Below are 41,093 nucleotides of genomic sequence, written 5' to 3' on the forward strand. Positions count from 1 at the left end.
GCGGTCGAAGAAGCTCGGCGCCCGCTCGGTCGGCCATGTCGACCCCGGCGCCGCCTCCACCCACGTCATCCTCGCCGCCATGCGCGACGCCTTCCCCAACTGAAACAACGCCGCGGTCCCCAAAAGGGGACCGCGGCGAACCTCGGGAGCCGAGCCACTACCGTCGTTCTGCTTAAGCGCGCCGATGGTCACATCGGCGTTTCGGGCGGGCGGGTTGCCGGGCGCAGGACCAGTTCGTGTGGAAGGCAGAGCGAGAAACCGGTCTCGTCGCGCCACAGGCTCTCCAGCGCCTCGGAGATCGCCAGGCCGAAGCGTGCATAGGGAACGCGAACCGAGGTCAGCCAGGGAGCGATCCAGTCGTTGAGCGGGTTGTCGTCGAAGCCGACGATCGGAACCCCGTCGATGCCGCGTTCATGCAGGACACGCGACGCCCCATACGCAATCAGGTCGCTCATCGCGAAGACCGCATCCGGGGGCGTGCCGGCCATGTCCAGATGCTGTCTCATCATGTCGTAGCCGAGTTCAAGGTGATCGAGCCGATCGTCGCCCAGCACCGTGACCTGCGCTGCCGTCGCGCGGCGATACCGCTCCGTGAAGGCCGCCACCCGGTCTGCCGTGGCCGAGGACCCGAGTGATGCGTGAATGAGCAGGGGCCGGCGGATCCCTCGGGCGAGGAAGTTCTCGGCGACCTCTGCCGCCGCACTCCGGTTGTCGATGCCGACGAAAGCCGGTGTCTCGCCCATCGGGTTCTTCCGGTTGACGAAGAGGACCGGTTCGCCGGCGCCCAGAATGTCCGCGAGAGCCGGGCTTGGGACCGCGCTGAGCATCACCAGCCCGCGCACCGACTGGGCCTGCATCTCGCGCAGATACTCGTCCTGGAGTTCCGGCCGGTCGTGGCTGTCACACAGCACCATGACGAGCCCCTTCTCCCGCAGCGCGGTCTCGGCAGATGCGGCGATGGCCGCCATCACCGGGTTGGCAAGGTTTGCCGCAATGACGGCGACGAGGCGGCTTTCCCGCCGCCTCAGCGCCTGCCCGGCGCCGGACGGGCGGTAACCTAGCTCGCGAATCGAGGACTTCACCCGCGCGATCGTCTCTGCCGAGGCCTTGTTCTGAATCCCGTTCACGATCCGCGACACGGTGGCGATCGAGACGCCGGCATGGCCGGCGACTTCGGAAATCGAGGGGCGCGTGCTGCCCGTCTTGCCTCGCTTGCCGGTTTGCCCGGAATTCTGCCTGGCCAAGCCCGGACCCCTTTTCGAACGTTGATAAAGAATATTGCAAGAATCGCCGATCTATGTCTACTCTTCGGCAGGGTAAACGTTTACCCATCACTTGAACAGGCGCTGGGACAAGGGAAGCCCCCGATTTGGCGCCGCCTGGGAGGAGAAAAACGTGATCAAGAGACTTCTTGCGAGCTGCGCCTTCGCGGCTCTGGCGACGGGTGTATCGGCCGAGGAACTGGTGATCTGGCACGATCTCGGCGACAACGGAATCGCCTGGTTCGATGCGGTGGGACAGGAGTTCGCCAAGACGCATCCCGATGTGACGATCACTTCGGTGAGCTACCCGACGGACCAGTGGTATGGCCGGGTCATCAGCGCGATCAATACCGACACCGCGCCGGACCTGATCTACAACAACTACGAGCGCGTCATCCGGATCGAAACCCAGACCGAGAACCTCGCGGACATGGCCGGGCCTCTGGATGCGGTCGACGACACGGGCTTCCTGACCGAGGCCGATCTGAACGTCGCCAGCTATGGCGGCAAGATGATCATCCTGCCGATTCAGCGCGTCCAGATGGGCTTTGGCGCCCGCAGCTCGTGGCTTGAAGCGGTCGGCGAGGAATTTCCCGCGACCTGGGAGGACGCAAAGCGCGTCGCAGGCAAGTTCATGACCGAAGATCCGGACGGCAACGGGGAGGACGACACCTTCGGCTTCGCGCTCGAGGCGGCCAACCCGCGCGATCTCATCCACATGCTCGATCTGTTCATCTTCGGGGCCGGCCTCCGGCACACCCTGATCGATCCCGAGGGCAATATCGTCATCGACGCGCCCGAGCACGCAGAGGTTCTGAAGGAGTTCCTCAAGACCTTCACCGAATACGGTTATGTCGCGCCCGACACGATCAACCACTCCTTCGCCGAGATGTACCAGGTGATCGAGGGCGGCCGCGCCGGCATGTTCCGCGTCGGCGACTGGAACGTGAAGAAATGGGATTCCGAAGCCCTGGAAGGCGACTTCATCGTCGGCGAATGGCCGGCGCATTTCGATGACAAGGAGAACGCCGTGGTGATCGGCGGGATGCGCGGAGTCGCGGTGCCGGAAAACTCGCCGCACAAGGACCTCGCGATCGAGTTCGCGCAGTTCCTGCTCTCGCAGCCGGCCCAGCAACTCGCGCTTGAGAATGTCGGCGCCGCGGTGCGCGACGATCTCGCGGTGGACGATCTCTCGGAGCGGCGGCAGTATTTCGCCAAGGCGCAGGGCAACCTGAATGCCTATGACTTCCCGGAATCGCTGCATGCCTTCTACCCGGAGCTCGAGGCGACCTACCATCGCAAGCTGCTCGACGCGATCGCCAACCCGCCGGAGGACTGGGACGCGTTCATTTCCCAGACCGCCGAGGAAATGCGCGAGGAGGCCGCGAAACTCTCCCAGGGCTGACGCTACTCACGGCCAGCCCGGTCCGGCCCTTTCGGGGCCGGACCCCAATCGACCAGGATCCACAATGTCCAGCATGACACCGCCGGTCAGCGCGAACCGGGTCTGGGTATTCTATGCCTTCGCCCTTCCCTTCGCCGCCCTGACCATCATTTTCGGCCTCTGGCCCATCGTCCTGAGCTTCTCGGTCTCGCTCACGAAATCCGCCACCGCGCTGAGGGCCGAGCCGATCTACGTCGGGCTGGAGAACTACCTCTCCGTCCTGTCGGACCCGATCTTCCGCGCCTCCCTGATCTCGACGCTGATCTACACGCTGGCATCGGTGGTCGCGAACGTGCTCTTCGCGCTCGGCTACGCGATGTTGCTTCACTCGACGCTGATCGGGCCGGGACGGACCATCTTCAAGGTGGCGATGTTCCTGCCGGTGGTGACGCCCGATCTGGCCGGCTACGCGGTCTGGCGCTGGCTCTACGACCAGAGCTTCGGCGCGGTGAACGCCTTCCTGGACCTTGTCGGCCTGCCTGCCTTCGGCGGCATCGCCTCGCCCGACACCGCGATGATCGCCATCCTGATCGCCGAACTCTGGCACCATACCGGCTTCTTTGTGCTGATCTTCCTCGCCAATCTCGCGATCTGCGACCGCTCATTGGAGGAAGCGGCGGAGATCGACGGCGCCAATCGCTGGCAGCGCAAGCTCTACGTGGTGCTGCCGCAGATGCGCCCGTCGCTTGTGATCAACACGGTCTACGCCGTGATCCAGTTCCTCAAGACCTTCACCGTCGTGGTGATCATCACCAAGGGCGGGCCCAATGGCGCAACCAATTTCGTCAGCTACTACGCCTACCGGCTCTTCGACCAGGGGCGCTATGGCGAGGCCATGGCGATGGCTTCGATCCTCTTCGTGATCGTCGCCGCCGTCGCGCTCGTGGCCTATCGCATCGGCGACAGGAGGCCCTCATGATCCACCGTCCGCTCTGGCTGCGTGTTATCGCCTACGCGATCGCCATCCTCGTCAGCCTCTTCTACCTCTATCCCTACTGGTGGATGCTGCTCGGCGCCTTCCGCCCGGCCGAGGCCGTCCTGACGGATCCGCTCCGCCTCTGGCCGGAACGGCTGGACTTCTCGGTCTTCCGGGACATCGCAACCGTGGGGGGCGTGTCGATCTGGCGGTATCTCGCGAACTCGGTCTGGATCACCGGCGCCTCGACGATCCTCAGCGTCGGCATCACGGCGCTCGGCGCCTACGCCCTCACGCGCCGCCCGGACCTGCTGGCCTTCAAGGCGCTGCGCTCGGGATTCCTGCTGACGATGATGTATCCCTACATGCTCCTCGTCATTCCGGTCTATATCGTGATGTTCAAGATCGGGCTGCTCGGCACCTATGCCGGCATCATCCTCTTCCTCGCCCTCGGGCCGATCCAGTTCTTCCTCTTCGAACAGTTCTTCCGCTCGATCCCGGGCGAAGTGATCGAAGCGGCGATCATCGACGGGGCGAGCGAGTGGCAAGTGCTCAGGCTCGTCGTGATGCCGGTCGCGATGCCGGTCGTCGCAACCGTGACGATCATCACTTTCCTGCTCAACTGGGCGCAGTGGTTCCCGATCCTGGTCATCTCGCGCTCGCCGGACACCTACACGCTGCCGGTGGCGCTTCTGAACATGACCGGCGAGCTCGGCGTGAATTTCCAGGGCATCATGGCGCTGGCCGCGATCACGACGATCCCGGCAACGCTGGTCTTCCTGCTGGCGCAGCGCCGGGTGATGCAGGGCATGGCGGACGGGGCGGTCAAGGGATGACCAGGCAAGCCTCTTTCGAAGACGCGGAGCTACAGGCCCGCATCGACGCCGCGGCGCGGTCGAGCCTCGACTGGCTCACCGCCCGCGAGCAGGCCCGCGGCGCCGGCACGCCCGCCGGGGCGATGGCCTTCAGCCCGGACCACGACGTCTCGCGCTGGCCGGGAATGATGCTGCCGGGGACCTATAATGGCGTCATCTGCCGGCATCTGCTGGGCGGTCTGGACGACAGGGACGCGGCGGAGAAGCGGGCGCTGGCCGACTGGATTGCAGGCTTCGCCACGGAGACCGGTGCTTTCCGGATCCCGGGCATGGACGAGACCAACAGCTTCAAGAAGCCCGACCCCGACGAGACCCGGCGGTATATCGACTTCCACGTCACCAATTACGCCCTGGGCGCGATCGAGGCCCTCGGCGTCGATCCCGTGGCGCCGGCCTTCCTGCGCCACTACCTCGACCCCACCTGCCTGAAGGCCTGGCTCGCAGACCGCGATCTGCGTGACCCCTGGCAGGAGGGCAACAATATCGTCAACCTGGCGTGTTTCGTGCTGCTGGCGCGCAGGACGGCGGATGCAGAGGATCGGGCTACCATCGAGACTGCAATCGACATCCTCTTCGACTGGCACGAAAGGCTCCAGGAGCCCACCACCGGCTTCTGGGGCATTGGTCAGTGCCTCGACGCACGCCGGTTGCTGCACGCGATGGCGGGGTCCATGCACAATTACCACCTCTACTACGCCTGCGGCAGGCCCTTGCCCTACCAGGAGAAGGCCGCGTCCTATGTGCTGTCGCGCGACCCGGTCTGGCACTCGGCCTGTATCGACGTGGATGAGGTCGACCTTCTGGTCCATGCCGCGGAGGCGCATCCCGGCCTCGCACCGGAGGTCGCGCCCTGGCTGCGCACCAAGCTGGCCGCGCTTCTGTCGATGCAGAATGCCGATGGCGGCTTTGCCGATACGCTGACCGAGACCTGGCGGCAGGACGGCTGGGTGGATGGCTATGTCGAGGCGCCCGGCGTCTCGACGACCTTCGCCACATGGTTCCGCTGGATCGCCATCGCCATGATCGACGATTTCCTCTGGCCGGGTCGGCGTCGCTGGCAGTTCCGGCGGATGATCGGGATCGGCTACCGCAGGCGGGAGGAAGACAATGCCTGATATCGGACCAGAGGATCCCTTCGCGCATCTGCACGAGGAAGATTTCGAAACGCCCTTCATGTCGCCCTTGCTGACCGACGCGGGAATGATTTTCATGGGAGACCGGGTGACCGAGAGCCTCGCAGGTGACTGGCGCTTCGTGCTCGACCCGTTCCGGGAAGGCCTGCGCCAGCGCTGGTTCGAACATGACGCAACCCCGATCGAGGAGTGGACGGTGCCGCGCGACTGCGACGACGCGGCCTGGCAAACGATCCCCGTTCCCGGCTGCTGGAACCTCGCGCGCGCGGAGTGGCGGTACTACGAGGGCGCGGCCTGGTACATGCGGGATCTCGACGTCGCGCCGCCACGAGACGGCGAGCGCCTCTTCCTGCGCATCGGTGCGGCGACCGGGAGGGCACGCGTCTTCCTCAACGGGCGCTTCCTCGGCCTGCATCGCGGCGGATGGACGCCCTTCTTCGTCGAGATCGGACCGTATCTGCGCGAGGCCGGAAACCTGCTGATGTGCGAGGTCGACACCACCCGCCGGGACGATGCGGTGCCGATGAGCCATTTCGACTGGTTCAACTATGGGGGGCTCTTCCGCGAGGTCGAGCTGGTGCGGGTCCCGGCGATCCATGTCACCGACTTCCGCCTCTGGCTGATCCAAGGCGACCGCATCGCCGCCCGTGTCGTGCTCTCGAACCCCACAGACGGAGAGGCGGAGATCGAAATCGATGGGCTCGGCACCGGGCGCGTGGCGATCTCGGCCGGCGAGGGCGAGACCACGTTCGACCTGTCCCCGCGCCTCTGGTCGCCCTCAGACCCGCATCTCTACCAGGTCCGCCTCCGCTTTGGCGCCGACCGCGTCGGGGATCGCGTCGGTTTCCGCCGCATCGAACGGCATGGCACCGAGATCCGCCTCAACGGTGAGCCCGTCGCGTTTCGCGGCATCTGTGCACACGAGGACGACCGCGATCTTGGCCGCTGTACCTCCGAGGCGGATATCCGCCGCCGTTTTGGCCACGCGAAGGAGCTTGGCGCCAATGCCATGCGGCTGGCCCATTACCCGCACTCGGAGTTGGCCGCGAAGATCGCCGATGAAGTCGGGATCCTGCTCTGGGAGGAGATCCCGGTCTACTGGGCCATCGCCTTCGAGAACCCAGAGACCTTTGCCGAGGCGGAAAACCAGCTCAGGGAGATGATCCGCCGCGATTTCAACCGCGCCAGCGTGGTCCTCTGGGGCATCGGAAACGAGAACGCCGACACCGACGCACGCCTGCGCTTCATGTCCGGCCTTGCCGCCACCGCGCGGCGCGAGGATCCCGACCGGCTCGTCGGCGCTGCTTGCCTGATCAACCGCGTGGCATTCCGCATCGAGGACAGGCTGGCCGAGGCGCTCGACGTGATCGGGCTCAACGAGTATTTCGGCTGGTACGAGCCGGGCTTCGACGGGTTGAGACGGCTTCTCGCCAATTCTGCTCCGGACCGCCCGGTGATGGTCACTGAAACCGGCGCCGATGCGCGCGTGGGCCTGCACGGCTCCGACATGCAGCTCTTCACCGAGGAATACCAGGCGCGGGTGCTTGCCACCCAGGTCGAGATCGCTGACGGCGCCGACTACGTGGCCGGGATCTTTCCCTGGCTTCTCTACGATTTCCGCAGCGAACGCCGGCAGACCCGCCATCAGCGCGGCTGGAACCTCAAGGGCGTGATCGCGGCGGACAAGACAACGCGAAAGCTGGGTTTCGAGGCACTCAGGGCCGCCTATGCCACGCATTTCAGGAAGGGAGATTCATAATGGGGGCCGTCACGCTGACCGGGGCCTGCAAATCCTACGGTGCTGTCGAAGTGCTCAAGGGTATCGATCTCGAGATCGCCGATGGCGAGTTCGTTGCGCTCGTCGGCGCATCCGGATGCGGGAAGTCGACGCTCCTGCGGATGATTGCCGGCCTCGAGACCGTGACCGCGGGTGATATCCACATCGCCGGGAAGCGGGTTAACGACCTGCCGGCCAAGGAACGCGACATCGCAATGGTGTTCCAGAACTACGCGCTCTACCCGCATATGACGGTTGCCGAGAACATGGCCTTCTCGCTGCGCCTCAAACGGGCTTCGAAGGAGGAACAGCGGGCGGCGGTGGAACGGGCGGCGCAGATCCTCGATCTCGAGGCGCTGCTTGATCGCAAGCCCAAAGAGCTGTCGGGCGGTCAGCGCCAGCGTGTCGCGATGGGCCGGGCCATCGTCCGAGACCCGCAGGTCTTCCTCTTCGACGAACCGCTCTCCAATCTCGACGCAAAGCTGCGGGTCCACATGCGCTCCGAGATCAAGGAACTGCACCAGCGCCTCGGCACGACGACGATCTACGTCACCCACGACCAGATTGAGGCCATGACCATGGCCAGCCGGATTGTCATTATGAATGGCGGGATCGTCGAACAGGCCGGCACGCCGTTCGAGGTCTATGATTCCCCCGTCAACATGTTCGTCGCAGGCTTCATCGGCTCGCCGGCGATGAACTTCCTCGAGGGCGTACTCGAGCGCTCCGAAACCGGTGGCTGCGTGCGGCTGCCCTCCGGCGAGCGGATCCCGGCGGTGTTGCCCGAAGGCGCGGTGCCGGGCCGGAAGGTGAAGGTCGGCCTGCGGCCGGAACACCTGACACTGGGCGACGAGGGTCCTGAGGTGCGCATCCTTGTCGTGGAACCGACAGGGTCGGAGACCCAGGTGACCGTTGGCGTCGGCCATGAAAAACTCACCTGCCTGTTGCGCGAGCGCGTTGCGCTGGAAGCAAATCAGCGGGCACGGCTCTCTTTCGACCCGGCGCATGTCCACCTGTTCGACTCGGAGACGGGAAACCACCTCTGATCGCGGGAGACCCGCGGGACGCTCGGGCATCCATCAAGGAAGCACGGCAGGCGGGACGCTCCCTGGAGCGTGGCCGGCAACCGAGTTTCAGCGATACCGATATCCGGAGAAGACGCGGCTATGTCGCTCTGCCTTTCCGAGCCGGATCGCAGGGAGTGAGTCAGGCCCTCCGCTTCAGCCCCGCTACTGAAAGGTCACGAATTTCTTGAGTGGGATATCGTTGAGATTGACGGACTTGGTGACGTCCTGGCGCACAACCGGGCTCACTTTTCCATGCCCCGGCAAAGCCGATGTCTGGAAACCGCCGCCGGGTCCGCCGACCGGTCTCGTCTGGGCCTGCGAAACCGGTGTGACCAGATTGGTCGAGTCCGTGGTCATCTTCGACCAGCGCTTGAACCCGATCTTCATGGACCCGCCGGTGGTGTCGTAGACGACATAGATGCTGTCATCCGGCTTTACGTGGCTGGAAACGCGCGCGCCCTTCACGGACCCGCCAAAGCCGAGCGAATTGGCGAGATCCCGCAGCACGTTGCCCCATTCCTGGTTGCCGGCCGTGTCCGAAGTGTATTGATGCGTCCGGTTGATCACGCCGTAGATCGCGACACCTGTTTCGCCGATCTGGCTTTGGCTGGCGACCCAGGAGGCGAAGGCCTGCAGCTTCTTCTTGCTCTTGGTCACGGCATCGTCGTCGTTGTCGTAGAAGGCGCCGCCGGCCTTGTAGTCATGAAACCCGTAGAGGCCACGCGTGGTCTGGTAGCAGATCGCCTGACATCCCTTGATGCTCGGGAAACCAAGGCTCGATGGATCGAAGCCGCAATTGTTCTCGGGCAAGTAGTGCATGGCGTCCTCCAGATTGCCGTCTGTCCTGACATTCCCCTGAAGGTCTGTCGATCGACGGAATGCTGGACTGATCGCGCCCACCGATCAAGCGCGTTGCACCGCTCCGGTACCTTCAGCGAACAGCGCCGGAGGCCGGGCAGGAGCGCAGGGCCGGGAGGGCTCTCGCCCTCCCGGCTGCGGTCATGCCGACATCACTTCGATCCGCTTCAGCTTGGCCTGTGCTTCCTCGGTCTTGGGAACCTTGACCGTCAGGACGCCATTCTTGAACGACGCCTCGGCCTTGTCGGTATCGACGCCCGGCGGCAGGGGAACGGTCCGGTAGACCGACCCGTAGCTGCGCTCGGACAGGTAGTAACCCTTCTTCTCCTCCTTGCGCTCGATCTTCTTCTCGCCCTTCAGCGTCAGAAGGTCATCGCTCACCGTCAGTTCGATATCCTTCATCTCCATGCCCGGCAGTTCAACGGACAGCTCGACGGCGTCGTCGGTCTCAACCACGTCGCAGCGCGTGCTGTTGCGGTGACCTGCCAGGTCGAACGGGCTGTTTGGACGGTCGAACTGGCCCCAGAAGTCCTCGAACACCCGGTTCATTTCCCGTTGCAGGGTGGCAACCGGGTTGTCCGGGTCAGCCTTACCCTCCGGGCTCCTTTCCTTGTGCGCCCAGGGGATCAGATCCTTGATTTGCATCTTCTCTCTCCTTCAAACGGCTCTCACGCTGCCTTGACAGCGATCTTCTTCGGTTGGGTTTCCTCTGCACGCGGCAGGGTGATCGTCAGGACGCCGTTGCGCAGCTCGGCCGCGATACGGTCGGGATCGAAGTCTTCCGACAGGGTGAAGGCGCGTTCGTAGTCGCCTTCGCCGTATTCCGCGTAGCCCGGACCGGCGTCCTCGGGACGGGTCGGGCGGACCGTGGCGCGGATCGAAAGAACACGCCGCTCCAGCGAGATGTCGACGCCGTCCGGCGACGCGCCGGGGACTTCGAGCATCAGAGAAACGCCGTCATCCGTCTCGACGATATCCGTCAGCGGGCGATAGATCCGTGCGGACCTGCCCTGTCCGGACACCTCGTTGCCCTTCGTCTCGGGGTTGGTCATTTCAGTTGTCATCGGTTTGCCTCCCATCATGCGGCCTTGATCTCGATCCGGCGCGGCTTGTCTTCCTCCGGACGATGCAGCGCGACCTGCAGGACGCCATCCCGGAACCGCGCCTCGACCTTGTTGGAGTCGACGGCATAGGGAAGCTGGACGGTGCGGCTGAACTTGCCGTAGCTGCGCTCGCGCAGGTGCCAGCGTGCGCCCTCGGGCGCCTCAGGTGCCTTTCTCTCGCCGGAGAGGGTGAGAACGTTGTCCTTGACCGTGATCTCGATGTCGTCGAGTTCCACGCCCGGCAGTTCCGACGAGATGGCGATCGCATCGCCGCTGCGCCAGACATTGACGGCCGGGAAGGACGTCGGGGTCGCCCAGGACCTCGGGAACGCGCGGTTCATGCCGCGCGCTATTCGGTCGAGGTCCGCGAACGGATCATACCGAAAGAACGATGAAGCGGGTGTCAGCATGTTGCCCTCCTATTGTCGACCAATTGGCGAAACGCGTTCCTCACGGAAACACGCGCCGCGGAAGGCCCACGCGGAGGTTGCAAACCGAGGGTTGGCTTTGGTGGCGGTCCCACGGGACCACCTGATGCGACCGTTCAGGACTCCCGAAACCGGCAAGTCCCCGACAGTCCGCCCTTCAGCCAGAACCGTCGTATGCAGTAGAACCCCAGATGGGCATCCCGAAAAAGAGGTCGGGATGAAATTGACCCATTTCAAGACCTCCGCCGGGAAATCGTCGTGAGAATTGTGGGCTTGGGATCGGATGGTCCGGTGATCGCTCTGGCGGTCGCTTTTCGGGTGGAGAAGTTGTGGTTTGCGCCTGCGCGGACCGCCCTCGGGGACGTGCGATTTGATCTTCGCGTTACGGACGCAGACCGATCAGATCTCTCGCAGCGGGGCAGCCATTCACGCCCGGAGCAGGCCCAGATCGGAATCCGATGCGCGGTGACGATATTTGGCAGCAGGCGGCCATGGTCTCTCCTGCCAGGGCGGATTGAAGGTGAAGCTTGATATCCGGCGCCCTTCGGGAAGGGCGCCGTTGCCGGCGCCCATGGCATAATCGTAGTATAGCTTGAGGATCTCCTCGCGGCTGACCTGTTGCGCCAATGGATGGCGCATGCAGGCGTCTTTCCACGCCGCGACCCGCCGGTATTCGGGTTCGTCGGGCAACTCGAAATCTTCAAAATAGTCCAGAAACCAGAACCGCATGAAGATCGGCGTGAACACGACCTCGGCGAGGCCGAAACTCTCGAAGAGGAACAGTCCGTCTTCGGAATGATGAAGCAGGAAATCGTTCAGGTCACGATAGAGGCCCAGAAGCCCGTCAAGGTGATCCTGCCGCGCCGCCGGATCCTGGTTCATCACGAACCGGTAGCCCGCCGACACGAACGGGCCTTCCCTGGCGATCAGCATGGCCTCAATGGCGTGTTCCAACGGATCGGCGCGCCGCTGGAGGCCGCCCGGAACGCTCTCATCGAGAAAGGTCAGAATGACCAGGCTATCGTTCAGGATCTGCCCGGCCGGTGTTTCCAGAACCGGCAGGATGGTCGCTCCGCGTGTCTTGCGTAGCAGATCCGGATCGCGCGGCTTGGTGATGTCGACGACGCGAAAATCGACCGCGTCTTCCTGCCCCTTCAAGGCCAGGAGGATTTCCAATCGCTGCGAGAACGGGCAGACGGGAATGTGATAGACGATCGGCTTCCCGGACATGTCAGCGACCTCTTCGGTGGAGGTATTCGAAGGCCGGGCTGCGCTCCCAAACACACTCGTCCGTCTGCGCCACTTCCGCCAGAGCCGTTTCTGCCCAACCGGGCGTCAGGAGGATGCGGTGGCGCAGCGGGCCGCAGCCGACCGCGAATGGGTCATCAATGATCAACACATTTCCGCCCGCAGCCCTCCATTCGCGCGTCCTTCTGACGACCCCCGCACGCAATTTGAAAGGACGGTGCACTGCGGGCAGATCTTTCATCGGGGCACTCGTCGCTCGAACCAGTTGAAACGAAAGCGCATCGATTGCTGCTGTCAACCCCACCCAACCGGTGCGCGGTTGAAGTGATGTGAGTCCCCGCATCTGTGGGTCTTTCACAGCCACGCGGAGCAATGTCGAAATATCCATGGGGCTTATCGGTTCGATTGTCCCATACTCGGTGCAGGCTGTACCAATCTGGGAGGGACGGCAATGATGGGCACAGGGGCCGAAAAGCCGAACCAGATGAACGCCGTCGTCACGACGGGCACGGGCGGATACGACAGGCTGGAGTTCAGGACCGTGCCGATCCCCTCGCCGGGTCCGGGAGAGGTGCTCCTGCGCGTCCTGGCGGCGGGACTGAACAACACCGACATCAATACGAGACTCGGCTGGTATTCCGCGTCCGTGACCGGTGGAACCGCCGATATCGAGGAGGCCGACGATCGGCCCGATGGTGGCTGGAGCGCGCCGACGCCTTTTCCCCTGATCCAGGGCACGGATTGTTGTGGAGAGGTTGTCGAAACCGGCCCTCGCGGCAACGTTGGCCTGATCGGGCGGCGTGTCCTGGTGCGCCCCTGCATGCGCGTCGATGGCTTCGGCCGGTTGGACACCATCTGGATGGGATCGGATTTCGACGGCGCCTTCGCGCAATACGTCAAGGTGCCCGAAGCGGAGATCTTCGCCGTGACATGCAATTGGAGCGATGCCGAACTCGCCTCGATCCCCTGCGCCTACGGCACGGCCGAAAACATGATCGATCGTGCCGGTGTCGGCCCGGGCCATCGGGTGCTGGTGCCGGGCGCGTCGGGCGGCGTTGGTTCGGCGCTCGTCCAGCTGGTCAGGCGGCGCGGCGCGGAGGTCATAGCGATCACCAGCGCCACCAAGCGGGACGCGGTTGCCGGCATCGGGGCCGACCATGTGTTGACGCGCGAAGACGACCCGCTCTCCGTTCTGGGTGCGGAAAGCGTCGATGTGGTCATCGACAACGTGGCCGGACCCGGTTTCGCCACGATGCTGAAGCTTCTCCGGCGCGGCGGGCGGTTCGCCTCGTCCGGTGCGATCGCGGGATCGGTCGTCCCGCTCGATCTGCGCGACATGTATCTCAAGGACCTGACGCTGATCGGATGCACGGCATGGGACGAACAGGTCTTTCCGAACCTCATTTCGTACATAGAGAAAAGGGAGATCCGGCCGCTTCTGGCCGACACCTATCCGCTGGACCGGATCGCCGATGCGCAGCGGGACTTCCTGAAAAAGACCCATATCGGCAAGATCGTCCTGATCCCGAATGATTGATCGTGTCGCGTTTTAGTGTCCCAAGCCGGAACCGTTGCCGTAGCCAGCAGCGCGTTCAGGGCACCCCAGGTCCCACGATCTGCCATGATGAGGCCGGGGGGCGAGCCGCGTCTGGAAAACGCCATTGAGAGCTTTGGACTCAGCGACTCTTCGGGAGCAACCTGGTGGAGCCTGCGACCTGATAGAAACAGCGCGAGCTCGGTTTCTTCCTCGTCCGGGCGAAGACTTGGACGCACTGACCTAGGGCCGGGTCACGGCAAGATCCAGGGATTTACCGGGCATTGTTACGGAACAGGATTTCTGGAGCGGGCGGCGGGAATCGAACCCGCGTCATTAGCTTGGAAGACAAGAGATAAAATCACGAATTTCTTAAAAATTTCAGACACATGCAACCAAACAATGAATATTTTTGCAGGCAATGTGTCGGAAATGGTTTTCTGGAGCGGGCGGCGGGAATCGAACCCGCGTCATTAGCTTGGAAGGCTAAGGTCTTACCACTACACAACGCCCGCTCAGCGGATTACCACCTATGTCATGGCCGTTCCGGGGTCAAGTATTGGCTGAGGATAGCAACAGAAGATGACGATGTCCAAATCGCAAGCCGTGATCATCGGGGTCGGTGACGGGTTGTCGGCGTCCCTGGCGCGGGAACTGATGATCGATCACGAACTCACTCTGGCAGCGCGCAGCGGCAACAGGATGCAGTCTGTGGCCGGGGAGACCGGCGCCCGCACCGTTTTGCTGGATGCAACGGATGAAGGCGCGGTTGCGGAACTCTTTGCCGAACTGCCGGAGGCTCCGAGGGTGGTCATCTACAACCCCTCCGCGCGTGTTCGCGGGCCAATCACCGAGTTGAATCTCGATGATGTCCGGAAGGCCATCGAGATCACGGCAATCGGCGCCTTCCTGGCAGGGAAGCATGCTGCCAGGCGGATGCTGGATGCCGAGCCGATTGATGGGAAACGCGGGACCATCCTTTTCACGGGGGCTTCCGCCGGGGTGAAGGGCTTTCCCCAATCCGCTTCGTTCGCAATGGGCAAGTTCGCACAGCGCGGCCTGGCCGAGAGCATGGCCCGTGAACTCCACCCGAAGGGTATCCACGTGGCATGGATCAATATTGACGGCGGGATTCTCAATCCCGGCCGCATCGAGCCGGAGGACAACCCGGGTTCGATGCTCAGACCGGAAGCGATCGCGCGAACATATCGCCATCTGATCGAGCAGGACCGCAGTGCCTGGTCGAACGAGATCGCCGTGCGCCCCTGGGTCGAGCGGTTCTAGGAACTTGCCTCACTTCCCGCGAAACGCTTTCCTGAAAAACCACCGATGTGGCGGCCAAGGCATGTTGAAGACGCCAGTTTGCGACACAGCTTCCATTTGCCGAAGGCTCTCAGCCCGTCGAAGTGGCCCTGCAATGCGGACCCTGGATGATTTCTGCAGCATTGCCGACGGAGTGAGCGGATGACGCGCTCACTGCTGGGCAATCAAAGTGCTCGCCGCCTGTTTCTGGACCGGCACCTGCTGCTGCGCACGGGATCCGGCTCCGGGAGAGATGATGATCTGGACGGCGTGCTTCACGAACTCGGCTTCGTCCAGATCGACAGCGTCAACACGCTCGCCCGCGCCCATGACCTGATCCTGTGGTCCCGCCGGGGCCGCTACCGGCCTGAGGCGCTCGAACGCCTCGTCTCGCATCGCCGGACCGCGTTCGAACACTGGACACATGACGCCGCGGTCATCCCGATGGAGTTCTACCCGATGTGGCGACTGAAGTTCGCTCGGGACGAGGCACGCATGCGTGCACGTTGGCCGGCGGCACGGCGCGAAGGGTGGGAATCCGAAATCGACACCGTGCTTCGGCACATTGGTGACCATGGTCCGGCGTGCTCGAACGATCTCGGCGGCGGCGAGAAGAAGGGCTCGTCGGGTTGGTGGGACTGGCATCCGTCCAAGACGGCCCTTGAGTTTCTCTGGCGGTCCGGCCGGCTGGCGATCTGCCATCGCCGGGGCTTCCGGAAGTTCTATGACCTGACCGAGCGCGTCATCCCGGCAGAGCACCGCAACAGCCAAAAGGGCGACGGTGAGATCGTTGACTGGGCGATGTCGGAGGCGCTCAAGCGGCTTGGTTTTGGCACGAGTGGAGAGTTGGCAGCTTTCTTCGAGATCGTGACACGGGACGAGGCGAGGGCCTGGTGTGCAAGGGCATTGTCTGCCGGCCAAATCATCGAGACGGACATCGAGATGGCAGATGGCTCCCGTCGTCGCAGCTTCACGACCGAAACTGTGCTCGACACCATATCCTCGCTGCCGGACCCATCGTCCCGTGTGCGCCTTCTGTCGCCGTTTGATCCGGTGTTGCGGGACCGGGCACGCGCCGAACGCCTGTTTGGTTTCCATTTCCGGATCGAGATCTTCGTCCCGGAAGCCAGGCGAAAGTACGGGTATTACATATTTCCCGTGCTGCAGGGCGACCGTGTGATCGGACGTCTCGACGCCAGGCGCACCGGCAATGTTCTCACCGTCAGCGCATTTTGGCCAGAACCCGGAGTGCGGATGGGAAAGGGGCGGACGTCTGCCCTGATAGCCGAACTCGAGCGGGTCAGGAGCCTGGCCGGAGTTGAAATTGTCGAGTTCTCCGATGACTGGTTGCAGGGGTGAACCCTATCGCTGTGTGCGCTTGTCACCCATGAATAGACCTTCACTCCGAGCGCGAGATTTCAGCTGTCACAGGTTCAGCGGATTGCAGGACGGGCGGGAAGCGGCCCTTTGCTGCGCATCGCGTGAATGGCCGCGTTACCCAAGTAGCGAACGGTCAAATCCCACCATGGTCAGACTGGACGGCGCAGAAAGTGACCCTAAGGGGCGTCAGTTCCCGGCCGGTTCGTCGTGAACAGGATCGTCCGCCCGCGCATGGCCTGCGCCTGCTGTGAAGCGATTGTCCAATCGTCTCTGCCGTCTCGCCCGATTGATCGCGGTCGCCCCGGTCCGGGGCTGCTGGCTCATGTCCTCGTGTCCAAATACTCGGACCATCTTCCCCTGTACCGCCAATCTCAAGTCTTTGCCCGCGAAGACGTCGATCTGGATCGCTCCACCCTCGCCGATTGGGTGGGGCGCTCGACGGCGTTGCTGGAGCCGCTCGCCGATGCCATTGGCCGATTGGCACGAAAGGGAGAGGCCCTTTTCGCCGACGATACGCCCGTGAAGATGCTGGCGCCGGGAAGCAAGAAGACGAAGACCGCGCGGGTCTGGACCTATGTCCGGGACGAAAGGCCATGGTCGGGGCAATCGCCGCCGTGCGTCTGGTACCAGTTCACCGTGGATCGCAAGGGCGAACATCCCGTGAGTCATCTATCCGGCTATAAGGGCTGGTTTCATGCGGACGGATATTCCGGATTCAACGGCTTGTTCGGCGACGACAAGGCCCGCGAGATGGCCTGCATGGCGCATGTGCGGCGCAAGTTCGTGGATGTCTTCGCTTCGCAGGGATCGGCCATTGCCGAAGAAGCCATCCGCAGGATCGCCGAACTCTACGCCGTGGAGAAAGAAGCGCGTGGCAAACCGCCTGACGAACGGGTGGCGCTCCGTCAATCCAAGGCCAAGCCGGTCTTCGACGACCTTTAGGATTGGCTGCACGCGCAATTGCCCCGGATCTCGGGCAAATCGCCATTGGCACAGGCGATCCGCTATGCCCTTGGCCGGATGCCGAAAGCTCGCCCCTATCTCGACAACGGGGCACTCGAACTCGACAACAATCCAGCCGAGCGGGCGATGAAGCCCGTGGCCATCGGCAGGAAGAACTGGATGTTCGCCGGTTCCGAAGGCGGCAGAAAAGCCATGGCCATCGCCTTCACGCTGATCGAAACCGCAAAACTGAACGGCATAGATTCGCAAGCCTGGCTGACCTGGGTGCTCGGTCGCATCGCCGACCACAAGATCAACCGTCTCGACGAGTTGATACCCTGGCGTTACGCTGCGCAGGCAGCGTAACCGGGAACCAGCGGCCCGCGCCAGAGCACCTTCGCCGGACGGTCACGTCCAAAGTCGCTGCGTCGTCGGTCATCTTAAGTCCCCCCAAACCCAATCAAACTCGCCTATCACGACTTATGGTCTGCGAGACAGCCGCAAGGTGCTGTTGGCTCTCGGCTGCACAAACCTGCGGATGAGGCCCGCCCTCGGGACGATGCTGGCGTCAGGTCCAGAGGCCCCTACATCTTGGAAAGCATGCCGCCGCCTCAAAAAATAGCGGCGAGTGGCCACTCACTCCACTCGCCGCGCTCTTCTCAGAAAGAGATGTGCTAATGTGCACCTGAACGCGCGCCGGATTAATCAACAAGAATGACGAAGTCAAGTTGACGGCGCGGTCAAAGATCGGAAACAGACTGCTTCATCGGCGCAGCGCCCCGCGCAAGGGCCGACAAGTGGCGCCATCTCCACGCGTCGCCCTGCTGGAATCCGGTGCCGTCCGTGACACCGCCTGAGCAGACATCGTTTCCGTTCTGGACGTCGAGATAGGAAAGCGGCGGACCATAAGATCCGCCGCAAAATTTCCCAGCAATGTTCAGTCGAAACCAGACCGAGCTTCAGGCGGCCTTCGGGCCAGCAGCCTTCGTCGGCTTAGAGGCGGAATTGATATTCACGGCCGCCTGCTGATGAACGGCTTCGTTGGCTTTCGAGACCAGTTCAACGGCACTGGTCTGCGCCTGCTGTGCAACGACGCCAAACTCCTCGGCCACCCGAACGGCCAGTTCGAACTGGCTTTGCGCGAAGTCCGCCATGGCCTGGGCGTAGTCGGACGGTTCGTCACGAACAACCGACACGCCGCGCAGATTCGCGATCGAATCCTGGGTGGCGCGGGCAGCGATCTCACTCGACTTCGACACTGTGTCAAACCCGACGGAGGCAAACCGTTCGCCGAAACCGGCCATGGTTTTTGCGCCCTCTTCGATCGTCTTCTGGTCAAAGGGGAAAGCATTCTGGAAGGCGGCGAATACTTTGCTGAATTCGTTCGGGTTGGTCATGTCTTCTCTCCTTGGCTAGAACGAGCAGCTCTCGCGGCGCGTGTATCACGCCGCAGCGCGGCAGGCGCAAGACAAGATTCCGCAGCGCGGCATTTTGCGTGCGAGGCGATTTTTTGCGGCGATTTCAGATAAGGGTCAGTTTGAACTGGCTGAAGTCCCGAATACAGATAACCCGCGTGGGCCGAAATGATAGTGCGCGGCTCGGCCGCCTCATGATGCCTTAACGGAACCGGACATCGGTCCCGCCGACGAAAGAGGTGAGACCGCGCATCAGCTCCACATCTGGCGCAGGCTCGCAGCGACGTCGATCGGGGTTGGCGCCGGTCTTGCCGGCGCGTCCTGCCGGGCCGGCGACCAGGTCAGCACATCGAAATGGTCCAGGATCTCCTTCGGGATGAACCGCGTCCGCGTCGCGTAGACATGCCGGTCACCGTTCCGGGCCTGGTTCGCCACGTAGAAGCGCAGCGGAAGGCCCAGCGTCAGCTGATCCTTCGCCCGCGTCATCGCGACGTAGAGGAGCCGCCGTTCCTCCTCAAGTTCCTCGGTGGTTCCTGTGCCAAGGTCGGACGGAATGCACCCATCCACCACGTTCAGCAGGTAGACCGATTTCCACTCCTGCCCCTTGGCAGAGTGGATGGTTGAGAGGATGAGGTAATCCTCGTCCTTGAGCGACGGCCCCGCGAGGTCGCTGGTGGCACTGGGCGGGTCCAGCGTCAACTCGGTCAGGAAGGCTTCGGCGGAGGGATAGCCCGTGGCGATCTGCTCCAGTTGCAACAGGTCGGCGCGGCGGGAGTCCGCGTCCTCGTGGATACGGTCGAGATGTGGCTCGTACCAGGCGCGAGCAAGACCGAAGGTGGCGGGCCAGGGAGCCGGCGTCGTCATCGCCGAGACGAATGCCGGCCAGTGGACCGCCGCAGGCGCGGGCGGTGAGACCTCCGCGAGCGCGGCCGTCGGATCGGCAACGAGGTCCAGCGCATCTAGGATCCTCCCCGCCACTTTCGGCCCGATGCCGGGAATGAGTTGCAGCACGCGGAAGCCCGCCACCCTGTCGCGCGGGTTTCGGGCAAGCCGCATGAAGGACATGAGGTCCTTCACATGGGCGCTGTCGAGGAACTTCAGCCCGCCGAATTTCACGTAAGGAACGTTTCGCCGGGTCAGTTCCGCTTCGAGCGCAATCGAGTGGCTGGAGGTGCGGAAGAGCACGGCCTGGTCCTTCAGTCGCGTGCCCGTCTCGCGATCTTCGAGGATTCGGTTCGCGATGTAGCGGGCCTGCTCGGCCTCGCTGGCGACGGTCACGACGCGCGGCCTCTGATCGGAGACACGCTCAGTCCAGAGATTCTTCGTGAACCGCTCCCGGGCGAGGCCGATCACGGCATTCGCGGCATCGAGAATTGGCCTGGTGGAGCGATAGTTCCGATCGAGCGTGATGACACTGGCGGGCGGCGTGAAGCCGGCCGGAAAGTCGAGAATGTTGCGCACCGTCGCGGCCCGGAAGGCATAGATCGACTGAGCATCGTCTCCGACCACAGTCAGCCCCCGGCCGTCTGGCTTCAGTGCCTTCAGGATGCGCGCCTGCAACCGGTTGGTGTCCTGGTACTCGTCGACCAGAACGTGGTCCCAAGCGGCACCGATATGCGCTGCAAAGCCGCGATCAGTCATGACCTGCGCCCAGGCAAGCAGCAGGTCGTCATAGTCGAGCACGTTCTGTTCCTGCTTGGTCGCAACATAGGCTGCGAAGAGTTGCTTCAACTCGGTCTCCCATCCGCCGCACCAAGGGAAGCGATTGCGCAACACCTCGACCAGGGGCTCCTCGGCATTCACGGCACGGGAATAGATGGAGAGGCACGTTCCCTTGGCGGGGAACCGGCTTTCCATTCGGGAAAACCCGAGGCTGTGGCGGCAAAGGTTCATGAGGTCGGCGCTGTCCTCGCGGTCGTGGATCGAGAACTCCGGGTGAAGACCGACCGACACCGCGTTCTCACGCAATATCCGCGCGCCGATGCCGTGGAAGGTGCCGGCCCAGGTCAGCGCCTCGCCCGCGACTGCGGTCCCCATTGCCTGCACCGTGATCCGCTCGACGCGGCGCGCCAGTTCGGTGGCGGCGCGACGCGAAAAGGTCATCAGCAGGATACGGCGCGGATCGGCGCCGTTGACCAGCAGGTGGGCGACCCGATGCGCCAGCGTGCTGGTCTTGCCCGATCCGGCGCCGGCGATAACGAGCAGCGGCGGCGAAATCTCGTCGCCGACGCCGAATTCCACGGCGGCGCGTTGGCCGTCGTTCAGTTTGTCAAGATAGGCTGCCTCTGCCATGTCCCGCCTCGCGCGATGTCTTGTTTCGGGCAGGATAGCGCGACCGGAACATAAAGAGAACACCCGTCTGGTGAGATCGGTCGCAGCGCAGATTGGAGCAATAGGGCACTTCTGCTGGGATCCGTGGGTGCCCTATACCGACAGCCGCAGCAAATCCTAATGCAAACCCGGAAAAAACGGGTTTGCGCTGCCAGACCTGTCCAGAAAGGCGACATTAGTCGCCGGTGTAGGGAGGGCTCCCCGGTTCCCGGTAACGATCCAGCGGGCTGCGTTTTGCATCACTGCCATAGTAGTGTCCGCTGCTATCCGGCGTTCCGAACAAGAGGAAGATCGGCGTGTTGGCACCTTCCCGAGGAGACTTCATGCCCAGTTCTTCCGGGGTCTTCCCACGTCCGCTCGCATAGGGGCGGGTAAGGTCCGTTGCGATGAAGCCGGGTGTGCAGGCATTTATGATGAATTGTGGGTACGCGCGCGCCAAATGGAGCGTGTATGCATTTGCACAGGCTTTCGAGAGCCCGTAGGGCGAACCGTCGCCCAGACCGCGAGATGCGAAGGCTCCCGAGTCACCAGCAATTGCCGTGCACTCTTCCATCAAGGCTTCGATTTCTTCCCAGGTCACGGCAGGGTTCTTGAAGAATGCCTGCCGATCTTCGCTGCAGGTGGCCACGAAGTTTGGGCCCGCCGCGGAGGTAATGTTGACGATGCGACCGCCGTCGGAGAGAAGCGGGATGAATGCGTCACAGACCCGTTGGACACCTCGGGTGTTCACGTTGAGGACGCTGCGAAGATCGTCAGTTCCGAGACCGATACCTGCGTTGTTGACGATGCCGTAGAGCTTGTCGCCCCCGCACGCCTCCCGCACTTTGCGAGCCGCATGGTCTACGGATACGTCGCTCGACACGTCGAGTTCCACGACCCGAATGCGGTCGGCTCGATCCGCACCTGCCCGCGAGAGGCTTTCGGCGGCGGTGTTGCCACGCGCGAGATCGCGCGACCCGAGGAACACAAAGGTATCATCCGCCTCCTCCAGGATCCGCTCCGCAATGGCAAATCCGATGCCTTTGTTCGCACCCGTGACTAGAATTCTTCTCATGTCGTCCCCTCCTTTTCCGTCTCAAGCCAAGTTGCTTTGATCGGGTTGGATACATCCTCACAGCCTGGAACTCTGCAATTCCAGTCGCCTAACAATACGCGGGGCCTATATCCGCGCGTCCAGAACCCCAAGTTCCTCCCACATCCAACGGAAGTCGTACTCTGCCGTCGGAGACTCAGTGTTGCGCGCGTTCGAGTTTTCGATGTGCTTCAGCCAGGCAACCACCTTCTTGCGACCCGCTGCACTGCGAACGGCCTGACGAGGGGTTTTCCCTCCAAGTGACGGTATCGGCTGGTCCAACGTGTCCCGATAGTGTCTGTCGAGATGCTCATGAACAATTTGCCGAGCAATATCCGGCGGGATCTCGTCGGCGGGCGCTTCTTCGCGCTCTGCCATTTCCTGCTCGACGGTTCGTATTGAGGTCAACGGCGACTTCACTAGGTCGCCGAGTGCGTTCATCAGCATTGCACGCCCCCGCTTGGCGCGTTCGGCCGAGTTGACAGACAGGGTAAGTGCCTTCCCCTTCAGCTCCAGGTTGCCAAGGACGGTCTGGCCATCCATCGAGGAATCGAGGGCCATGGCACCCTTGGGTCCGCTGTGTATTGCCGGCGCTGTAGTGATCCAGTTCCACACTTTCTGACCCTCAGGCGCTAGGTCTGGCTGTGCAGAGAGGCGACCCCGAACGTCCCTCTGCAGGACCCCAGTAGAAAGGGGGAACCGCAAGTCATGGAATTCCAAGAGATCACCGCTGCTGTTTGTCAGCGTTGGCATCTCCGGATCGAGTATCTTCGGCAGTTGGGCAAAAAGCCAGGCATTGGCGAAGAGCGGTGCGCAGCGGCGCCGTACGTTTTGATCAAGACGGAGTTCCGTCTCCGGACCGAGGTCCAACGTCTGCCGCAAGCCGTCGAGTAGGAACTCGGCGGCCGCTGCCGGGAACTGCAAAAGCGCGCCGGATATCACATGATCGTCCCCCTGCGGAACCACGCGCACGGCGATGCGGTCCCAAGGCTTAAGGCTGCGAGTTGCGCTCTTCTCCCGCACGGTGACGGGATCGGCGTCGCTGAGCAGGTCACGAAGCTCCATCGACTTCCCAGGGACGATCTGGCTCACCTCGTAGAGGCTGGGGGCGGCCGACCGCAAACCGGCAAGGTATGCACGGTCTTCCGCGGTCTCGTTCCAACCGCGCTTGCCAAGGTAAACGTCGACGACGTTGGTTTGGCCTTTGCCGTAGGTTCGGCCTAGCAGGTCCTCGAATGCGCAGCCCCACAGAGTCATCGGCCAAGGGTCACCAAGCAACTCATCCAGATCTTCGAAGTCGAGGTCGAATTCCTCAAGAGCTGGACCAATGTGCTCGCCAAGGACCTGTAGCAGGCTCTCACTCCAGGCATTTTCCTTTCTGATGAACCCGATGAGGCCATCAATACCGTTCGCCTTCGCCATTCGGCGGTCCTCCCCCACAGTCTGTCGCCGGGGATAGTCGCAGCTTGGGGTCCGGTCCACCCGGAACTCTGGTTTTGGTCTTCAAGATCTCGCATCTGGCTGACCGAAATACCTTGCCAATTCTTTCTGCTGGCCGCCGCAACGGGGAGATTCACCAACCCAGCGGTTCCAGGCCGATCAAGGAAGTGTCGCGGGCTAGTTTCAGGGTCATTGGCGAGGTGGTGTCGCGCCTCGTTGCCCACCCGACCTTCTGCCACCGACGATGGAGAGCAAATTGAACTCTCGCAGCAAGATGACTCGCGGGTAGAGTAGGAGAATCGTTTGAAAAGAAACGGTCCGGGAGGAAACAGTCCGGGAGGGAATGTTGTTGGACCGTTTCACCACGGAGGAGAAATCAACATGTCCAGAACTGCACTGGTTACTGGCGGAACCCGCGGTATTGGTGCCGCGATCAGCCGGGCGCTGAGCGACGCCGGATATCAGGTTGCCGCCAACTATGCCGGCAATGACGAGGCCGCCGCCAAGTTCACCGAAGAAACTGGCATCAAGACCTACAAGTGGTCCGTCGCCGAATATGATGCCTGCGCGGAGGGGATTGGCAAGGTCGAGTCGGAGCTCGGCCCGGTCGAGGTGCTGGTCAACAATGCCGGCATCACCCGCGATGCCATGTTCCACAAGATGACCAGGGAGAAATGGGAGGCCGTGATCGGCACCAACCTCAACGGCCTGTTCAACATGACCCATCCGGTCTGGCCCGGCATGCGCGAGCGCAAGTTCGGGCGCGTGATCAACATTTCTTCGGTCAACGGGCAGAAAGGCCAGGCCGGCCAGACGAACTATTCCTCGGCCAAGGCGGGAGATATCGGGTTCACCCGCGCCCTGGCGCAGGAGGGCGCCCGCGCCGGTATCACCGTGAACGCGGTCTGTCCGGGATATATCGGGACCGAGATGGTACGCGCCATCGACGAGGAGGTGCTCAACAAGCATATCCTTCCGCAGATCCCGGTCGGACGGCTGGGCGAGCCGGAAGAGGTCGCGCGCTGCGTCCTGTTCCTCGCCTCCGACGAGGCGGGGTTCATCACCGGATCGACGATTTCGGCCAACGGCGGGCAGTATTTCAGCTGAGCACGGCCGGCCGCAACGAACTCACGACCAAGTAATGAGAGGATCAATCATGGCAAAGGATGTTGTCATCCTGGACGGTGTGCGCACCGCAATCGGTACATTCGGCGGCTCGCTCGCCGGAACGCCCCCCACGGCCCTGGCAGCCGCAGTGGCCAGGGAGGCCCTGGCACGCTCGGAAGTCGATCCCGCGCAGATCGGCCATGCCGCCTTCGGACACGTGATCAATACCGAGCCACGTGACATGTATCTGAGCCGCGTCGCCGCGGTCGATGCCGGCATCCCGGAAGAGTGCCCGGCGCTGACCGTCAACCGGCTGTGCGGCTCGGGGGCCCAGGCCATCGTCTCGACCGCTCAGCATATCATGCTCGGCGATATCGACTTCGCCCTTGCCGGGGGCGCCGAGAGCATGTCCCGCTCGCCGCACAGCTCGCAGAGCGTCCGGACAGGCGTCAAGATGGGCGACTTTTCGATGACCGACATGATGATCGGCGCGCTGAGCGATCCGTTTGGCGTCGGCCACATGGGCGTGACGGCAGAAAACGTCGCCGCGGAACACCAGATCAGCCGCGAGGTGCAGGACGCCTTCGCCGTCGAGAGCCAGAAGCGCGCGGTCGCGGCGATCGAGGCAGGGCATTTCAAGAGCCAGATCCTGCCCATCGAGGTCATGGTCAAGCGCCAGGCCGTCGCCTTCGACACCGATGAGCACCCCAAGGCCGGCACCACGATGGAGTCCCTGGCAAAGCTGCGCCCGGCCTTCAAGAAGGACGGCACGGTGACAGCCGGCAATGCCTCTGGCATCAATGACGGGGCTGCGGCGCTGGTGCTGGCCTCGGCGGAGGCCGCCGAGAAGGCTGGGTTGAAACCGCGCGCACGCTTGCTCGGCTATGCCCATGCCGGCGTCCGCCACGAGGTCATGGGGCTGGGTCCGATCCCGGCCGTGGAAAACCTGCTGAAGAAAATCGGCATGAGTGCCGATCAGTTCGACGTGATCGAAGCCAACGAGGCCTTTGCCGCGCAGGCCTGTGCGGTGAATGCCGGGCTAGGGCTGAACACCGACAAGGTGAATCCCAACGGCGGCGCCATCGCGCTCGGCCATCCGATCGGCGCGAGCGGAGCGATCATTTCGGTCAAGGCGCTCTACGAACTGGAGCGGACCGGCGGGCAATACGGTCTTGTCACGATGTGCATCGGTGGCGGACAGGGCATCGCGCTGGCCTTCGAGCGCCTGAACTGAAACTGGTTCCTGGGGCGCTCCGGCGCCCCCTACGCCCCAAGGCTCCGAGGCGCGCGGGGATGCAACAGGAGGAGATACGCATGAGCACCGAAGATCGGACGCCGGACGCAGCCGAGATTGCCCAGACCGGATTGCGCCTTATGCTCCTGACCCATCGCGCCCTCGTGGCCAGCGGCAAGATGCAAGCGCATTCCCTCGCAATGGCCACAGGGGCAGAATATGCACTGATGGATTCGGTGTCATTGGCACAGTCCTATGGCAACGTCTGGGCAGAGTTGCTCCGCCATCCTCAAGAGCTCTGGTCGGCGCAGTTGAAGGCCGGAGCCGGCATCGCCCGGGCCTGGACCGCCCTGCTCACCGGGGCGGCAACGGTGGATGGTGACGGGCCCCACGACCGCCGGTTCAAGGACCGGAGCTGGTCGGAGGACCCGGCGTCGCGGATGTATCGCGACGTCTATCTCGCCTTCGAAGAGGCCGTCGGAGAGCTTTTGGACGATCTCGACCAGGAGTCGAAAGACAGCCTTCGGGTGAAGTTCTACACACGCCAGGCGCTCAGCGCCCTGTCGCCGGCGAACTTCCTGGCGACCAATGCCGGCGCCCGCAACGAGTTGATCAAAACCCACGGGGAAAGCCTTCTGCATGGTATCGAGAATCTGCTCGACGATCTGGAACACGGCGAGGGGCGGCTCGCAATCGCCACTAATGACAGATCGGCCTTCGAGGTCGGCAAGGATCTGGCCACCACCGAGGGCGAGGTTGTCTTTCAGAACGAACTGATGCAGCTGATACAGTACCATCCGCGCACCGACCGGCAGCATGCCATCCCGTTTCTCTTCGTGCCGGCCTGGATCAACAAATTCTACATCCTCGACATGCAGCCGAAAAACAGCCTGATCCGCTACATGCTGGATCGGGGCCATTCGGTGTTCGTGATCTCCTGGGTGAACCCGACCCGGGACCATGCCGACATGGATTTTGCCGATTACATGACGCTGGGCCCGCTTGCCGCACTCGACGCCATGCGCGATATCACCAGGCAGGACAAGGCCAACGTGCTGGGCTTCTGCATCGGTGGCATCCTGGTCATCGCGATGCTCGCCTATCTGGCCGCAATGAGCGACGACCGCATCAATTCCGCGACCACCCTGGCCACTTTGGTGGATTTCGAGGATGTGGGCGAGATCGGCGTCTTCGTCGATGACCATCTGCTGGACATGATGCGCGGGCACATGGCCGAAAAGGGCTATCTCGAAGCGCATAACCTGCAGGACATGTTCTCGATGCTGCGCGAGAACGACCTGATCTGGTCGTTCTACGAGGCCAATTACCTGCGAGGACACAAGCCGCGCCCCTTCGATCTTCTGTACTGGAACGCGGATTCGACGCGCCTGCCCGCGGCCATGCTGCTGTGGTATCTCGAGAAGGTCTATCTCGAGAACCGGTTGCGCCAGCCCGGCGGCCTGGAGTTGAACGGTGTCAGGATCGACATCTCCAAGATCACGACGCCCTGCTTCATCTTCGCCACCCATGACGATCACATCGCACCCTGGAGGTCGATCTACCCGACAACCGGCCTTCTCGGCGGCGAGGTGGAATTCGTCCTCGGCGGCTCCGGCCATATCGCCGGGGTCATCAACCCGCCCTCGCCCACGCACCAGAAATACGGCTACCGAACCTCGGCCAGCTATCCCGAAGACCCAGAAGAATTCCTCGCCAGGGCCACGCAGCACGAAGGCAGCTGGTGGCCGTATTGGGCCGAATGGATCGAGGCCAGCGACGGCCAGACGGTCGCCGCGCGCAAGCCGGCGAAACGCGGCAAGTACAAATCGATCGAACCGGCACCCGGAAGCTACGTGAGGAGCACATAGGTCCGAGCGGTTGCGGTGCGAGCCACAGTGGCTATTGTATCGCGACGAGATGGGGGAACCCGCCGGTGGAGGGGCTGATGGACAAGGCTCTAAATCCAAAGTGCTCTTTTTCCAGCGGTTCATAGGGGCGGGCGTCCGCAGCAAATGGCTCGCCCTCCTTTCGGAATTCGGCATTGCCTAAGGTCGAAATATCGCGCGCGCAGCGAAGGTCCGGAAGGTCGGCATACTCGCCCTTCAAACCTGCGCGACTGTCGCCGGTGCATCAATGGCGCGCCAACGGAAGTGAACAGCGCTCAGCGGACGTTGCCCGAATACAGCACTTCGCAGGTGCAGCATCAGTTTTGAGTGCGTTAACGGCCCAAAGCCGCCTTCCGCCTGGGAGTTCGAATGCTGCGGTGCGGCCCGTCGAACCTGCCGTTCGCTGCATGTGCAAGACATCGAGCAGTATGAACTCACGGTCTGCGGGACGAAGCCGACTGTCGCGTCAATGTCATCTGGCTGTTGTTCGAAATTCGATCACCGGATCGAACGTTCAACGCGGGAGCCCGTCGATCCTTTCGATGGAGGTCGGGTCGTTGTCCCAGTTCGCGCGACTGGACCAGCAGATATGCGCGTTGGGGCGTATGTTGATCCGGCTATCAAGCGATCCCGCTGGCACGACAAGTAAGCCAAGGTCCACTTGAAAAACAGGGAGCGCGGAACCGCAATCTGCGCAAAAACTCCTCGTATGTCGTGACCCGGAGAGCCGGAATGTCTTGATATATTTCTCTCCCGATACCCAGTTGATCATTGCCCTGGTCGAGAACAGGTTTGCCGAGTGGGCAGAGCCGCTGCCCTTGCGGCAGCGGGCGCAGTGGCAAAGGAAGAAGCTCTCGAACTCTCCCGATATGCAAAACGTCACAGCGCCACACAGGCACTGTCCGGTGGCCAGATTATCGTCCATTCACACCCCTCTCGACATGCACGCACCTTGCCGCCAGTCGAATGCAATTTCATTGATCCCTCGTATCCGCGTGTAGGATCACGGTCAAACTGGGCTCTCTGCCGACCTCGGATGCGGCGCAGCATCGGGCATTCCTGGTGCAGCCCGGAACCTAGGGACGGCCCTTTGCCGACATCCATCAGCCGACCGTGATGCGGCGCCTGCATCCCGCATTGCTGACGTTCGCTGCGGGAGCAGGTCACCGATGATGTTGCCTCGACTGGTCTCTGTAGTCCTACGGATTTCAAACCCGCGCCAAAAGGTTAAGCTGTTCCCACGTCATGATGCGCCAACCGCAGCGCTCGCATCGGGATCGGATATTTGGCAGAGGCAATGCAACACGTCAGAGACCTTTTGCCCCGCCCCCTAGCAAAGGGGATGGCTTGGCTTTTGCTATCCGGACTTGCCCTTGCGGCACTTGCTAGTGTCGAGCGCAGCGCGCGGCTGGGCGATCTGACGGCGGAGAGCGAGCGCCTTCACGCGGTCGCCTCGCAACGAGTCGACCAGCACGATGCGCATCTGACGGCCCTGTCGGCCATTGCGGTGGCCGGGGCGGAGCAGCGTCCGGACCTCTTCCGCGAAGTTGCCGGCGCGATCATGCGGTTCTACCCCCGGATCATCGGCGTCTCCCTCGTGCCGCTCGACGGGGAGGACGGCGTGCTGGAGATCGGGGTCCGCGAGGCCGATCTCCGGGAGCTCATCCGCGCGGCCGCCGACCGCTCGACCGGTGCCCCGGTGCTGGTACGCTATCCCTCCGACCGCCCGGCCTACCTGATCGTCAAACGAAGCCCGAATTCGGAGGCGGCGCGTTACGGGCTCGCCCTCGTGATCGACGCTGCGGCGTTGCTTGACGGGGATTCCGACTATTGGACGCGGGCCGAGGCGACGCGCTGGCTGGCGCTTCCCGACGGCACAACGCTGATCGGTGTTGCCGGAGACTTCCACGCGCCGCAGTTTACCCGCGCCCTGTCGAGTGGCACGCAGCCGCTTGAACTGAAGACTGCGATCCGCATGACGGTTTCGGACATCCTGCCTCCGGGCCGGGTGGCCCTTGTCCTGGCCGTGATCGCATTTGGCGCCATGGCGCTGCGCGTGATCGGTCGGCAACGCGCCAAGGTCCGCGCCGCGGAAGCGCGGGCTGAGTTGAGCGGTCTCGAGACCCGTCTCAGCCATGCGTCCCGGGTAAACGCGCTCGGCGAGATGGCCAGCGGCATGGCGCATGAACTGACCCAGCCTTTGACGGCGATCTTGGCGCAGGCGCAGGCGGCCCGGCACCTGGCCGCACGGGGCGACACGGACCGCGTCGCGGGGATTCTCGACGAGGTAGTCGGACAGACCCGGCGCGCAGGAGCTATCCTGGAGCGCCTGCGGACGTGGACGCGGCCGCGGGAACGCAATGCGGAACCCATCGATCTCAGAGACTGCATCCGCGTGGCGGAAACACTGCTCGCGGGACAGGCCCGGGAGATTGGTGCCCGCCTCACCCTGACGCTGTCACCGAAGCCTCTGACGGTGGAGGGCGATCGTGTGGAACTGGAGCAGGTCCTGTTCAACCTTATACGAAACGCGCTCGACGCGGTCGCCGAGAGCGCGGGGGCGCGGGAGGTTGCGGTTGAGGCGTCGCTCGTCGGCGCGATGGCGGTGATCGACGTGAGCGACACCGGACCCGGCATTCGGCCGGATGTGCGGGACCGGCTGTTTACCCCCTTCGTCACGACACGGGAGAGCGGAACGGGCCTCGGCCTGGCGCTCAGCCATCGCCTGGTCGAGAGAACTGGCGGCGATCTTACATTGGCCGAGGCCCGCGAGGGCGCACGGTTCAGGATCACCCTGCCGCTGGCCCGCACTGTCCGGGAGGCCGCGGAATGACGGCGCCGGTCTATCTTGTCGACGACGATGCGGCGGTCCGGGATGCGCTCTCGCTGCTTCTCTCGACCGTGGGGATCGATGTCAGGACCTTCGCCGGTCCCGAGGACTTCCTGTCGGCTCTTCCGAAGCTTGATCCTGGCTGCCTGATCCTCGATATCCGGATGCCGGCAATCTCGGGGTTGAAGCTGCAGGAACGCCTGGCCGCAATCGGTGTCGCCTGGCCGACCGTCGTGATTTCCGGGCACGGCGATATCGAGGCCTGCCGAAAGGCGTTCCGCAACGGCGCCATCGACTTCCTGTCGAAACCGGTGGACGAACAGGACCTCATCGACGCCATCCAGAAGGGACAGTCCGCGCTCGGCCGTGCCGCCGAAGCCGACGCCGAGCGTCGCGAGACGATGGCGCTCCTGGCCGGGCTGACGCCGCGAGAGCGGGAAGTGCTGTCGCTCGTGGCGCGCGGCTTCGCGACCCGCGACATCGCCGGGGCGCTCGACGTCTCGCCCCGGACGGTGGAAAGCCATCGCGCGGCCATCGGGGCCAAGCTCGGCACGACCTCGCCCGCCGAGATGACGCGTCTCTGGATCGAGGCCGAGAGCGCTCCGTAGTTCTACGGAGGTGTCGGGCCGACCTACGAATGGGGCAGGCCCCCGCAATAGCGTAGGTGTCTCCCTGTCACCCAAAAAAGGAGAACCGACATGCTCAGAACAACCGCTCTTCTCGCGGCACTCGCCGCCCCCGTGGCCGCCGCGGCGCAGGACCTGCCCACCAGCCCCTATCTGCCGCTTGCCTTGGCGAGCGACGCCGCGAATGCGGCCCTCGAGGCCTGTGCCGTTGAGGGTCACGACGTCAGCGTCGCGATCGTCGCCCGCGACGGCAACACAAAGGTGCTTCTGAAGGCCGACAATTCCGGCCCGCATACGGCGTCGAGCGCGACCGGAAAGGCCTTCACCTCGGCCGGTCTCGGTCGGGACACCGCCGGGCTTGCCGAATTTATCTCGGGCAACACGGCGAACAACGGCCTTCGCGACATGGACGCGCGTCTCGTGATCCAGGCCGGTGGCCTGCCGATCCGGATCGGTGGCGCGCTCGTGGGCGGCATCGGCGTTGGCGGCGCACCGTCTGGTGCGATCGACGCGGATTGCGCCCGCGTGGGTCTCGACGCAATCGGCGCCGAGTAAAGCAAACGGGGTCCGCGCGCGAGGCGCGGACCCGTCCTCACGAACACCCCAAGAAAGGTAGACCCATGCGCCGCTTTTCCCTGATTGCCCTTCTCATCGGCCTTGCCGGCCCGGTCGCGGCGCAAACCGCCCCGTCGACAAGCGAAATTGCGGCCTATGATGGTCTCTTCCGGGCCGCCCATGAGGGCGATGTCGCCGGGATCGAACGGCTGGTCGCGCAAGGTGCTGACGTCGATGCCCGTGACTCCAGGGGCCGGACGCCTGTGCATGTGGCGGCCTTCGCCTCCGAGGACGAGGCTCTGCGCGCCCTGGCCGAGGCCGGTGCCGACATGAACGCTCTCGAACACCGGGCCTACGACGTCGTTACCATCGCTGCTGTGGAGGACGATCCCGACCTGATGTCGCTCGCCATCGAGCTGGGCAACGATCCGGGCCTTGTAACCAGTCCCTACCTTGGAACCGCGCTGATCGCTGCGGCGCATCTCGGCCATGCCGAGGTGGTGCGGCGTCTGATCAATGCGGGCGCGCCGCTCGATCACATTAACAACCTGCACTGGACGGCCGTCATGGAAGCCGTCGTGCTGGGGGACGGTGGCCCGGATCACCAGGCCGTTCTCGATGCACTTCTCTCCGCCGGGGCCGACCGCACCCTTGCCGATCGCGATGGCGTCACGCCACTTGAACATGCCGAGGCGCGTGGCTTCGCTGAAATGGCTGAGCGGCTCCGGAGAGAGGATTGACCTGCTCGCGTTATGGAAGCTGTCTTGGGCAGTTGATGCAACGGCCCAGAGCCGACATTCGTCGGTAACGTCGATGCCGAGGTGCTGCTGCCGCGAAACAGGCTTTGGAGAACTGTTACAGCATTTGCCCGTTTCGAGGCGCTGCAGAGAGGGACGGAACGGACGTCGAAGTTTTTTCGCTCCCTATCCTGCGAGGCTTAATGCTTGCCCAGCGGCCTTGGCGATGAGGGAAAACCGCTGGCGATACCGTGCTGGCGTGATCCCGACGACACGTTTGAATAGACGGCGGAAGAAGTTGGAGTCCTCATACCCCACCTGTATGGCGATCGCCTCAACCGCGTCGTCTGTTGTCTCCAGAAGGTGTTTCGCTTCCTCCAGTCGCATGGTCTGCACATACTCCATGGGCGTGTATCCGGTGGCAGCGCGGAAGCGCCGGATGAAGGTCCGCTCGGGAAGGCCGGATTCGGCGATCATCAGCGCAACCGGGTTGCTGCGGTGATAGTTGTCGGCGACCCAGACCTGCACGCGCGCGATGATCGCGTCGTCATGCCGTTTCGCCGGGCGCGCGCCAGCGAACGGCAACTGGCCCTCGGAGTGATCGCCGAGAAGGAAAACCTTGGACATCCGCACCGCCTCTGCGCCGCCGCTGAAGCGGGCGACGAGATAAAGGGCAAGCTCTTCCCACGCCGAAGCACCGCCGGCGGTCACGATCTGGTGCCCCGGCGCGGCCGGTGTCAGCAACCGCTGCGGCGCCAAGCGAACTTTCGAGTATCTTTCCCGGAACAGATTTACCATCGACCAGTGCGTGGTCGCCTCGTAGCCGTCGAGGAAGCCCGCCTCGGCCAGCATGACGGCGCCGGTGCATACCGAACAGATAATCGCCCCGGCATCTCGGCGTTCCCGCAGCCAGGCGATTTCCTCGGCCCATTTCTTGCCGAAATCATCGGTTGGTGAGAACCAAATGTCTGGCACAATCACGACATCCGCATCGCCCATGGCGTCGTGCGGCTGGATCGGAATGCCGTAGGCGCCGGTTACAGGCTTGCCATCACGCGTCACCAGCTTGGGTGACAGCTTGGGCGCATCCGCGCGTTCCCCCGTCAAGTTCTCCCAGACCCGACCGACCGACACCAGCACTTCGTAGAGACCAAATAGCGGTGTTGGCGTGGTGTCGGGCACGACGAGAAGGGCGAAACGCGGCTCATTCGACATCTTGGCCTCCCTTGCGTGGCAGAAACCGCATGTTTTCGTCGAATCCCGACCTTACCGCATTTATTCTCTGCTTCTAAGACCTTTCCTCACATCGACTTGGAAAGGAAAAAACATGAACCAACCTGTAAACGTAGCCGACCTGGCAACAGCCGAGCGCTTTGCCGAGCGTGTCGGCGACATGCTTACCGCAGGGGCGGTGGCGACGATGATCTCGGTCGGCCACCGCACCGGACTGTTCGAGACGCTGGCAGGCCAGCCGGCCGCCGACAGCGCGACCATCGCGGACTGGGCCGGGCTGAGCGAACGCTACGTCCGCGAATGGCTTGCCGTGATGGTGACGGGCGGCGTGGTCAGCTACGATCCGCTGACGCGCCGCTACCACCTGCCGGACGCCCATGCCGCCTGCCTGATCCGCGGCGCGCCGTTCGGCAACCTCGCCGTCTACGCCCAGCATGTCAGCATCCTCGGCAAGGTCGAGGACCGCGTCATCAACTGTTTCGAAACCGGGGAAGGAACCGCCTATGACGACTATCCCTGCTTCCACCAGATCATGGCGGAAGACAGCGACCAGACCGTTACCGAAGGCATCTTCGACTTCATCCTGCCGCTTGTGGAGGGGATCGACCAGAAACTGGAAACCGGTATCGACGTGTTGGACGCGGGATGCGGGCGCGGTCATGCGCTCGTCGCGCTGGCGCGGCGCTACCCGAACAGCCGCTTCACCGGCTATGACCTGTGCGCCGACGCGATCGGATATGCCAAGATTTCGGCACGCAATGCCGGGCTCGACAACATCACCTTCGCGGTGCGCGATCTTACGGGCTTCGAGGAACCGGACGGGTTCGACTTCGTCACCTCTTTCGACGCGGTGCACGACCAGAAGGACCCCGAAGGGCTGGTCCGTGGCCTCAGGGCCTCGCTCAAGCCCGGCGGCGTGTACGTGATGCAGGATGTTGGCGGTTCGGCGAAGCTCGAAAACAACCTCGACTTCCCGATGGCGGCCTTTCTCTACGCCGTGTCCTGCGCGCATTGCACGCCTGTCTCTATCGGGCAGGGCGGTGCCGGGCTTGGCACGATGTGGGGCTGGGAAACCGCACTCGACATGCTGAAACGGGCGGGCTTTTCCTCGGTCGAAAAGCATGTGCTGCCGCATGATCCGATGAACGTCTGGTTCGTCGCCCAGGCCTGACGGCCCACCCAAACGAAACCCCAAAGAAACCAACCCGCAGTCTGCGGGCCGGATGGCCCGTGCCTGCTCACCTGAAAGGACCCGAAATGAAACCCCTCTCCAATCTCATCGCGACGACCGCGCTTGCGACGCTTGCCGCCGGAATCGCCTCGGCCGACCAGACCGCGCTCGTCCTCTACGAGACCAAGGGCACGGCCACGCCGCGTCACGAGGCGCTGGCCTTCGTCGAGATCGACCCCGCGGCCAACGACTTCGGCGAGATTCTCGCCGAGATCCCGCTGCCGCCGGACATGATCGCGCACCACATCTTCTACAACCCGGAGCGCACCAAGGCCTATGTCACCTCGCTCGGTCGAAGCGAGCTGACCGTCTTCGACGTCACCGCCTTTCCGTGGCGGAAAACGGTCGTCGACGTGCCCGACTGCGTCGTCGGTGAAGACGTGGCGTTCTCGGAACGGCTCGACCACTGGTTCCTCACCTGCATGGGCTCGTCCGTGATCGTCGTCGGCGACGGCGCGACCGACGAGGTGATCGAGGTGGTTCCCACGCCCGAGCCCTGGCCGCACGGCATCACCGTGCGCGACGACATCGGACGGGTGCTGGCGACCTCGACAGAGGACCCTGCCGACCCGACCGTGCTGGGCGACAGCATCGTCGAGTTTGACCTCGCCACGATGGAGCACCTTGCGACCTACGCCACTACCCGGTCCCCCGACGCGCCGTCCTCTCCGGTCGAGATCTTCTTCGTCCCCGGCGCCGAGCCTCCGGTGGCCTATGTCACGAACGCGACCTCGGCTGACCTCTGGATTGCCGAGTGGCGGCACGACGCAGAGCGGTTCGACCTTCGGCCGGGCTTCGATTTCGCGCCCTTGGGGCAGGCCGTCCCGCTGGAGGTCTATTTCAACGACGACGCCAGCCGCGCCTACGTGACGACCACCGCGCCGGGGCATCTCAATGCCTTCGACATCACCGATCCGTTGGCGCCGAAGCATCTCGGCGCGGCGGAAACGGCACCGGGCGCGCACCATCTGGTGTTCTCGGAGGATGGCAGCCTCGCCCTCGTGCAGAACGGGCTCGCCAACATCGAAGGCATCAATGACGGGTCGATCTCCGTCGTCGATCTCGACCGGATGGAGACGATCCGCCAGATCGACACGTTCAAGGACGCCGGCTTCACCGTGAACATGATCGAGCTTCTGCCTGAGTCGCCCGGCGTTCACACGCACTGAACCAAGGGCCGGCCGCTTCGGCCGGTCCCATTCCCTACGACCGGAGTTTTCTCATGACGCAGACATTGCATCTGCCACGGCCGCAGCACCCGGCCTGGCCCTTCGACACCCAAGAGGCGAGAACAATCCTCGCCCAGGCCGCACCCGTCGCCATGGTCGCCCTCGTGAACATGGCGATGAGCGTTACCGACACCATCATGGCCGCCGCACACGGGCCCGAAGCCCTTGCCGCCGTGGCCGTGGGCAGCGATTTCTACTCCATCGTCTTCTACCTTGTGGCAGGCACGATCGGCGGTCTTTCGCCGCTTTACGCCGAGGCCAGCGAGGCGCGCGACGAAACGCGTTTGCGGACGCTTCGCACAGCTGGTTGGGCGATCGTCGCGCTTGCCGCGATCATGGCGGTGCCGCTGATCTGGACCGCGCCGGCCTATCTGCACGGCGTCGGAATCGACCGCGCGCTGCTCTCCCGAGGCGAAGGCTACACGCAGGCAATGGCGGTCACCATCGTCCCGATGGCGGCAACCGCGCTGCTTCGCTGTCGTCTGACCGCGATCGAACGGCCCGGGCTTCTCCTGAAGGTGACGCTTGCCGCCGTGCCGCTGAACGCCGTCGGAAACCAGATCCTGATGAATGGATTCGGGGCGTGGGACGGGCTTGGCATCACCGGCGCGGGCATCTCGTCGCTGGTCGTCTCGACGTTCACGGCGTTGGCCCTTCTTTTCATGGCCTTCCGCGCCGGGGATTTCGGGGGCTCGACGGTTGTCGACAGACTCGCGATCGAGGAAATCCTTGCGGTGGGCCTGCCCATCGGCATCGCGACGCTGGCGGAAGTCGGGATCTTCCTGTCCGCGACGCTTTACGCTGCAACTCTGGGTACTGAAGCCGCCGCCGCGCATTCGATCGCGATCCGCATCGCGGGTGTGACCTATGTGCTGTCTGTTGGATTGTTGCAAGCAACGGCCGTGCGCGTCGCCCGTTCTCGCGACCACCGGAGAACTATCGCAAGCGCGATGGGAGTGTCCGGCGGGGCGGGGGCAATCCTGGCGGCGCTGCTGCTTACAGCCGCCGTGCTGATGGCCAAGGGTATAGAAGACGAAGCGGTCTCGATGGCTGGTGCGATGGCCGCCGCGGCGCCGCTCATCGCGCTCCTTGCGACGGCGGAACTCGTCGGACCGGCCAATGCGGCTGCGGCGGGAGTGTTGCGTGGCCGCAAGGACACCCGCGCGCTCATGGCGTTCTCGATCCTTGGCAACTGGATCGTGGCGGCGCCGCTCGGCATCGCGCTTGCCTCGGGGGGCGGCTGGGGGGCGACAGGCATCTGGCTCGGTCTCACAGTCGGCTCGGTGACTGCGTCGCTTCTCACCATCGGACGACTTCGGAGGCACTGGCACCCAAAACCTGTGCGATACTGACAACAAGAGGAACGGATATGTCTTCCCGAAACACCTTCCTACGAGAGAGCGCGCGCGGCTTTGTGCGGCGTCTCGCGCAGGCCAAACCACTCAAACGCAAGACGCACTACAAGCGCATTCTGACCGCGTCCATTCCCCGCATTCTTCCCGAGGAGCCGGATGACGAGCTTTTTGCGCAGCGCGAAAAACACCAAAGATACAAAGTGATGGAGATTAGAAAATGACCGATCAATCCTACATCCAGGACGCCGAGCGCCGGGCGCGGCAGTACCTCGAAACGGTCCGGCAACGCCGTGTGTATCCCGATGACGACGCCCTGGCCGCGTTGTCGCGTTTCGATGAGGCGCTACCAGACGTGGGCCGTGATGGTGCTGAGACCGTCGCCCTTCTCGACGAAGCCGGCTCACCTGCGACGGTTGCCAGCAACGGGCCGAACTACTACGGCTTCGTGATCGGCGGGACCTTGCCCGAGGTTCTCGCCGTCGAGCGTCTGACCAGCGCGTGGGACCAGTGCGCGAGTTCGTTCACGAACTCTCCTGTCGCTCACAAGCTGGAGAAGGTCGCCGCCCGTTGGCTTCTCGACGTGCTCGAACTGCCCACGGAAAGTGCCGTTACCTTCGGCACGACCGCGACCTCCTGCGGGATCGCCTGCATTTCGGCGGCGCGGCGCACCATCCTCGCGCGCCAGGGTTGGGACTTTGACGATAAGGGGCTCGCCGGTGCACCTCCCGTTCGGGTGGTCGTATCCGATACGATCCACGTCACGCTTCTCAAGATACTCCGGGTGCTCGGGTTCGGGCTTGATACGATTGTCAAAGCACCCGTCGATCAGTTCGGCAGGGTCGACCCCGACCGGCTGCCATCGCTCGACGACCGGACGATCCTCTGCCTTCAGGCAGGAGAGGTGAACACGGGCGAGTTCGATCCGTTCGAGCGGATCATACCGCAGGCCAAGGCAGCGGGGGCTTGGGTCCATGTCGACGGCGCCTTCGGTCTCTGGGCGCGTACCAGTGGCGAGTTGCGTCACTTGGTCGATGGGATTGAACAGGCAGACAGCTGGACGGTCGACGGCCACAAATGGCTCAATACGCCCTATGATGGTGCGATGGGTATCTGCCGGGACGCCGAAGCGTTGGGTACTGCAATGAACAGTGCAGCGGCCTATTCGATTGCCTCCGCCGACAGCCAGATGAACCTCGGGGTCGAATTCTCGCGCCGCGCACGCGGGATCGCGATCTGGGCCGCGTTGCGCAGCCTTGGACGTGACGGGCTGGAAGAGATGTTCGAACGCCATTGCCGTCAGGCACGCACCATCGCCAAGGCGCTGACCGAGGCGGGGGTGACCGTTCTCAACCGCGTTGTGCTCAATCAGGTCGTGTTCCGCCTCGACACCGATGACGCGACATGGGAGTTGCCGGAACACGCCGCAGCGACGGGTGGTATCTGGTTCGGCCCAACGGCCTGGCAAGGTAGGCCGGCTTGCCGGATCAGCGTTGCAAACTGGCAAAGTAATGACGAGACGACCCAAGCTGCGGTGGCGGTGTTGACGGAAGCCATCGCCTCACTTCGATCCGGATCCGCCAGCGGCAACTTAACCTCGGCTGAAGCCAAAGTGGCCTCAGAATAGGCGCACGGCAAGCCCGCCGCCAAGTGGTGTCACCTTTTGCCAAGGCTGATGCACATTGCCTATCGCGGTCTTTACGGTCGGCGGAAGTTTAACTTCCGCCGACCGGCACGCATCAGGCGGTACGAGGCCTGCCCTTGCCGAGTTGCCAGAAGATACGGCACACTGAAGAAGAGCCAGGTTCCGGCGATCTTGCATTTCCATGTCAGATCGCGGCGAGTGCGCCTTGCGCTCGCAGTGAATGTCAGCTTTCCAGTTTTTTCCTCGCCGCCTCGCACCCGCAGCGAAGGTCCGCTTCCCCGAAGTTCGACCACTATCACGCGTTTGCAGCAAAGATGATCCTTGTCCGCATCTGAATGGCCGCATTCAAAGTCGCTCCAAGGTGAGTGTGCGCCAGTGGCGAATGCCCGGATTCCGCCCTTGTTGTAGGTTGCTGCATCCGCGAAAAGGGGTGGTCCAGCGTCAGGCGCGAAGGCATGTTCCTCAGCATCGCTGCAAAGCTTCCCGAGACGGCTATCGTGCTCAACCACGGATTTGTCGATGGCCGCGAGGCCTCAATCCTGCGAGCTGCCGCGATCTATCGGGGAAGCATCCGCGGAGGGCCGCGGTCAGGCGGCCTTGACTTCAGGGGTGGAGGGCTTCCACGCCCAAGGGAGCAATTCTGGCAGGCGCGACACCGGCGTGTCCGAGATCCTGGCGATGACGTCAGCGAGCCATGCCTGCGGCTTGATGCTCGGCCTCTGATGGTGCCACGAGGCCGATGCCGCGCCGGTGTCACGAGACGGCCGGCTTCGCTGCCTTCGTCTTCGATTCGGAAGTGGCTTTGACGTCTTCTTTCGGCTTTCGGGTTGCGCGCTTGGTGGTGGCCTTGGCCTGCTTCAAGGCGACTACTGCTTTCTGCCAGTGCTCCTCATCGCGCCCGTGCGGCTTGCCTTCGTCAAGCCAGAAGAAATACGCGGCCTCTCGGATATGGGTTTTGTCGATTGCAGATTGAGTCATGGTGTTGTCCTCAGAATTCCCTCACGATGAACTTGTCCTTCGGTACCATCCCACAGGTGAATACCCCGCTGGCACAATTGACCGGTGCAGGTCCCGAGATGATGCATCCACGCACGCCGATGCGAGACGTCGCCCAATTTGAAGGCGGGAGGGAAACTATCATGTTCGAGGCCACTTTCATGCCTCGCGACTGCACCATGGCGCTCTCGAGCCTAGCCTTGGTTGCAGTGTCTTTTGCGTTGAGTTCGGCGAGAAGTGTATCCGGTGCTGATTATAGATGACAGAATCCGCAACCTTGCGTGTGGCATCGAGGCAGGCAACAGTCAGGCGATCGGCAGTGTCCGCAAGGTTTCGCGGGAGATCTGAACATGAGCCACGTCATCGTTCGCGGCGCCAACATACGCCGCCACGAGGTCGATTTCGGAGACGACGAAATATCCGTCTCCGCCCATGCCGGTTCCGAGACTGTCGGACTGGCAAACGACGCCAGTCATGAGAACCGCCCGGAAGGTCGACACCGGATCGCGCTGATGAATATCCTGCGCCACATCTTCAGCGAGACGATTGCCGAACTGGCGAAGAACACCAGGGTCCTCTGACATTGGGCGCGAAGGGTCCAGCGCATCACCATGATCCGGGTGAGGTTCTCTCGGGCCTGGTCGAGCGCGTGACTTTTCATAGCTCTGAGTCTGGTTTCTGTGTCCTGCGCGTGAAGGCGCGCGGTCACCGCGACCTGGAGACCGTTGTCGGTCATGCTGCGATGATTTCTGCCGGCGAATGGGTCACGGCGGCCGGTGAATGGGTGAACGACCGCACCCACGGACAGCAGTTCCGAGCGCGGTTCCTGAAGACCGCGGCGCCGGCCTCGGTGGACGGGATTGAGAAATATCTCGGCTCCGGCATGATCCGCGGCATCGGGCCCG

At 63.4% G+C, this 41,093-nt stretch carries 38 protein-coding genes, 1 tRNA gene and 3 pseudogenes; 25 read left to right on the forward strand and 17 right to left on the reverse strand.

Annotation, left to right across the window (positions count from 1 at the left end; translation table 11 throughout):
* Nucleotides 1–188 precede the first annotated feature (188 nt).
* Nucleotides 189–1,244 (reverse strand): LacI family DNA-binding transcriptional regulator, encoded by a 1,056-nt coding sequence (locus EU800_RS20375; protein WP_129635205.1) that lies wholly within the window; start codon nt 1,242–1,244, stop codon nt 189–191.
* Nucleotides 1,245–1,395: 151 nt separating this feature from the next.
* On the opposite strand from EU800_RS20375, the gene EU800_RS20380 reads away from it, so the two are divergent.
* The 6 genes from EU800_RS20380 (at nt 1,396) to EU800_RS20405 (ending at nt 8,453) form a co-directional block, all read left to right on the forward strand.
* On the forward strand, nt 1,396–2,667 hold the full coding sequence (locus EU800_RS20380) for an ABC transporter substrate-binding protein (RefSeq protein WP_165354771.1): 1,272 nt from the start codon (nt 1,396–1,398) through the stop codon (nt 2,665–2,667).
* Nucleotides 2,668–2,731: 64 nt separating this feature from the next.
* Nucleotides 2,732–3,625, forward strand: a complete 894-nt coding sequence (locus tag EU800_RS20385; RefSeq protein WP_165354772.1) for a carbohydrate ABC transporter permease — start codon at nt 2,732–2,734, stop codon at nt 3,623–3,625.
* Complete coding sequence (locus tag EU800_RS20390) at nt 3,622–4,458, forward strand: carbohydrate ABC transporter permease (protein ID WP_129635211.1); 837 nt, start codon at nt 3,622–3,624, stop codon at nt 4,456–4,458. Before EU800_RS20385 ends, EU800_RS20390 begins: the two co-directional genes overlap by 4 nt.
* Complete coding sequence (locus tag EU800_RS20395) at nt 4,455–5,612, forward strand: hypothetical protein (protein WP_129635213.1); 1,158 nt, start codon at nt 4,455–4,457, stop codon at nt 5,610–5,612. Before EU800_RS20390 ends, EU800_RS20395 begins: the two co-directional genes overlap by 4 nt.
* Nucleotides 5,605–7,389: a glycoside hydrolase family 2 protein gene (locus tag EU800_RS20400; RefSeq protein ID WP_129635215.1), complete on the forward strand. Its 1,785-nt coding sequence runs from the start codon at nt 5,605–5,607 to the stop codon at nt 7,387–7,389. The genes EU800_RS20395 and EU800_RS20400 overlap by 8 nt, the downstream gene beginning before the upstream one ends.
* Complete coding sequence (locus EU800_RS20405; RefSeq protein ID WP_129635217.1) at nt 7,389–8,453, forward strand: ABC transporter ATP-binding protein; 1,065 nt, start codon at nt 7,389–7,391, stop codon at nt 8,451–8,453. Before EU800_RS20400 ends, EU800_RS20405 begins: the two co-directional genes overlap by 1 nt.
* Nucleotides 8,454–8,636: 183 nt before the next feature.
* On the opposite strand, the gene EU800_RS20410 is transcribed toward EU800_RS20405, so the two are convergent.
* From EU800_RS20410 to EU800_RS20435, 6 genes are all read right to left on the reverse strand, one after another.
* Nucleotides 8,637–9,293, reverse strand: a complete 657-nt coding sequence (locus tag EU800_RS20410; protein ID WP_129635219.1) for a hypothetical protein — start codon at nt 9,291–9,293, stop codon at nt 8,637–8,639.
* Nucleotides 9,294–9,473: 180 nt separating this feature from the next.
* Entirely contained in the window at nt 9,474–9,977 is a 504-nt protein-coding gene (locus EU800_RS20415; RefSeq protein WP_129635221.1) for an Hsp20/alpha crystallin family protein, read from the reverse strand.
* A 23-nt stretch (nt 9,978–10,000) separates the two neighbouring features.
* The gene (locus tag EU800_RS20420) at nt 10,001–10,396 is read right to left on the reverse strand and encodes an Hsp20/alpha crystallin family protein (RefSeq protein ID WP_129635223.1); all 396 of its coding nucleotides are present in this window, start codon (nt 10,394–10,396) and stop codon (nt 10,001–10,003) included.
* A 14-nt stretch (nt 10,397–10,410) separates the two neighbouring features.
* The gene (locus EU800_RS20425) at nt 10,411–10,845 is read right to left on the reverse strand and encodes an Hsp20/alpha crystallin family protein (RefSeq protein ID WP_129635225.1); all 435 of its coding nucleotides are present in this window, start codon (nt 10,843–10,845) and stop codon (nt 10,411–10,413) included.
* 444 nt (nt 10,846–11,289) lie between these two features.
* Nucleotides 11,290–12,093 carry a glutathione S-transferase family protein gene (locus tag EU800_RS20430; protein WP_129635227.1) on the reverse strand — a complete coding sequence of 268 codons (804 nt, stop codon included), beginning with the start codon at nt 12,091–12,093 and terminating at the stop codon, nt 11,290–11,292.
* Between the two features lies 1 nt (nt 12,094).
* Nucleotides 12,095–12,499, reverse strand: a complete 405-nt coding sequence (locus tag EU800_RS20435; RefSeq protein ID WP_129635229.1) for a hypothetical protein — start codon at nt 12,497–12,499, stop codon at nt 12,095–12,097.
* A 63-nt stretch (nt 12,500–12,562) separates the two neighbouring features.
* Here EU800_RS20435 and EU800_RS20440 point away from each other — a divergent pair, with 63 nt between their 5' ends.
* On the forward strand, nt 12,563–13,648 hold the full coding sequence (locus tag EU800_RS20440) for an alcohol dehydrogenase family protein (RefSeq protein WP_242500651.1): 1,086 nt from the start codon (nt 12,563–12,565) through the stop codon (nt 13,646–13,648).
* Nucleotides 13,649–14,086: 438 nt separating this feature from the next.
* On the opposite strand, the gene EU800_RS20445 is transcribed toward EU800_RS20440, so the two are convergent.
* A tRNA-Gly gene (locus EU800_RS20445) sits at nt 14,087–14,160 on the reverse strand.
* 73 nt (nt 14,161–14,233) lie between these two features.
* Here EU800_RS20445 and EU800_RS20450 point away from each other — a divergent pair.
* Nucleotides 14,234–14,929, forward strand: a complete 696-nt coding sequence (locus tag EU800_RS20450) for an SDR family NAD(P)-dependent oxidoreductase (RefSeq protein ID WP_207209948.1) — start codon at nt 14,234–14,236, stop codon at nt 14,927–14,929.
* A gap of 189 nt (nt 14,930–15,118) precedes the next feature.
* Here the strand turns inward: EU800_RS20450 and EU800_RS29135 are convergent, their stop codons facing one another.
* A complete protein-coding gene (locus tag EU800_RS29135) occupies nt 15,119–15,277 on the reverse strand; it encodes a hypothetical protein (protein ID WP_371685653.1) in 159 nt (52 codons plus the stop codon).
* Between EU800_RS29135 and EU800_RS20455 the strand changes: the two genes are divergently transcribed.
* The 3 genes and pseudogenes from EU800_RS20455 to EU800_RS27620 all read left to right on the forward strand — a co-directional run bounded on the left by EU800_RS20455 (nt 15,218) and on the right by EU800_RS27620 (nt 17,635).
* Nucleotides 15,218–16,306, forward strand: a complete 1,089-nt coding sequence (locus EU800_RS20455) for a winged helix-turn-helix domain-containing protein (RefSeq protein WP_371685652.1) — start codon at nt 15,218–15,220, stop codon at nt 16,304–16,306. The two genes, EU800_RS29135 and EU800_RS20455, sit on opposite strands and share 60 nt — an antisense overlap.
* 222 nt (nt 16,307–16,528) lie before the next feature.
* Nucleotides 16,529–17,467 (forward strand): annotated as a pseudogene (locus EU800_RS20460) (IS66 family transposase); the annotation flags it as partial.
* A gap of 15 nt (nt 17,468–17,482) precedes the next feature.
* Nucleotides 17,483–17,635, forward strand: a complete 153-nt coding sequence (locus EU800_RS27620; protein WP_242500654.1) for a transposase domain-containing protein — start codon at nt 17,483–17,485, stop codon at nt 17,633–17,635.
* 593 nt (nt 17,636–18,228) lie between these two features.
* Here the strand turns inward: EU800_RS27620 and EU800_RS20465 are convergent.
* From EU800_RS20465 to EU800_RS20480, 4 genes are all read right to left on the reverse strand, one after another.
* Nucleotides 18,229–18,666, reverse strand: a complete 438-nt coding sequence (locus EU800_RS20465) for a phasin family protein (protein ID WP_129635235.1) — start codon at nt 18,664–18,666, stop codon at nt 18,229–18,231.
* Between the two features lie 270 nt (nt 18,667–18,936).
* Nucleotides 18,937–20,976 (reverse strand): ATP-dependent helicase, encoded by a 2,040-nt coding sequence (locus EU800_RS20470; protein WP_129635237.1) that lies wholly within the window; start codon nt 20,974–20,976, stop codon nt 18,937–18,939.
* Nucleotides 20,977–21,190: 214 nt separating this feature from the next.
* Entirely contained in the window at nt 21,191–22,069 is an 879-nt protein-coding gene (locus tag EU800_RS20475) for an SDR family NAD(P)-dependent oxidoreductase (protein ID WP_129635239.1), read from the reverse strand.
* 105 nt (nt 22,070–22,174) lie between these two features.
* Entirely contained in the window at nt 22,175–23,509 is a 1,335-nt protein-coding gene (locus EU800_RS20480; RefSeq protein WP_129635241.1) for a hypothetical protein, read from the reverse strand.
* Nucleotides 23,510–23,908: 399 nt separating this feature from the next.
* Here EU800_RS20480 and phbB point away from each other — a divergent pair, with 399 nt between their 5' ends.
* The 3 genes from phbB to EU800_RS20495 all read left to right on the forward strand — a co-directional run bounded on the left by phbB (nt 23,909) and on the right by EU800_RS20495 (nt 27,736).
* Nucleotides 23,909–24,634 carry an acetoacetyl-CoA reductase gene (gene phbB, locus EU800_RS20485; protein WP_129635243.1) on the forward strand — a complete coding sequence of 242 codons (726 nt, stop codon included), beginning with the start codon at nt 23,909–23,911 and terminating at the stop codon, nt 24,632–24,634.
* Nucleotides 24,635–24,683: 49 nt separating this feature from the next.
* Nucleotides 24,684–25,868 (forward strand): acetyl-CoA C-acyltransferase family protein, encoded by a 1,185-nt coding sequence (locus EU800_RS20490; RefSeq protein WP_129635245.1) that lies wholly within the window; start codon nt 24,684–24,686, stop codon nt 25,866–25,868.
* Nucleotides 25,869–25,948: 80 nt separating this feature from the next.
* A complete protein-coding gene (locus EU800_RS20495) occupies nt 25,949–27,736 on the forward strand; it encodes an alpha/beta hydrolase (RefSeq protein ID WP_165354773.1) in 1,788 nt (595 codons plus the stop codon).
* Nucleotides 27,737–28,268: 532 nt separating this feature from the next.
* Here the strand turns inward: EU800_RS20495 and EU800_RS29140 are convergent.
* Entirely contained in the window at nt 28,269–28,679 is a 411-nt protein-coding gene (locus tag EU800_RS29140; protein WP_129635249.1) for a GFA family protein, read from the reverse strand.
* 417 nt (nt 28,680–29,096) lie between these two features.
* Between EU800_RS29140 and EU800_RS20505 the strand changes: the two genes are divergently transcribed.
* From EU800_RS20505 to EU800_RS20520, 4 genes are all read left to right on the forward strand, one after another.
* Nucleotides 29,097–30,587, forward strand: coding sequence for a sensor histidine kinase (locus EU800_RS20505; protein WP_129635251.1), 1,491 nt, complete (start codon nt 29,097–29,099; stop codon nt 30,585–30,587).
* Nucleotides 30,584–31,192, forward strand: coding sequence for a response regulator transcription factor (locus EU800_RS20510; protein ID WP_129635253.1), 609 nt, complete (start codon nt 30,584–30,586; stop codon nt 31,190–31,192). Before EU800_RS20505 ends, EU800_RS20510 begins: the two co-directional genes overlap by 4 nt.
* Nucleotides 31,193–31,282: 90 nt before the next feature.
* Complete coding sequence (locus EU800_RS20515) at nt 31,283–31,765, forward strand: heme-binding protein (RefSeq protein WP_129635255.1); 483 nt, start codon at nt 31,283–31,285, stop codon at nt 31,763–31,765.
* A gap of 65 nt (nt 31,766–31,830) precedes the next feature.
* Nucleotides 31,831–32,505 carry an ankyrin repeat domain-containing protein gene (locus tag EU800_RS20520; protein ID WP_129635257.1) on the forward strand — a complete coding sequence of 225 codons (675 nt, stop codon included), beginning with the start codon at nt 31,831–31,833 and terminating at the stop codon, nt 32,503–32,505.
* Between the two features lie 183 nt (nt 32,506–32,688).
* On the opposite strand, the gene EU800_RS20525 is transcribed toward EU800_RS20520, so the two are convergent.
* Nucleotides 32,689–33,684 carry a GlxA family transcriptional regulator gene (locus EU800_RS20525; protein ID WP_242500653.1) on the reverse strand — a complete coding sequence of 332 codons (996 nt, stop codon included), beginning with the start codon at nt 33,682–33,684 and terminating at the stop codon, nt 32,689–32,691.
* A 145-nt stretch (nt 33,685–33,829) separates the two neighbouring features.
* On the opposite strand from EU800_RS20525, the gene EU800_RS20530 reads away from it, so the two are divergent.
* The 5 genes from EU800_RS20530 to EU800_RS20550 all read left to right on the forward strand — a co-directional run bounded on the left by EU800_RS20530 (nt 33,830) and on the right by EU800_RS20550 (nt 39,174).
* Nucleotides 33,830–34,906 carry a class I SAM-dependent methyltransferase gene (locus EU800_RS20530; RefSeq protein ID WP_129635260.1) on the forward strand — a complete coding sequence of 359 codons (1,077 nt, stop codon included), beginning with the start codon at nt 33,830–33,832 and terminating at the stop codon, nt 34,904–34,906.
* A gap of 86 nt (nt 34,907–34,992) precedes the next feature.
* Nucleotides 34,993–36,135, forward strand: a complete 1,143-nt coding sequence (locus tag EU800_RS20535; RefSeq protein WP_129635262.1) for a YncE family protein — start codon at nt 34,993–34,995, stop codon at nt 36,133–36,135.
* A gap of 53 nt (nt 36,136–36,188) precedes the next feature.
* Nucleotides 36,189–37,547 carry an MATE family efflux transporter gene (locus EU800_RS20540; protein ID WP_129635264.1) on the forward strand — a complete coding sequence of 453 codons (1,359 nt, stop codon included), beginning with the start codon at nt 36,189–36,191 and terminating at the stop codon, nt 37,545–37,547.
* Nucleotides 37,548–37,564: 17 nt separating this feature from the next.
* Complete coding sequence (locus tag EU800_RS20545) at nt 37,565–37,771, forward strand: hypothetical protein (RefSeq protein ID WP_129635266.1); 207 nt, start codon at nt 37,565–37,567, stop codon at nt 37,769–37,771.
* Nucleotides 37,768–39,174, forward strand: a complete 1,407-nt coding sequence (locus EU800_RS20550) for a pyridoxal-dependent decarboxylase (RefSeq protein WP_129635268.1) — start codon at nt 37,768–37,770, stop codon at nt 39,172–39,174. The genes EU800_RS20545 and EU800_RS20550 overlap by 4 nt, the downstream gene beginning before the upstream one ends.
* A gap of 605 nt (nt 39,175–39,779) precedes the next feature.
* Here EU800_RS20550 and EU800_RS20555 read toward each other — a convergent pair.
* Both EU800_RS20555 and EU800_RS20560 read right to left on the reverse strand, forming a co-directional pair.
* Nucleotides 39,780–39,902, reverse strand: a pseudogene (locus EU800_RS20555) (transposase domain-containing protein); the annotation flags it as partial.
* Nucleotides 39,903–39,945: 43 nt separating this feature from the next.
* Entirely contained in the window at nt 39,946–40,170 is a 225-nt protein-coding gene (locus EU800_RS20560; RefSeq protein ID WP_129635270.1) for a DUF2934 domain-containing protein, read from the reverse strand.
* Between the two features lie 368 nt (nt 40,171–40,538).
* Between EU800_RS20560 and EU800_RS20565 the strand changes: the two genes are divergently transcribed.
* Both EU800_RS20565 and EU800_RS20570 read left to right on the forward strand, forming a co-directional pair.
* Entirely contained in the window at nt 40,539–40,769 is a 231-nt protein-coding gene (locus tag EU800_RS20565) for a hypothetical protein (protein ID WP_129635272.1), read from the forward strand.
* A gap of 68 nt (nt 40,770–40,837) precedes the next feature.
* A pseudogene (locus tag EU800_RS20570) lies at nt 40,838–41,093 on the forward strand (ATP-dependent RecD-like DNA helicase); the annotation flags it as partial.

Source organism: Tropicimonas sp. IMCC6043 (assembly GCF_004146235.1).
GTDB lineage: Bacteria > Pseudomonadota > Alphaproteobacteria > Rhodobacterales > Rhodobacteraceae > Tropicimonas.

Excerpts from the sequence above, each read along its gene's own strand:
- EU800_RS20385 (WP_165354772.1), top strand. The coding sequence starts at position 2,732 with ATGTCCAGCATGACACCGCCGGTCAGCGCGAACCGGGTCTGGGTATTC.
- EU800_RS20490 (WP_129635245.1), top strand. The coding sequence starts at position 24,684 with ATGGCAAAGGATGTTGTCATCCTGGACGGTGTGCGCACCGCAATCGGT.
- EU800_RS20565 (WP_129635272.1), top strand. The coding sequence starts at position 40,539 with ATGAGCCACGTCATCGTTCGCGGCGCCAACATACGCCGCCACGAGGTC.
- EU800_RS20440 (WP_242500651.1), top strand. The coding sequence starts at position 12,563 with ATGATGGGCACAGGGGCCGAAAAGCCGAACCAGATGAACGCCGTCGTC.
- EU800_RS20470 (WP_129635237.1), bottom strand. The coding sequence starts at position 20,976 with ATGGCAGAGGCAGCCTATCTTGACAAACTGAACGACGGCCAACGCGCC.
- EU800_RS20395 (WP_129635213.1), top strand. The coding sequence starts at position 4,455 with ATGACCAGGCAAGCCTCTTTCGAAGACGCGGAGCTACAGGCCCGCATC.
- EU800_RS20410 (WP_129635219.1), bottom strand. The coding sequence starts at position 9,293 with ATGCACTACTTGCCCGAGAACAATTGCGGCTTCGATCCATCGAGCCTT.
- EU800_RS20475 (WP_129635239.1), bottom strand. The coding sequence starts at position 22,069 with ATGAGAAGAATTCTAGTCACGGGTGCGAACAAAGGCATCGGATTTGCC.
- EU800_RS20545 (WP_129635266.1), top strand. The coding sequence starts at position 37,565 with ATGTCTTCCCGAAACACCTTCCTACGAGAGAGCGCGCGCGGCTTTGTG.
- EU800_RS20510 (WP_129635253.1), top strand. The coding sequence starts at position 30,584 with ATGACGGCGCCGGTCTATCTTGTCGACGACGATGCGGCGGTCCGGGAT.
- EU800_RS20405 (WP_129635217.1), top strand. The coding sequence starts at position 7,389 with ATGGGGGCCGTCACGCTGACCGGGGCCTGCAAATCCTACGGTGCTGTC.
- phbB (WP_129635243.1), top strand. The coding sequence starts at position 23,909 with ATGTCCAGAACTGCACTGGTTACTGGCGGAACCCGCGGTATTGGTGCC.
- EU800_RS20520 (WP_129635257.1), top strand. The coding sequence starts at position 31,831 with ATGCGCCGCTTTTCCCTGATTGCCCTTCTCATCGGCCTTGCCGGCCCG.
- EU800_RS20425 (WP_129635225.1), bottom strand. The coding sequence starts at position 10,845 with ATGCTGACACCCGCTTCATCGTTCTTTCGGTATGATCCGTTCGCGGAC.
- EU800_RS20400 (WP_129635215.1), top strand. The coding sequence starts at position 5,605 with ATGCCTGATATCGGACCAGAGGATCCCTTCGCGCATCTGCACGAGGAA.
- EU800_RS20435 (WP_129635229.1), bottom strand. The coding sequence starts at position 12,499 with ATGGATATTTCGACATTGCTCCGCGTGGCTGTGAAAGACCCACAGATG.
- EU800_RS20515 (WP_129635255.1), top strand. The coding sequence starts at position 31,283 with ATGCTCAGAACAACCGCTCTTCTCGCGGCACTCGCCGCCCCCGTGGCC.
- EU800_RS20535 (WP_129635262.1), top strand. The coding sequence starts at position 34,993 with ATGAAACCCCTCTCCAATCTCATCGCGACGACCGCGCTTGCGACGCTT.
- EU800_RS20530 (WP_129635260.1), top strand. The coding sequence starts at position 33,830 with ATGAACCAACCTGTAAACGTAGCCGACCTGGCAACAGCCGAGCGCTTT.
- EU800_RS20540 (WP_129635264.1), top strand. The coding sequence starts at position 36,189 with ATGACGCAGACATTGCATCTGCCACGGCCGCAGCACCCGGCCTGGCCC.
- EU800_RS20465 (WP_129635235.1), bottom strand. The coding sequence starts at position 18,666 with ATGACCAACCCGAACGAATTCAGCAAAGTATTCGCCGCCTTCCAGAAT.
- EU800_RS27620 (WP_242500654.1), top strand. The coding sequence starts at position 17,483 with ATGGCCATCGCCTTCACGCTGATCGAAACCGCAAAACTGAACGGCATA.
- EU800_RS20430 (WP_129635227.1), bottom strand. The coding sequence starts at position 12,093 with ATGTCCGGGAAGCCGATCGTCTATCACATTCCCGTCTGCCCGTTCTCG.
- EU800_RS20450 (WP_207209948.1), top strand. The coding sequence starts at position 14,234 with ATGTCCAAATCGCAAGCCGTGATCATCGGGGTCGGTGACGGGTTGTCG.
- EU800_RS20480 (WP_129635241.1), bottom strand. The coding sequence starts at position 23,509 with ATGGCGAAGGCGAACGGTATTGATGGCCTCATCGGGTTCATCAGAAAG.
- EU800_RS20560 (WP_129635270.1), bottom strand. The coding sequence starts at position 40,170 with ATGACTCAATCTGCAATCGACAAAACCCATATCCGAGAGGCCGCGTAT.
- EU800_RS20505 (WP_129635251.1), top strand. The coding sequence starts at position 29,097 with ATGGCTTGGCTTTTGCTATCCGGACTTGCCCTTGCGGCACTTGCTAGT.
- EU800_RS29140 (WP_129635249.1), bottom strand. The coding sequence starts at position 28,679 with ATGGACGATAATCTGGCCACCGGACAGTGCCTGTGTGGCGCTGTGACG.
- EU800_RS20415 (WP_129635221.1), bottom strand. The coding sequence starts at position 9,977 with ATGCAAATCAAGGATCTGATCCCCTGGGCGCACAAGGAAAGGAGCCCG.
- EU800_RS20550 (WP_129635268.1), top strand. The coding sequence starts at position 37,768 with ATGACCGATCAATCCTACATCCAGGACGCCGAGCGCCGGGCGCGGCAG.
- EU800_RS29135 (WP_371685653.1), bottom strand. The coding sequence starts at position 15,277 with ATGGGCGCGGGCGAGCGTGTTGACGCTGTCGATCTGGACGAAGCCGAG.
- EU800_RS20390 (WP_129635211.1), top strand. The coding sequence starts at position 3,622 with ATGATCCACCGTCCGCTCTGGCTGCGTGTTATCGCCTACGCGATCGCC.
- EU800_RS20495 (WP_165354773.1), top strand. The coding sequence starts at position 25,949 with ATGAGCACCGAAGATCGGACGCCGGACGCAGCCGAGATTGCCCAGACC.
- EU800_RS20420 (WP_129635223.1), bottom strand. The coding sequence starts at position 10,396 with ATGACAACTGAAATGACCAACCCCGAGACGAAGGGCAACGAGGTGTCC.